This is a genomic window from Olleya aquimaris, from assembly GCF_003259525.1.
Classification (GTDB): domain Bacteria; phylum Bacteroidota; class Bacteroidia; order Flavobacteriales; family Flavobacteriaceae; genus Olleya; species Olleya aquimaris.
Map to the genome: position 1 here is coordinate 229,750 of NZ_QLLO01000002.1, position 57,671 is coordinate 287,420.

Here is a 57,671-nt window from a genome sequence, read left to right on the forward strand (position 1 = left end):
TTCAAGACAATGATTTTGTAGTTTGTCAATTACTAGAGTTTACTGGAGCATTTGATGTAAGTCAATTTAAATTAGCAAAACAACCAGATATTAAGCCTAGTCAAAATGTTTTTGAAGATTTTGCTACAGGTGCGTTCCCTATGATGATGGTGGCTCCACTTTGGAATGCGTCAAGTTTGTTACCGTATTTACCTATAAGAGAAGATTTGCACATCTTGGAAGATCACGAGTTCTATGCTCGTGCACTTTTAGATAAAAAAAGCTATGCACTACTAAATAAACCGTTAATTTTTTATAGAGTTGGAGCAAACTCATCAACCAACAGTTTTTATGCCAATGTAGATTATGGTTTAGACTCCTATTTTAAAGCAAAGCGTTCTGTTTTAGCGCTTTCAAATTCTGAAAACATAAAACTGGCTATTCTAAAAATGACTTTGGGTTTTTTTAGACAAGCACTTGCTGAACGTAATTTTAAAGCTGCAAAACGTTGTTTAGAGTTTATTAAAACAGAACAATTAGCATATAATTTAAAGTTAAAACTAAAACTAGCTCGCATTCGTTTTTTCTATACTATTTTTAAATTAGTTAAAAAAGGAGATACCAAATTTAAACCCTTATTTAAATTATAAGTATGAAACTATTAATGGTCGCCATTCCAAACCATCACTTTTTTCAATGGGTCAACCAATTGAAAGATTCGGGCTATGAGGTCTATTGGTTTGATGTGACTGATGGTGGACCACAATCGCCCAAAATAGAGTGGGTGACTCAAATAAAAGGGTGGAAATTGAAGTGGAATTTTCCATTTAGAAGTACGATAAAAAAAAGACTTCCAAAACTGTATAAGTGTATTCAAAAGTATAATGAACATGATGTGTCTAAAGCATTTCAAAACGCGCTAACTACTATACAACCAGACATTGTGCATTGCTTTGAAATGCAATTAGCAGGATTGCCTATATTACCTATTATGGAACAGAACACTATTCCATTAATCTATTCTTCTTGGGGAAGTGATGTGTTTTATTTTAAAGAATTAGGTGTGTCAAAACAAGAGTTAGAGCGTTTCTATAAGCGTACCAATTATCTGGTTACAGATTGCCAACGGGATTATCATTTAGCAGTTAAAAATGGATTTAACAATCGGTTTTTAGGTGTGTTTCCTGGTAATGGCGGTTTGACTATCAATAATTCTAATATTAAACCCGTTTCAGAACGACCAATTATTTTAATTAAAGGTTACGACGATGGTGTGGGTAAAGCTTCCATAGTATTAAAAGCTTTGGAGTTGGTTTCTGTAAAACTTTTAGATTATAAGCAAATTGTTATTTACAGTGCAGATGATAGTATTCAAAAACAAATACAACACTCTAAGATACTGTCTTCTTTACCTTTTACCATTCACTCTAGATACACGTTTATTCAAAATAAAGAGTTGTTAGAATTAATGGGGAAAAGTTGTCTTCATATTGCTAATAGTATTTCAGACGGAATGCCTAACGCTTTGTTAGAAGCCATGTCCATGGGTGCATTCCCTATTCAATCTAATCCAGGTCAGGTCACCGAGGAAGTCCTTGTACACGGTAAAAACGGATTGCTAATTGCCAATCCATTAGATGTAAAAGAAATAGCTAAGCATATAGAAACTGCACTAAAAGATGACTCGTTAAGACAACAAGCACAAGATTTTAATGTCAATTTTATGCAAAGACAGTATAATCGTACTACATTGCAACCCAAAATACAAACCCTTTATCAAACCGTTTACTCAGAATACCAATAGATGCAACTTTCGTTTTTAATAGTCACCAAAAATAGACCAGAAGATTTGGCTTTAACGTTAACTAAGTTAAAGGCTATCATCGATTTATCTATCCATGAAGTGTTGGTGTTTATTGATGGTTGTTCTAAGACCGAAAAGATTATTAACGATTTTGATTGGGTAGATTGGACGGTTTCTACTCTTAGCATTAGTGCGTCTCCAGCAAGACATGCGTTGTATAAAAAGGCAACAGGTACCATTTTTATTGGTTTAGATGATGATGCGCATCCTATTAGCCCTCATTTTATTGAAGCTATTGAAGCCGAATTTCAACACAATACACATTTAGGTATTATCGCTTTTCAGGAAGTGAGAGGGTTGTATAAAACCGATGAAGACGCTTTACTGCATTCTAAAGAGTTAGAATCTCATTTGACCAATGATTTTGTAGGTTGTGGTTTTGCGATTAAAAAAGAGGTGTATAAGGCAACTAATGGCTTCCCTGTTTGGATAGATATTTATGGCGAAGAACCTGCAGTGTCTTTAGAAGTTTTAGATTTGGGATATGATATTATTTATCAACCAAATATAAAAGTCAACCATCGTATTGATGTCAAAAAAAGAATGCAACAAGGTCGTAACTATTTTAGATTTGAACGACAATTAAAAAATACCCTACGTTATTATTTAGTCTATTACCCAAAACCACTCAAAAAAATAGCAAAAACCTTATGGCATAACTTTAATAAGTATGCTTTAAAAGACTGGAACTATTTTAAGTCGTTTGTTTTGGTGTTTTTTTCAACGTTGTATACATTACCTAGCCTATTAAAATACAGACAACCAGTACAACAAGAGACAATTTCTAAAAAACTAAATTTAAAATCGCTAAACTACTCTGCGTAAATGCTATTTAACTCACTTGATTTTGCTGTCTTTTTACCTATAGTATTTATACTATATTGGTTTGTTACAGATAAAAGCCTAAAGCTTCAAAATGCTTTATTAGTCCTTGCTAGTTATGTGTTTTATGGATGGTGGGATTGGCGCTTTTTGTCTTTAATTATCTTTAGTTCTTTAGTGGATTACACCATAGGCTTACAATTAAAAAAAGAAGACAAACCCTCTAAGCGAAAACTGCTACTTTGGACTAGTATTCTTGTTAATTTAGGGTTTTTAGGTTTTTTTAAATACTATAACTTTTTTGTTGATAATTTTGTGGAAGCGTTTTCGTTTTTCGGAAGCAAGATTCAGCCCAATACTTTAGATATTATTCTACCTGTTGGGATTAGTTTTTACACTTTTCAAACTTTAAGTTATACCATTGATGTTTATAAGCGAAAGTTAGAACCAACTGAAGATATCGTGTCTTTTTTAGCGTTTGTCAGCTTTTTTCCACAATTGGTTGCAGGACCCATAGAGCGTGCTACCCATTTATTACCTCAATTTTATAAAAAAAGACAGTTTCATTACAGCAAAGCGGTTGATGGCTGCCGACAAATTCTTTGGGGATTTTTCAAAAAAGTGGTCATTGCTGATAATTGTGCTGAATATGCCAATCAAATCTTTAATAATTCGGCAGAACACTCTGGCAGTACTTTGTTAATGGGTGCTTTGTTTTTTACCTTTCAAATTTATGGCGATTTTTCAGGGTATTCAGACATTGCAATTGGGACGTCTAGATTATTTGGATTTAACTTAAAACAGAATTTTGCATTCCCTTATTTTTCACGTGATATTGCCGAGTTTTGGAGGCGTTGGCATATGTCACTTTCCACTTGGTTTAGGGACTATTTGTACATTCCGTTAGGAGGAAGTAGAGGTGGAACCTGGATGAAAGTCCGTAATACCTTTATCATCTTTTTAGTTAGTGGATTTTGGCATGGTGCTAATTGGACGTTTATTGTTTGGGGATTTTTAAATGCGCTCTATTTTTTACCCTTATTATTAGCAAACCGTAACAGAAATAACTTAAATGTCGTCGCTCAAGACAGTTATTTACCAACTTTAAAAGAAAGTATGCAAATGCTAATCACATTTGGTATTACTGTATTGGCTTGGATCTTTTTTAGAGCAGAAAATCTAACACACGCCATGTCCTATTTAAAAGGCATTTTTAATAAAACCTTGTTATCCTTACCAAGCATAAGACCAACCAACTTAATAATTCTGATTTTGTTTTTTTTATTGATTGAGTGGATTGGAAGACGCCAACAATACGCTATTGAAGTTTTGTTTATAAAGCAATCTAGATTTATTAAATGGATGTTTTATATGATGCTAATAACATTAATATTTTTGTTTACTTCTGATAGTCAACAAGAGTTTATTTATTTCCAATTTTAAAGATGAAGCAATTTTTAAAACATGGTTTTATTTTTTTTATCATTTTTTTCATTGTAGAAAAAAGTGCTTACTTGCTTATGTTAAAAGCGCCACAAAGAGAATATGACAAAAGATTAGAGTTTGTTTTAAAAGGTGAAATGAATAAAGACATAATAATTTTAGGGTCATCCAGAGGAGCTTCAAATGTTTTGGCAGGACAACTTGAAAAAGAGACTGGTCTTAAAACTTATAACTTATCATATGAGGGTTCAAATGTTCTATTTCATAATTTTATTTTAAAAACGCTTTTAAAATATAATAAATCTCCTAAAAAAATAATTATAGTTTTTGATTTGCCCTATCAATTTATAGAAGAAAAATCACTAATATTTAGAGCTGATAGATTGTATCCACTATCAAAAAGTAATTATATAAATGAACAGCTTATTAAACATGAAAAAAAAAATTGGATATCTTGGTTTTTTATGTTGGCTAGACTAAATAAAGTGCATTTAGAATTTAACAATAAAAACCCTTTTCGTTATAATCCCATTGATAGTTTGGGGTCTAGACCTTACATAATAAAGAAAGATACTAAAAATCCAGAATATTTAAGTACTATAACTAAATACGATAGTGCTTTAGAATTACCAGAAAAAATTGAAGCTTTTACAAATATTCAGAAGCTTTGCTCAGAAAATAATATTGAGTTAATTGTTGTCATACCTCCAAATTTTAAAAAATATAATTCCAGTTTTACAAAGCGTATTAAGAAGTTGTTATTGCAAGATAATAGACTTTATGTATACGATACCTTGAATCCTATTTATAAAAATGAAGATTACTTTAATGACTCATCTCACCTTTTTAAAAATGGAGCCAAAATCTTTACCTCAGAAATTAGTACTTTTATCAACCAAAATAAAGACAGTTTAAAATAATGAAAATAGCCTTAATTACAGGAATAAACGGACAAGATGGATCTTACCTTGCCGAGCTTTTACTAGATAAAGGCTACATGGTACATGGTATTATCAGACGTAGCTCTACCTTTAATACAGAACGTATTGAACATCTATATATTGACGTATTGTTAAAAGATCAGCATAAAAAGCAAAAAATCAAGCTGCATTATGGTGATATGACAGATGGTTCCAATTTAATACGTTTAGTACAAGAGATTCAACCCGACGAGATTTACAATCTTGCAGCACAGTCCCATGTAAAAGTCTCTTTTGATTTGCCAGAATACACCGCAGAAACAGATGGAGTTGGTACCTTAAAACTATTAGAAGCTATCCGTATTTGTGGTTTGACTGATAAAACAAGAATTTATCAAGCATCAACCTCTGAGCTGTATGGTAAAGTACAAGAAATTCCGCAGACAGAAGCAACACCCTTTTATCCAAGATCACCATATGGTGTGGCAAAATTATATGCCTTTTGGATTACTAAAAACTATCGCGAATCCTATAACATGTTTGCTGTAAATGGTATTTTATTTAATCACGAGTCTGAGCGACGTGGCGAAACCTTTGTGACAAGAAAAATTACTCTAGCAGCTGCAAGAATTGCACATGGTATTCAAGATAAATTATATTTAGGAAACTTAGATGCCAAACGCGATTGGGGATATGCTAAAGATTATGTAGAATGTATGTGGTTGATGCTTCAACAAGAGGTTCCTGAAGATTATGTTATTGGAACAGGAGAACAGCATACCGTTAGAGAATTCTGTGAGCTGGCGTTTAGAGAAGCTAATATTACCATTAATTGGGAGGGTAAAGACGAAAAGGAAAAAGGCGTCTGTGCTAAAACAGGACGTGTTTTAATAGAAATTGATCCTAATTATTATCGCTTAGCCGAAGTAGAAACCTTATTAGGTGATCCAACTAAAGCCAAAACCAATTTAGGTTGGAATCCTAACAAAACATCTTTTAATGAATTGGTTAGCATCATGATGCAACACGATTTAAAACTAATAGAAAATCAAAAAAAGTAATGAATCTTGATGCTAAAATATTTGTAGCTGGTCATAACGGTTTGGTTGGAAGTGCCATTTTAAAAACACTAAAAAATAAAGGGTATTTTAATATTGTAACTAGAAATAGAACCGAGTTAGATTTAATGGATTACTATAGTGTGGATTCTTTTTTTAAAGCTGAACAACCAGAATACGTGTTTTTAGCAGCAGCAAAAGTTGGTGGTATACTTGACAATAATTTAAGAAGAGGAACTTTTATCTATGAAAATTTAATGATTCAAAATCACGTGATTCATTTAAGTCATGTTTATAAAGTGAAAAAACTATTATTTTTGGGGAGTACTTGTATCTACCCTAAAGATTGTCCCCAACCAATAAAAGAAGAGTATTTACTAACTGGTCCGTTAGAGTATACTAATGAGCCTTACGCAATTGCTAAAATTGCTGGTATAAAATTATGCGAAAGCTATAATATTCAATATGGTACCAATTTTTTATCTGTAATGCCAACAAATTTGTATGGTCCTAATGATAATTTTGATTTAGAAAAATCACACGTACTACCTGCATTAATTAGAAAAATTCATTTAGCCAAATTATTTCAAGACGACGACATTGAAGGAATAAAAAATAATTTAAAAGTCGATACTATTGAAGAAGTACAATCAATTTTAAATACACACGGAATCACTAATTCTTCAGTTGAAATCTGGGGAAGTGGTCAGCCTATGCGCGAGTTTTTATGGTCAGAAGATATGGCTGAATCTTGTGTTTTTGTTATGAATAATGTCAATTTTGAAGCTTGTGTTTTAAATACAAATGAAGTCAGAAATACACATATAAATATTGGAACTGGAAGTGATGTTTCAATTAAAACCTTGGCTAATCTTATTAAAGAGACAATTAATTATAAAGGCGAGTTTACTTTTAATACTTCAAAACCTGATGGTACCTTGAAAAAGCTTACAGATAGTAGTAAAATAAATGCTTTAGGATGGACACATTCTATGTCTTTAGAAGAAGGTGTAAAAAAGTTGTATTCATGGTATCTTCAAAATAGTATTTAAATAGCCTTTTATCCGAAATTTCTTAACTTTCATCCGAAAAAAAGTGTATTTTAGCGACAAATTAAGAATTCGAATCTTTTAGTAATACATGAAAAAAATCGGTTTTATTCCTTTACGTAAAGGCTCTAAAGGTATTCCTGGAAAAAATAAACGAAAAATGGTTGGTAGACCTTTGTTTACTTGGGTGTTAGGCGAAGCTTTACAGTCTCATTTAGATGAAGTTTATGTCTTTACAGACGACCAATCCATTATCGATTTTATTAACAAAGAATACCACTATACCTCAAAAATAAAAGCACTATTAAGAAGTAGTGAAAGTGCTACAGACACAGCCTCTACCGAAAATGCTATGCTAGAGTTTGCAAAACAAATCGATTATAATTTTGATGTGTTTTGCCTATTACAAGCTACTTCCCCTTTTACAACAGCATCCGATATCAATGCGTGTTTACAAGAAATTAAAAACGGTAAAGACTCTGCATTAACTGTTGTTAATACGCATCGTTTTTTATGGAATACAGATGGAACACCAATAAATTACAATCCTTTTAATCGTCCAAGACGTCAAGATTTTGAAGGTGTGCTCATTGAAAATGGAGCAGTCTATACCTGTAATAAAGAGGTCTTAAAAAATAAAAATAACCGTTTAGGCGATAACATTGGTATTGTCACCATGCCTGAAGATAGCTTACATGAAATTGACACCGAATCTGATTGGATAGTTGTCGAGCAATTGTTGATAGAACGTCAAAAACGTGCTAAATCAGCCCAAAAAATCACACATCTAGTTTTAGATGTGGATGGTGTTTTTACGGATGGAAGCATTACTTATACTAAAGATGGCGAGCATACTAAACGCTTTGATATGCGAGATGGTATGGGCTTAGAAATCCTACGTCAGTTTGATGTCCAGGTTATGGTTATGACGTCTGAGCAATCAGAATTGGTTGCTAAACGCATGAAAAAGCTTCAAATAAAAGATGTGTTTTTAGGTGTAAAAGATAAATTTACTTTGTTACAAAACTTATCAAAAACGAAAGGTTTTTCATTAAATAATGTGGCTTATGTTGGCGACGATGTTAACGATTTATCCAACATAGTTAGTGTGGGTTGGTCTTTAGCACCACATAATGCCATGACAGAAATAAAAACTAATGCCGATGTGGTGCTGTCTAAAAATTCCGGAAATGGAGCTATTAGAGAAGCCTGTCAATTTATAAAAAATTACAATAAACGATTTTAGTCCTCAACTATGAATACTTATAAAACCCCATATATCATTGCCGAAATAGGCTGTAACCATAAAGGCGACATGCAAATTGCCAAAGAGCTTATTCAAATGGCAAAAATATTTTGTCAAGTAGATGCTGTTAAGTTTCAAAAGCGTCATAACAAAGAGTTGTTAACCGAGGAACAATACAATAGCCCACATCCAAATCCATCAAATTCTTATGGAGATACTTATGGTGCACATCGCGAATATTTAGAGTTTGATGTACATCAACACCAAGAATTAAAAGATTTTTGTGAAGAGATTGGTATCGATTATTCCACCTCTGTTTGGGATGTGACTTCTGCTAAAGAAATAGCGTCATTACATCCTAAGTTTATAAAAATTCCATCAGCGTGTAACAATAATGTGAAGATGTTAGAATGGTTATGCAACAATTATGATGGCGAATTGCATATTTCTACAGGAATGACCACCAAAGATGAAATTGAGGATTTAGTGCAATTATTTAAAAAACACAATAGAAACAAAGATTTAGTACTTTATAATTGTACCTCTGGTTATCCAGTTCCTTTTGAAGATGTGTGCTTGTTAGATATTAACCTTTTAATTGAGAAATACGGATCAGACGTTAAGCACATTGGGTTTTCTGGTCACCATTTAGGGATTGCTGTAGATGTTGCAGCTTATACATTGGGTGCAAATGTTATTGAACGACATTACACCTTGGACAGAACCTGGAAAGGGACAGATCACGCAGCCTCTTTAGAGCCTATGGGTTTGCGTAAATTATCAAGAGATTTAAATGCAGTACATAAAGCTTTAACTTTTAAAAGTCAAGATATTTTACCAATTGAGCAAGTACAACGTGATAAGTTGAAAAATCAAAAAGGATAATTATTAGTTAACAGTTAAAAGTTAAAAGTTAAATTTAACAATGAATAGTTAAAAGTGAAAATTTAATAGTGAATAGCAAAAAAGTATTTGTTTTTTTTCCTGATGGTGTAGGTTTGCGCAACTTCGCCTTTACCAATTTTAAAACTATTGGCGAGCAAATGGGTTTTGATATTACCTATTGGAATAATACCGTTTTTTCTTTACAAGATAATCTAGGATTTAAAGAAGTAAAGATTAACAATCACCAGATTCATCCTTTAACTCCACTATATTCTCGTGCGCGTAAACGAGCCGAATTGAATGTCTCTAGAGACAAATTTAAAGACGATGTTTATCCTACCTATAAATTTCCGTTTAATTATAAAGGACTCAAAAATACATTTAAAAGTCTCTACACCAAATGGTTGATAGGGTTGTATTCATCCGAAAAAGGTGTTGAAAAAATTCGTCAAAAAATAAATAGTCTAGAGCGTCAAAATCCTAAATACGCTTATTGCAAAGCGCAATTAGAACAACATCAACCTGACTTAATATTTTGTACCACCCAACGTGCTACTCAATCTATTAGTGCCTTATTAGCAGCACAAGATTTAGGGATTCCAACAGTTGCATTTGTGTATTCTTGGGATAATGTCCCAAAAGCCATGCAAGTGGTAGAAACCGATTATTATTGTGTTTGGAGTGATTTAATGAAAGAGGAAGTCTTAAAATACTATCCTTTTGTAAAAGAGGAGCAGGTGTTTGTAACTGGTACACCACAGTTTGAACCACATTATGATGACAACTTAAAACAAAGTCGAGAAGACTTTTTTAACGCTTATAATTTAGATGTCAATAAAAAATACATCTGCTATTCTGGTGATGATGAAACCACGTCACCTTTAGATCAATACTATCTTGAAGATTTAGCCAATGCTGTGAGAAGCCTAAATAGGAAAGGCGAAAACTTAGGCATTATCTATAGAAAATGTCCAGTAGATTTTACTTCTCGTTACGATGCGGTCCTTGAAGCTCATAAAGATATTATTGAAGTATTAGATCCTATTTGGAAGCCAATTGGTGACCAATGGAATCAAGTATTACCAGCAAAAGAAGATTTTAACATGCTGTATAATGTGTGTGAACATTCTGAGTTTGTAACCAACGTGTGTTCTTCTACGGTTTTTGATTTTGTAGCACACAACAAGCCTTGTATTTATTATAATTACGAGCAACCACAACTTAAAAAAGGGATAAGAGATATTGGACAGAATTATAAGTATGTGCATTTTAGAAGTATGCCAAGTGATAAAGCTGCTGTGTTTTGTACCAATAAACACGATTTAGAAGGCTTGGTAAAGCAAATTTTAGATGGACAACTGTCTAATGTAGAGGAAGGCAAACAATGGTATGAGATTGTTGTTGGTAAAGCGCCAACTGAAGCATCAAAAAATATATGGTCTGCCATAAACACCATTTTAAATAAATAATGGAAGATTATTATAATAAATTAAAAAACGACTTTTTAATACAAGACCAATCACTATTAAGATTTGGTAGTATTGGTGATGGAGGTTATTTTTTAAGACCAGAAACCATCACCAATTCTAATGTATTATTTAGTGGTGGTATTTCTTCTAATTTAGAATTTGAATATGACTTATTTAGATTCAACGAGAGGTTACAAATTATAATGGTTGATCCTACAGTTTCAGGTAACAAATTAGTATTAAAAGGATTAGCAAGATTGTTTTTTAAAAAACCTGATAAAATTCGCTATTTGTTTAATGCGTTGATATTTAATTTTTTAATTCGACAAAAGCGTTGCGAACATTTAAAGTTGTGGTTAAATACTGATAATAGTATTTTAAAGTTAAGTAAACACAAACTAAAAGCGGATGATAAAATTTTATTAAAGTTTGATATTGAAGGTGGTGAGTATGATTTTTTTGATGAAATCACATCAAATTTAAGCCAATTTTCAGCTCTGGTTTTCGAGTTTCATGATGTGCATAAAATGCATAACGAAGTCTATAATTTTTTGCAAAAATGTTCAACACAATTTAACTTAGTGTATTTAGGTATAAATCCTTCAGGAGGATTTGATGGGTCAAACAGACCTAAGTGTATTGAGGTGACTTTAGAACCAAAAAAATAACGCTATGCACATCGCTTTCCTTACATCAGAATATCCACATCCTAAAGTGCCTCACGCAGCAGGAATAGCGACTAGTATTAAAAACCTTGCAGTTACTTTAGTTAACAAAGGGGTTAGGATTACCGTTTTTGTATACCACCAAAACGAGGATGCTATTATAGACGATGACGGTGTCACTATCCATTTGATAGCAAAAAAAAAATATAGCCTATTCACTTGGTATTTTTACAGAAAACACTTGCAACACTATATTAACAGAGTGGTTGTAACAGAGAATATACACCTTCTGGAAGCTCCAGATTGGACAGGAATCACTGCATTTATGCATTTAAAGGCACCGCTAGTGATTCGGTTTCATGGAAGTGATGCGTATTTCTGTAAGTTAGATAAAAGACCACAGAAATTTAAAAACTTTGTGTTTGAAAAATTGGCACTACTCAAAGCCAAAGCCTACATAGCACCAACCACTTTTGCTGGTCAAGAAACCGCTAAAATTTTCGGTTTACACCGAAAAAAAATTAAAACCATACATTATGGCTTACAGTTAGACCATTTTAATAATGAAACGCCTAATGTCTATGACGATAAGACGCTATTGTATATTGGAACCCTCATTAGAAAAAAAGGCGTTTTAGAATTAGCAGAAATCTTTAATAAAGTTATAGAAGTTGAGCCTCATGCTAAATTAAAATTAATAGGTGGTGATGCACCAGATGTAAAAACAGGAACCTCTTCAACCTATGCTTTAATGCAAAATGTATTCTCTGACAAAGCAAAATTAAACGTTGAGTATTTAGGTAAAATTCCTTATTCTGAGGTTAAACATCAAATCAAACAAGCCCATGTTTGTATATTTCCAAGTTTTGCTGAAACACTAGGCATGGTTACTATTGAAAGTATGGCGTTACAAAAACCAGTGGTCAATACTAGTATTGGTTGGGCACAAGAGCTGATAGACGATGGTGTAAATGGCTATTTGGTGCATCCTTCAGATATAGATACCTATAGTCAAAAAATAGTGCATCTTTTTAACGACAAAGCATTAAGTTTAAAAATGGGGCAACAAGCACGTCTAAAAGTGGAGTCTACTTTTGACATCAACAGCATTGCAGATAAAAATATAGAATACTACCAATCTATTATTTCAAAAAAATAATACTAATGACTTTTAAAAAGTTAATGCAATTTTTAAGTAAAAAAAAGAAAAAGCAAATGTTGTTTTTTCATTACTTAAAATACTTTAGTTTGAAGCAACCCAAACACAAACAAATTGTTATTTGTTTTGATGGTTTGTTTACACATGGTGGATGGGTTGATCGTTTAAAAGGTATCGTATCGTTTTATCAAATCGCTCAAGAATTAGGTTACGACTTTAAAATACTATTTGATAACCCTTTTAACCTCTCTACCTTATTAGCACCTAATGTAGTGGACTGGGAGTTAAAAAGAAGTGCTTTAACTTGGCATCCCACCCAAACTAAATGCTTGTATTTGGTGAATAATTTTAAAGCTAACCCATTACAACTAATTAAAACATCTAAAGCAAATACCTTTTATGTGTATGCTAATATAGATTATTCTAAAGCTACGTTTCCAAAATTAGATACTCAAGCTCTAGAACAAAAATGGAGAGCCGATTTTAATGCATTATTTAAAAAGAGTGAATTATTAGACAAAAAGCTAAAAGTAATAACTTCAGAACCTTACATAGCATTTCATTCCAGATTTACTACGCTTATGGGTGATTTTGTTGACACTACAAGTAAAGTGCTTTCTGTAACAGAAAAAGAACAATTAAGCCAGAAACTACTAGCAATTATTAATCGCGTGAAAGCAGAAAGTAATATCAACACTTATGTGTTTTCTGATAGTATTAATTTTATTAATTATATTAAACAAAATACAACTGTTAAAGTCGTTGAAGGGAATCCGTTTCATATGGATAACTTCACCAAAAGCACACATCTTGAAGGACATTTAAAAACGGTAATCGATTTTTTTATGATTGCTAATAGTGAGAACGTTTATTTTTTAAACGTCAAACCTATGTATAATAGTAGTTTTTCAAAATATGCTGCTATTATCGGAAATACTGATTTTCAAGTTTTAGAAGCATGATTATATTAGTCCATCAACATCATACAATCACTCAAGTTTTGGATGCTCAACAGCAACCCATTACTGCTGGATTTGTTATTGGAGAGACTATAACTAAAACCCTTCAAAAAATTGCTCAATCTAGAACAGATGCTCTTATTATTTGGTGTGAACAACAGTATTTAGAGTTTTTAAATGTTGATGATTTATCTAAAATTTTTCATCACCAACGTGTGCTGGCTAGTTATAACTTGACACAGACACATTATTTACCCAAGCACATTGGATATGTTGAGCGTTCTTATTTTTTAAAAGTGAATAAAAGCGTCACCTTTCCAACATGGTTAATGAGCAGTCAAGTTGGAGGTGTTCATGCTTCAGTTTTAACTCATTTAAAAGAGGATTTAAATTTTCTAGAACCCTTTGACTATTTTTTAAATTCTTTAGCTAAACGCGCTATGGTTGAGGGATTGTTTTGTTATTCTGAACCTAGTTTATTGCTACCAAATACTTCAGCCAAAACTGAAACTAAACACGCATCAACATGCACCTTGTTTAAGTTTGTTAAGCAACACTACAAATGGGTTTGGGTGTTTTTCTTGAGTGCATGCTATTTGATTTACGATAGAAAATTTACCTTTTTTCCTTTGCTAAAAAGTTTGTTTTATAAACAGCTATCCACTCACTTTAATTTAGATCAGATTTCTATTCAATCCACTAAACAAGTCATTAAAAACAAAGATATCGATGTTATCATCCCAACTATTGGTAGAAAGCACTATTTGTATGATGTTTTAAAAGATTTATCCGTTCAGACTATATTACCCAAAAACGTTATTATTGTTGAGCAAAACCCATTAGAAGACTCTGTTTCAGAATTAGACTATTTAAAAACTCACGATTGGCCTTTCAACATCAAACATACTTTTACACATCAATCTGGTGTTTGTAATGCACGTAATTTGGCTTTATCACAAGTTGAAAGCGAATGGACCTTTTTAGGTGATGATGATAATAGATTTGAAGCCCATTTAATTGAAACACTTTTTAACCATATTAAACAATATGGTGTGCAAGTGGGTACAACCGTTTATTTACAACCAAACGAAACGCAAACCTATTTAAAAACAGCCCAAACTAGTATTTTTGGTGCAGGAAATAGTATCATTAAATCTAGTCTAATCAAGCAAGTTAAGTTTAACATGAATTTTGAATTTAACTACGGAGAAGATAATGATTTTGGTATGCAATTAAGACATTTGGGTGAAGATGTAGTGTATTTTGCAGACATTAAAATCACGCATTTAAAGGCGCCAATTGGTGGTTATCGTACCAAAGTCAAACAGCTTTGGGCGGATGATGTCGTCCAACCTAAACCATCTCCAACCATCATGTTATTAAACGAAACTTATTTTACAAAACACCAATTACTAGGTTACAAATTGTTATTAGGTTTACGCAGTTTTAAACATAGTCCAACTAAAAATCCATTTGCTTATATTAAGCAGTATAAAAAACAATGGAAACGTAGCCAATTTTGGAGCACCACACTCCAGTCTAAAACCCATGCTTAAACTATACACAAATACAAACTTTTTAACCGAAACGTATCGACGTCAAGTCTTTCCGTTACTGTTTGATTTGGTATTTAAAAAAAACGACACCTTATTGTCTAAATATCAATTGGTAGCTGCTATTGAAGATGCAGATGTTGTCGTATTTCCTGCAGATTATGCTGTTTTTTTAAAACAAAAACACGCATGTACCACATTGTTACATTTAGCTAAACAGCATCAAAAACCTATTTGGATATACACTGCAGGAGATTATGGGTTTACCAATTACATACCAAATAGTTATACCTTTAGATTAGGTGGTTTTGATAGCCAATTAGACACTAATACGTTTGTAATCCCATCTTTTATTAATGATCCTTATGACACTTTTTTACCACAAGGTTTTTCAGCTTTAAAAAAAGACAGCACACCCAGTATTGGATTTGTTGGTCATGCGCAATCTGGTTTTAAAAAGTATGTTAAAGAGTATACCAATCATTTAAAATACCGTATTAAAAGAGCGTTTAACGTGATTCTAGCGGACCAACAATCGTTTTACCCTTCCAGTATAAAACGCGCCAAGTATTTAAGTCAATTAGCTGTTAATGACCAACTAAATACGCAGTTTATTTTACGACACCACTACAGAGCAGGTTCGCAGTCTGAATTAACCCAAAAAGAAAGTTCAAAACAGTTTTATGACAATATGTTTAATAATGCATATACCTTATGTTTAAGAGGTGTCGGTAATTTTTCAGTCCGTTTTTACGAGACCTTAGCAGTAGGGCGCATCCCTATTTTAATAAATACAGATTGTCGTTTACCTTTATCTTCCAAAATAGATTGGTCTAAACATTGTTTGATTATAGAGGAGAAAGGTAAGGTACCCATTGCAGAGCAGATTTTAAAATTTCATAATTCATTAACTGAAACCGCATTTGAAAATTTACAAACCTCAAACAGAGATTTGTGGTTAAACACTTTACGAAGAGAACCCTATTTTTTAGAAATTTACAACCAGTTTAAAACCAAACAACAATAATGAATTTGTCTTTTTCATTAGTCATTTGCACCTATATGCGACCAAAAGCGATTGTTACGCTTTTAGAGTCGGTAGCTTTGCAAACACTTTATCCAGATGAGATTTTAATTATTGACGGTTCTACAACAAATGCTACAGAAGAGGCTTTAAAAACAAAAGCTTTTAATAATCTTAGCTATTTTAAAGTTGATGACAACCATAGAGGTTTAACTAAGCAACGTAATTTTGGAATTAGTAAAGTAGATAAAAACAGTGCTATTATTTGTTTTTTGGATGACGATGTTGTTTTAGAGTCAGATTATTTTGAACACTTATTATCTACTTATACTACACATCCAAACGCTTTGGCAGTAGGCGGTTATATTACCAATGAAGTCCAGTGGGACACATCAGACCACAAAAACAACTCCTCTAAATTTTATTATGATGGATGGATGCGTAACGAGCCTTCTCGGTTTAAAATAAGACGTTTTTTTGGATTGCAGCCAGATACTAAACCTGGTTTTTTACCTACGTTTGCTCATGGACGCTCAGTAAGTTTTTTACCACCTTCGGGAAACATTTATGAAGTTGAGCAAATTATGGGAGGCGTGTCTAGTTATAAACGGGAAGTGTTTGATCAATTATCATTTTCAACGTATTTTGAAGGCTATGGCTTGTATGAAGATGCAGACTTCTCTATTAGATTGGCTAACATAGGAGCGTTATATATTAATACTAATGCTAGATTGGCTCATTTTCATGATGGTTCTGGACGTCCTAATCAATACAACTATGGTAAAATGGTGGTAAGAAATAGTTGGTATGTTTGGCGCGTTAAATACCCTAATCCAAGTTTAAAAGCACGATTTAAATTTCATGCTACCGAGTTGTTGCTCATGACTATTAGATTTACAAATATCTTTACCTCTAAAGACAAATTAAAAGCTTTTACAGAAACTGCAGGTCGTAAAATGGGCTGGCTTTCGCTTATCTTTAACAAACCCAACATTCAATAATGCGATTTTTAATCATCACACATGTTTTACATAAGTCTCAAAATAAGCACTGGTTTGCTTACGCACCATACGTGCGCGAAATGAATTTGTGGTTAAAATATGTTGATGAGGTCGAGATAGTTGCGCCAAAAACCAATCAACCCATTACAGATATTGATATTGTTTATCAACATGAAAAAATAATCTTAACAGAAATACCCTCTATTGCATTTGTAACGTTTGGTCGGACATTACTGTCTTTATTATCCTTGCCATTTATACTGTATAAATTATATCAAGCTTGTCGTCGTGCAGATCATATTCATTTACGTTGTCCTGGAAATATTGGATTGTTAGGGTGTTTGGTGCAGATGTTATTTCCCCAAAAAATAAAAACAGCAAAATACGCAGGAAATTGGGATCCACATGCTGTGCAACCCTTAAGTTATCGGATTCAGAAAAAACTATTATCCAATACCTCTTTAACTAAAAATATGACAGCATTAGTCTATGGACATTGGAATAATCAAACCAAAAATATTAAACCCTTTTATACTGCAACCTTTAACAATGAAGATAGAGAAGATATCAATCTAAGAGATTATTCAGGACACTTACATTTTGTTTTTGTTGGTAGTTTGGTTAAAGGAAAACGACCTTTGCTGGCTATTCAAATTGTTGAATCTTTAAAACAAAAAGGTTATTCTGTAGCTTTAGATATTTATGGTGATGGTATTTTAAAAGAAGAATTACAAGATTATATAACTAAAAATAATTTATCTACATGTTTTCGTTTACACGGAAATCAAACCAGAGACACCATTAAAACTGCATTACAATCGGCACATTTTATTCTATTAGCTTCTCAATCTGAAGGTTGGCCAAAAGCTTTAGCCGAAGCTATGTTTTTTGGAGTTATACCCATTGCAACGTCTATATCTTGCGTGCCAGATATGTTAGATTACGGTAAACGAGGCATTTTAATTGAACCCCATGTTACTGATGCAGTGCGTAAGATAGAAGCGGTATTAAATAACATGGAACAATTGTCTAAAATGTCTAAAAACGCCTTACAGTGGTCGCAACAGTATACTTTAGATGTTTTTGAAGAGGATATTAAAAAACTAATAGAAAAAGGATCTACTCATTCAAAAAACAATGATGAATAAACCTTTAGTAGAACATAATAAGATTTCTGCTTTGACAGGAACTAGAGTACTGCAACTTATTGATTCTTTAGAAGCAGGTGGCGCAGAGCGTGTCGCAATTAATTTTGCAAATGCTTTGGTAGGTGAGGTGGAAGGTTCCTTTTTATGTGCGACAAGAGCAGAAGGGTTATTAAAATCAAGTATTAATAGCGATGTGGGCTATCTATATATAAATAAAACAAAAACTATAGATTTTAAAGCTATAAGACGATTACATCGTTTTGTAAAAGACCATCACATTACAATAATTCATGCGCATTCTACGTCTTATTTTTTAGCGACTATTATTAAAGTTTTAAAACCAAAACTAAAATTAGTTTGGCATGACCACTATGGTAAAAGCGAATTTTTGGAGCAACGTCCAAAAGGCGTGTTAAAAATATGTTCTTATTTTTTTAATCATGTTTTTAGTGTCAATTCTAAATTAGAAACTTGGGCAAAACAGTATTTAAAGGCGAAGTCGGTTAGTTATTTACCCAATTTTGCGATTAAAAATAAAATAGCTTCCACCACTAACTTAAAGGGAGAGCCTGGTAAACGCATCGTATGTTTAGCTAACTTACGTCCTCAAAAAGACCATTTAAATTTACTACAAGCTTTTAAAGACGTATTAAAAACGCATCCAGATTGGACCTTACATTTGGTGGGACAAGATTTTAAGGATGCGTATTCTAAATCTGTTTTTAAGTTTATAAACACTAATCAATTAGAGTATAACGTCTTTGTTTATGGGAGTTGCCCAGATACCTCCGCTATTTTGTCCCAGTGTACCATAGGCGTTTTATCCTCAAAATCTGAAGGCTTACCTTTGGCGTTATTAGAATATGGATTAGCTGGTTTGCCTGTTATTACAACCGATGTTGGCGATTGTAATTTGGTTGTTTCAAATAGACAAGAAGGGTTACTAATACCCTCTAATAATAGTTTAGCATTAGAAAAAGCATTATTAGAGTTTATTACTAATCCTGAAAAAGCTAAATTAGCTAGCAGTACATTGCATCATAAAGTAGAACTTCAATTTTCTGAAGCTTCGGCAATAAAAACAATTAAAGCCATCTATCAATCTATTTTAGTTTAATGACACAAACAGAATACATTAATAAAAAAATAGAAAACTTATTCAAGCCTTTTTATATAAAGCTGGCTTTAGCTTTAATGGTTGTTTCTTATTTTTATAATTTACCAGCACTTAAATACAGCTTAACGGGTGATAATGAGTTGAGATTATATGATATGACCGGTATTGTCATATTGTTTATTGTCTTTAATAATTTAAAGTTATTTACCGTCTACATTAAATCTAAAACCTACTTTAAATACCTCAATACGTTTATATTGTGGGCAGGTTTTACTTTAATATTTAATGCAGCTTTTAGTATTTATAAAGGTAGACCCTTATGGTTTGTGCAAACCTGTTTGTATTATTATCATCTACTTATTTTCTTTTATACAGCAGTGTTAATGGCTATGTATTTAAGAAACCGATCCAATTATAAAAGAGCAGCTAGCTTTATATTAATTCTAGCAATTGCAGAAGCTATTTTAGTGTTTGCACAGCATGCTGGATTAGTACCCTTTTTATGGAATGATGTTTACCTTCAGGCTTATGGAGGGTTTTTATCTGGTGCATTAGGCCCTAACAAAATTAATCTAGGGATGAATATGTTGTTTTCGCTAGTGTTTGCAATTGGTTTATTAATGCAGAAGCAATTAAAAGTCAATCGTATTTTAATAATAATAACTGTCTTAACTAGTTTAGCCACCATTGGTGTATCTGGTTCTAGGACAACATATTTAGCGTTAATTGTATTTGTTTGTTACTTATTTATTTCTAGTACTAAAAAGTTTTTTGGACTCTCAATAGTTATATCCTTAGGAATTATTATTGCGTTTTTTTTAAACCTAGAATTAATTGAAACCATTACAGAAACCATTGAAAATAGAGTTGTTAATAAAGTGTCAGATCCAGGAATATTTACTGGACAAAACTTAAATGTTGGAGAATTATATGAAGATTTAGGGGCAGGTAGAAAAGAATTATCAATTAGATATTTGTATTATTTAATTGAAAACCCATTGATTATGCCATTTGGTATTGGATTAAATAATAGATTGCTTATTCAATTTTCAGCACATAATATTTACTTAAGTTTGATAAATGAAGTGGGATTAGTGGGCTTGTTTTTATACTTTAAATGGTTAAGTAATTATTTGTTTTTAAAGTTTGGAAGAGTAAGATATTTAAAATCTGCATTAAGCGGATTAGTAATAGCCATGTTAGTTACCCTATTTTTTGGAGAACATTTATATATTTACCGTTCATTATTTACTATTTTAGGTTACTTTTTATTAATTGTGGTTATGCTAATTGCACCACGTTATTACTTTATTAATGCTAAATCAAAATAAAATAGCTGTTGTTATACCTTATTATAATGCGTCTAAGCATATTGCTGATGTATTACAAAAACTTCCAGAATTTATAGATACAGTTTATATTGTTGACGATTGTGGAGAAGAGGCACTTCCTAGTACTATTTTAGAGACATTTAAAAAATCAGTATATCTAAAAAATAATAAAAATTTAGGTGTTGGAGGCGCAACTAAAACAGGTTTTAAACAAGCTATACAAGACCAGATTGATATTGTAGTTAAAGTCGATGCAGACGACCAGATGGATACCAGTTATATTGAAGCATTGGTTAGTCCGTTAATACATAGTAAAGCAGAATACGCAAAAGGTAATAGGTTTAGAGATTTTAAAGCTTTAAAAAATATGCCTACTGTACGTAAAATAGGAAATTTAGGTCTATCATTTTTAACAAAAGCTGCAACAGGTTATTGGAATAATTTTGATCCAACTAATGGTTTTTTTGCAGTAAAAACAACGACATTAAAGCAATTAGATTTTGATACTATTGCTAATAGATATTATTTTGAAACCTCTTTAATTGCTGAGTTGTATTTTCAGGATGTTAGAATTAAAGATATCCCAATGCCTGCTATTTATGGTGATGAAAAGTCAAGTATGAGTGTTTGGAAAATGCCTTTTGTGTTTTTGCCAAAACTATTTAAAACCTTTGTGAAGCGGATAATTAAATCATATTTTGTTTACGATTTTAATATGTCATCCATCTATTTGTTATTTGGAATACCTTTATTTTTATTTGGATTTATCTATGGATTGTACACATGGTGGTTTTATAGTTCAAAAGCTATATTTGCGCCAACAGGTACTATTATGTTGGTAACTTTAACTATCATTATTGGATTTCAATTGCTATTACAAGCTGTGCACTACGACATTACTAAAGCTCCAAAATCTAATTAAATGAAGCGTTTAAGCAAGCAAAAATTACTTGTAATTATTGTCTTTAATTTAATTATTGCTGTTGCTTATTACATAGACAATTTAGACGCTAATTATAGCGAGCTCTCCTCTGACATTCAAAATATTATCCCAGTAGCTCAAAAATTTGATAACCCAGAGTTATTTCAAGACGATTTATACTTGGATGATATTAATAATGTTAAATACTACACACCGTTTTATGTGCAATCATTACGTTTTATTGCAACTTTCACTAATTACAATTACGTACAAGCGGTTAATGTTTTAGGTTTTATTTGCCATGTAACTTTTGGAATACTATGGTTTTTCTTATTGTTTAGATTTGTCAATAACTTTTGGGTTGCCTTTTTGGTGTCTATACTTATTAGAGGTGTTATATGGCTTCCAGGTTTGGAGATTTGGGGTATATCAGATTTATGGACCATCATGCCAAGAACCGTTTACATTAGCTTATTACCATTACCCTTTTTAATACTTTCAAATTCCTTTTCAAAAGTATTGCTTGCTAGTTTTTTAATTGGACTTATTTTTAATTTTCATCCAATTACTGGACTTGGAGGTATCTTATTATTTATTTCATTTTTAATTTTAAGCTCCATTTATTTTCAAAAAAAAGAACGATTCACTTTACGGAATTTGTTTTTAGTCCTTGTAACCGTTGCACTAGGAATGATACCATTTGTATTCACTTATTTTGGTAAAACATCTTCTGAAGTTACTTATAGCATCGAAGAATTTAATAAAGCATTTAGTGCTAGGATTCCAGATTATTTTAATCAACCGTTTCAGTTTTTAAAACAGTGGTTACAACTAAAAACCTTGTTTTTTATTCTACCATTAATAGTTTTCTATGTACTCTCTTATAAAAATCAAATTCAACATAAGAAAGCGAAACTATTAGTGTTGTTAACTGTTATTCTTATACTAATACCAACCATTAGCGTACCTGTAGAGCAATTAGTAAACAAACTTTTAGGGCTTAATTTAAGGTTGTCTTTTCAGTTAATCCGTGTGCAAAAAGTAGCAGTTATTCCTGGATTTTTTGCTTGGGCTTTTATTTTAGAACGGATTATTAATACCAATAAAAACAGATTAAAATACGCACCTTACGTTGTAGGTACTTATTTAGTCTTATTGGTATTTAGTCAAAGCGTGTGGTTAAAAAAAGTTCCGTTTTTTGGAGAAGATATTTCAAAAACCATTTTACCTCATAATTTAAGTGCATTTTCTACTGAAAAAGACACAGAGTTAGCAATAGACAGAATGGCTAAATACATAAATAAAAATACAAATTCAACAGATATATTATGTGCAAGCTATATTTACAGAGGTGCCACAAAACGTTCAGTGGTATTTGACGGAAAAGGAGCTTCGATGCTAATAGAAGGTAATCCACAACAATTTATTTTGTGGCATAAACGACAAGAAACCATTAATAGTCTAAACAATACGCAAGCAATTGTAGATTATTTAAAGCAGTTTAATGTAGATTATTTTGTGACTAGAAATAAAAACGTACCAGCTATATTAATTCATACTGAAGGAAGCATAAGTTTGTATAAATTATAATTATTTGAAACATTTAGTATACATAGGCAACAAGCTATCCCAAACAGGTAAAACAGCTACCACTATTGATACCCTTGGAAAAGGGCTTGAGGCTGCTGATTTTGAGGTTACATATGCTTCAAGTTATTCAAATATTCTTATGAGATTTCTGGATATGTTATGGACGGTTTTTATACACCGAAAAACAACTGACTATGTCCTAATAGATACCTACAGTACCTTAAATTTTTATTATGCATATGCTGTTAGTAAATTGTGCCAATGGTTTAAGTTAAAATACATACCAATATTACATGGAGGTAATCTACCAATCCGTTTAAAAAATAATCCTAGACTCTGCGCTTCCATTTTCAATAAGTCTTTTGTCAATATTTCGCCCTCAGGTTTTATTAAATCTGAATTTGAGGCATTTGGTTATTCCAACATACAAGTGATTCCTAATAGTATCTCTATTACAAATTATCCATTTACAGAACGAACCCTGGATAACGTCAATTTGCTTTGGGTACGATCCTTTTCTAACTTATACAATCCTAAGCTTGCTGTAACTATTTTATTTCAATTAAAAGAAATTTACCCTGAGGCAACATTATGTATGGTAGGTCCAGATAATGATGGCAGTTTGAAATCTACCAAAGCCTATGCAGGCCAATTAGGTGTTGATGTGACTTTTACAGGAAAGTTAACCAAAGCAGAATGGATAGCATTATCAGCACACTACTCTGTGTTTATTAATACAACAAATTATGATAATACACCAGTTAGTGTTATTGAAGCTATGGCTTTAGGTTTACCCATTGTGTCTACAAATGTTGGAGGGCTTCCGTATTTAATTGAACACGAAAAAGAAGGTGTATTAGTTAATCCAAATCATCCAGAAGCTTTTGTTGAAGCCATTAAACGATATAAAAACGATAGTGCTTTTAGAGCGTCTGTTATCAAAGACGCACGATTAAAAGCCGAATCTTTTGATTGGGAAAACATAAAACAACAATGGTTAACCACTTTAAAATAAAAAACTTGCTTAAATACAATTACTTGTTATCTTTGAAATAATTCTTCCAACCAATAACAATGACAGACACTAGTGGTATACACTTTGAAATTTCTGAACGTAAAATATTATTACGTTTATTTGATTTGTTATTTGTAGGCATCTCCTTATTTGTTGTTAGTACCTTTTTTGAATTTGATTACTTTAGAGTCTATGACCAACATTGGGCATGGTTTATAGTGTTAGCACTTTATATCTCTGTGTTTGGGACGGTTTTAGAGTTATACGATTTACAAAAATCTAGCCGATTAGAAACCGTTTTAGGGACCGTTTTATTAACGACATCTGTTACTGTGCTATTTTACCTGCTAACTCCCTTTTTTACACCGTCTTTACCAGAAAACAGATTACAGATATTGTATTTCTATCTGGCTATATTATTTGGTTTATATACTTGGCGTTGGGCCTATATAACCTTTATTTCTTCTCCGCGTTTTTTTAAAAAAGTATTGTTGGTAGGTGAGACCTCTAATATTAAAAGTATAGTAGATGCTTTTGCTAACGCAGATCCAAATTATAAAATTATAGGGTTTATTAATTGTGAAACCGAAAAAAATGATGCCATAAAATTTAATGGTTTAAAAGAATATGAGCCCTCAGCAATGCATCAAATTATTAAAGAAGAAAGCATCTCTGAAGTAGTAGTCGCTAGTTATAATTCTGAAAATATTACCCCTTCTATTTATTCCGATTTAATTACTTTATTAGAGAAAGGATTCCCTATTAAAGAATACACACAAGTTTATGAAGATATTACCTATCGCGTGCCAGTTCAATTTGTAGGTAAAGACTTTTACAAGTACTTTCCGTTTAGTCGCAATAATAAAAACAAACTGTATTTAACCTATAGACGACTGTTTGATGTTATCTTGTCTGTAGTAGGCATTATAATTGGTGCTTTACTACTTCCTATTGTGTTAATTGGTAATCTTGTTGGAAACAGAGGTCCTTTAATTTACACACAAGATCGAGTAGGTATAAATGGTGTACCTTTTAAAATTTATAAGTATAGAACTATGGTTAAAAATGCCGAAACTGAAGGTGCTGTTTGGGCTTCTAAAAATGATAGTCGTATTACTGCTTTCGGTAAATTTTTACGTGTCACACGTCTAGACGAATTCCCTCAGTTTATAAACATACTTAAAGGTGATATGAGTTTGATTGGACCTCGTCCAGAACGTCCTTATTTTGTTGAAGAACTCTCTCAGGTTATCCCGTTTTATGAAACTAGACATATTGTAAAACCAGGACTTACTGGATGGGCTCAAGTAAAAGCACGTTATGGCTCTAGTATTGATGATAGTTTGTTAAAACTTCAATACGATTTGTATTACATCAAACACCGAAGCTTCTTGCTGGACATTAATATTATTGTAAAAACCTTAAGTACTGTTATTTTCTTTAGAGGGCAGTAGGTTGGTTAGTAGGTAGTAGTTAGTAGTTAGTAGTTAGTAGATAGTAGATAGTAGATAGTAGGTAGTAGGCAGTTGGCAGTAGGAAGTAGTTAGTAGGAAGTAGTTAGTATGCAGTAGGCAGTAGGCATAAGGCATAAGGCAATAGGGAATGGATAGGTAGCAGAAGAAGTAACTATAAGTTGGAGTTGTCTAGTTTTTAATCAAATTCTTCTTTTTGTTTTAAATAAACTTATGCTGTTGTTTTAAAATGCTTTAGAAGAAAAACATATCTTATAGCTAAAGCAATTAATACAGGGATTAAAGCAGGAGCAAAACGTTGTACGCCAATAGTCCAATGTAATGTCATTAAACACAACATTAACATTAAAAATTTAATGTATCCAATACACCATTTTTTTGGTGTAGTTTTAACTAGTTGCAACACACACAATAGACTTAATGGAAAAGCCCACAATAAGTTGTAATTATATGCTGTACTAGTGTGGTCTGTTGCAAACCAGAGTAAGAATACTAAAACACCAATTATTCCAGTTGTTATAAAAACAACCACATCTAACCATTTGGTTCTTAATTGGCTTTTGTAGTCTTTAAAGGTTATAAATACAATAATTACAGCTATGATTGTTAGTACAACTAGAGGACTGAATAAAAATAAGGTGTTTTCTGATTTTTCTTTATTGGTATAAATGGTCTTAGATTTAGTAACAAGCTTTTCTCCAGAGTTTTTTAAAGTAGCATGTTCAAAAAACAAGTGTATTTTTTCTGGTAAAAACAGCTGTTCTCTAGCAGAAGCCTGTCTATCTATAATCGATCCTAATGCTAAGTCAATCCCAAAACTTCCCCAAGTGTTCCAATGTACATGGCTGTCTATAAGCTCTCTAAAGGTTTGTTTTTTATAGTTGTTTGGTAAGTTATATTTTAAGTTTCCGTTTAGGGTAGTTTCTGTAACATCTCTAATTCTAGTAGCACAATTATCATAGAAAAAATCATATAAGTAAGCGCCTTCATCTTGTTTATAATTAGCTTCAAGATAATTGTATAAGTCTTGCTTTTGAGTAGTGGTTAGATTTAAAATCTGCTCTTTAATCGTCCTATTTTCAGTAATATAAAAGCTTATAAACTGATTATAATTAGATTTTCCTTGTAGGTATTTTAATTTACCCTGAGCAAAATTTAAATAAAAATTAGGGTCTTCAAAATTATAGCGACCAAAGTCGTAAGTTATATCTAAAAACCTAGATTTAATGTGGATTGCATTATGCCCAAATGCATCGTTTAAATTTTCACCAGGACCTATTGTTATGACACTTACTGTTGCGTCATCAGATAAAGGTAAAGTTTGAGAGAAACTGGTGGATACTACTAATAAAAAGAAAAAGCGCAATACTAAGGTCATACTACAAAGATAACTTATCTAAACACACTAAAGTCAAGTTTTAAAGAAAACACATTAGAGTATAAAGCGACACTTTGGTCTCCAATATCTGTAAATGCATAATCCACTTGGATTCCTTTATATTTAAAACCGACCCCAAAGCTAGGTTGAAAGGTTAGGTCTTCTGAGTTGTCAAACTGTAACTCATTTTGGAAATTACCTACTCCAGTTCTTAGGTAAATCATGTCTAAATATCCAAATTCAAATCCTAAAGCAGGATTTATACTTGCAAAAGACGAAGATAAAATATCATTATTTTGCTCGAATCTAACATTTAAATCCAACTCGGCTTCCAATGTATAATCGTAATGAAATCTGTATAATTTAGCCACACCAATTTGTAGTTTTGGGATGGTAATTTCTGTGGTTTCAGGTAATTCTTGGTTTTGCCCTTCTACTGCGTTTTGTACTTTAGCAAATTCTTCTTCATCAATATTCCAAGCATTAAATGTGGTTGTTATATCTCGAGCCATGATGCCAAACTTCCAATTGTTGTTACTTTCAAATTGAATAGCAGCATCTAGTCCAAATCCCCAACTTGAGGCAAAATCTCCAATAATTCTTCTAATAATTTTAGCATTGACTCCGTAACTTAAGCCTTCAATAGGTAAATCTCTAGAATACGAAAACGTTAACCCATAATCTGCAGTAGAAAACAAACTAATTCTGTCATAATTCACATTTCCTTGCTCGTCTATAAGTTGCGTGGTGTCTAAAATATCATCTACTGCAAATCGTATGAGAGAAATCCCAAAAGCACTTCTGTTATCAAGTGGCATAGCAAATGCAGCATAGTCGTAATTAGCAATATTAGCAAAGTAGCTAGAATGCATTAAGGCTAGTTGATTGTCTTCTAAATTGATTAAACCAGCAGGATTCCAATAGCCAGAATTAACATCGTTACTTCGTGCTACAACAGCATTACCCATTCCTAATGCAGCTGCATCCACACCAATATTCATAAATTCGTTTGAATATTTACGAGTAGTTTGAGCAATAGTTAAAGTTGTGCTCAATAATAAAAAGGCTAGTAAGCGTATTTTCAATGTCAATTTTTTTACAAAGATGCTATAATTTTTCTATATATTAAACTTCAATTTTAACACTATATTGTCTCGTGTTTGGAATAGAGCCAAATACTTTGTTATTTTTACAAAAAACTAACTAATGACTATTAAAGCTTTTATACCAAATTTTGTGACGCTTCTTAATTTATTCTGCGGAAGTGTGGCAGTTATCTTTGCAGTGAATAACCATTTTGTATTTGCAGCCTTTTTTGTGTTTTTGGGTATTTTCTTTGATTTTTTTGATGGTTTATTAGCCAGAAAACTTAAGGTGCAAAGTGAGCTAGGTTTACAATTAGATAGCCTAGCAGATATGGTCACTAGCGGATTGGTGCCTGGAATTATTATGTTTAAGTTATTAGAATTAGCAAGTCATAACAAAGCATTTACATCTATAAATGATTGGACAGCCTCTATGCAATGGAGTGGTTTTAAGTTAAATTTGTTACCCTTTATTGGATTGTTTATTACGTTGGCATCTGCCTATAGATTAGCACGTTTTAATTTAGACGAAGACCAACAAAGTTATTTTAAAGGTTTGCCAACACCTGCAAATGCTCTACTCATTTTATCTTTGCCATTAATTTTAGAGTTTCAGAATAACGATTTAATTAATGCAACTATACTTAATAAATGGTTTTTAATTGGACTAACCATTGCGAGTTGTTACTTATTAAATTCACCCATAAAACTATTTGCTTTAAAATTTAAAGATTGGACCTTTAAAACCAATGCAGTCCGCTACATCTTTATTATTTTAAGTATCGTGCTATTAATTGTCCTGCATTTTGCAGCTATACCAATTATTATTGCCTTATATATTTTACTGTCTTTATTTAATAATATAAACTAATCTTATACTATGTTAGAAGTTGTTTTTACATTACTAATGCTTATTTTATTACAAGCTGTTTTAGGCTTTGATAACCTTTTGTATATTTCTTTAGAGTCCAAAAAAGCACCTGAAGCCGATCAAAAAGGAGTTAGGAAAAAAGGGATTTTAATCGCTATTGTTTTAAGAATTGTATTGTTATTTGTATTGGTTAGAATCATTGGTTTTTTTCAAGAACCATTTTCTTTTTTAACGGGTGAAATTGGTGATGTCGCGTCCTTTGAGTTTAATGGTCATAGTTTAATTGTGCTTGCTGGTGGTGGATTTATAATTTATACTGCTATTAAAGAAATTTGGCACATGATTGGTGCTCCAGATTTAGATCATGATATTGAAGGTGATGGTAAAAGTAGAAAATCTGCCAATGCAGTAATTACCAGTATAGTTATTATGAATTTAGTGTTTTCATTCGATTCTATTTTAGCAGCAATTGGACTAACCAGCGATATTGAAAATGCAACTACTGCATTTATAGTTATGGCTATTGCAATTGTAATTAGTGGATTGTTAATGCTGTTTTTAGCAGATAGAATCTCAGTGTTTTTAGCTAAAAACAGAATGTATGAAGTCCTAGGTTTATTTATCCTGTTTATTGTTGGTATTATGCTAGTTACTGAAGGTGGACATTTAGCCCATTTAAAGTTATTTGGTAACCCAATAGAATCTATGAGCAAAACAACCTTCTATTTTGTGATTGCTATTTTAGTGATAACAGATGTTGTACAAGGTCGATATCAAAGAAAGATTTTGGCAGAGCAGAAAGCGATGATGAAAGATACTAAGAAGGATAAGGTGTCATAAAAAAAATCCCAATTGAAATTCAATTGGGATTTTTTTTATGAGATAATGTATTATTAATGTTATTCTCTAATCTTCTTCTTACGTAGTTCAAAATTCTGACCCAAGTACACTTTACGTACCATTTCATCGTTAGCCAATTCTTCAGGTTCACCTGCTTTAAGGATGCTTCCTTCAAACATTAAATAGGTTCGGTCTGTAATAGCTAAAGTTTCCTGTACGTTGTGGTCTGTAATTAAAATACCAATATTCTTTTTGGTTAGTTGTGCGACTATACGTTGGATGTCCTCTACTGCAACAGGATCTACTCCAGCAAACGGTTCATCTAATAAAATAAAGCTAGGATTAGTGGCTAAAGCACGAGCAATTTCTGTACGTCGACGCTCACCACCAGATAATAAATCACCTCTATTTTTTCTAATGTGTCCTAAACTAAATTCTTCAATTAAAGACTCCATACGGTGTAATTGCTCTTTTTTACTCAGCTTGGTTAATTGTAAGACACTTAAAATATTATCTTCAATACTTAATTTTCTAAATACAGATGCTTCTTGAGCTAAATAACCAATACCATTTTGTGCACGTTTGTACATTGGGTATTTGGTAATTTCTGTATTATCTAAAAAGATTTGTCCGCCATTAGGCTTAATTAAACCAACAATCATGTAAAACGATGTTGTTTTACCAGCTCCATTTGGACCTAATAACCCTACAATTTCTCCTTGATTAACCTCAAGAGAGACGTCTTTTACAACTTTACGTCCATTATAGGACTTCATTAAATGTTCGGCTCTAAGCTTCATGTAGATTATTTAATTGTGCTAAAAATAGTCATTTAGATATAACTATTAAAATAGGACTATTATTTTATGTAAAGTTTAACCTTGTGCCTCTAATGCTTCCCAATACTCGTAAGCACGTCTTAAATGCGGAATAACAATAGTACCACCTATTAAGGTTGCTATGCTTAATGTTTCCATAACCTGTTCTTTAGACAAGCCTAGTTTGTAACTAGATTCTAAATGGTATTTAACACAATCGTCACAACGTAAAACAGTTGAAGCTACTAATCCTAGCAACTCTTTTGTTTTAACGTCTAGAGCACCTTCGGTAAACGCGTTGGTATCTAAATTAAAAATACGTTTGATTATTTTGTTGTTATCGCTAAGAATTTTGTCATTCATCTTAGCACGATAGTCGTTAAAGTCTTTAACTTGGTCTGACATGTTTTTTCTGTTTTTTTAAATCTCTTTTTACTACTATTCTGGCAATATGAATACTAATTTCGTATAAAATTAATACAGGTATTGCAACTATAATTTGACTGGCTACATCTGGAGGCGTAATAATTGCAGACAGTATTAATACAATGACTAAAGCAAATTTGCGGTATTTGCGTAAAAACTCTGCAGTGACTAATCCAACTTTTGCTAAAAAATAAATAAGTATGGGTAACTCAAAAATAATTCCTGATGCTAAAACAGCAGCTCTAACTAATCCTACGTAAGACGAAATATCAATCTCATTAGACACTTCTGTACTAACAGAATAGGTCCCTAAAAAGTTTATGGATAAAGGTGTGATTATGTAATACCCAAAAAGTACACCCATAAAAAATAATAGAGAAGATATAATAATAAATCCAGTTGAAGTTTTTCTTTCTTTAGAAGTTAAGCCAGGACTTATAAAATGCCACAATTGGTAGATAACATAAGGAAAGGCAACTATAAAACCTGCATAAATTGAGGTCCAGATATGGATGGAAAATTGACCAGCCATTTCACGGTTTTGAATGATAAACGGGAACGCATCCGCACAAAAACTAATATCGTTTATACCAAAGAATTGAGACAGATTACACAACCATTGATAGGTTGGAAATGACATTTTTTGAGGCGCAAATAAAATTGTATCAAAAATAAAACTAGGGAAACAAAACGCTACAATTCCACAAATTACTACTGCCGAAACTATCCTAATTAAATGCCATCTTAAATCTTCAAGATGATCTAAAAATGACATATCGTTTACATCTTTTTTCGCCATTATAAAATCCCTTCTCTAATTAAATCATGTACGTGTACAACACCTGCATATTGACCGTCTTTTTCTACTAATAATTGAGATATACCATACGTTTCTAAAACTTCCATAGCATCTATAGCCATAGCATCTTCCTCAATACGTTTAGGATTAGCACTCATTATATCTTTAGCTGTTAATTGGCTAAAGTCATCCACTTTACTTAGCATACGACGCAAATCACCATCGGTAATAATTCCAACAATTTTATGGTCTTGGGTAACTGCTGTGACACCTAACATTTTTTCAGAAATTTCTACAATAACCTGCTTGATGTTAGTGTTTAAAGACACTTCTGGTTTCATATTTGCAGACGAAATATCGTGAACTCTTAAATATAATTTTTTTCCTAAAGCACCTCCAGGATGGTATTTAGCAAAGTCTTTACTTGAAAAACCACGCAATTCTAATAAACTAACAGCTAATGCATCACCTAATACTAATTGAGCTGTTGTACTGGTTGTAGGTGCTAGATTATTAGGACAAGCTTCTTTTTGCACAAACGCATTTAAAACAAAATCGGCTTGTTGCCCTAAAAACGAATCTTTATTACCAGTAATGGCAATCATTTTGTTTTCAGCATTTTTTATTAAAGGCACCAAAACTTTAATTTCTGGCGTATTTCCACTTTTAGAAATACAAATCACCACATCATCTTCTAAGATTAATCCTAAGTCACCATGTATGGCATCTGCAGCGTGCATAAATACTGCTGGAGTCCCAGTAGAATTTAGTGTAGCTACAATTTTTGTAGCGATAATGGCACTTTTACCAATGCCTGTAATAATGACACGACCTTTAGAGTTGTAAATTAATTCTACTGCGTCTGCAAAATCATTATCAATTAATGTAGAAAGGTTTAAAATAGACTGTCCTTCTAATTTAATAGTTTCTATTGCACTATTAATAATGGACGCTTTTGTTTTCAATGTCTTTAATTTTTTTGGTTTATAAAGATTTTACTATCTTTAGTCTTAATCTAAAAACTACAAAGGTTTTTAAATTGTAATTGGCAACAAATTTAGCGAAAAAATTGAGAGGGGAATTCAATTCTTTGCAACATTTTATTTGTTTGCCAAATGTAAGTAAGTGTAAATAATTAATTTAATACGTAAGTTTTATCTAGTGAAAAGCGAATTGCATTCAGCACTAAAAAAATACTTTGGTTTTGACGAGTTTAAAGGTCTTCAAGAACAAGTTATCAAAAGTATCCTTGAACAAAAAAATACATTTGTAATCATGCCCACTGGAGGAGGTAAAAGCTTATGCTACCAACTTCCAGCTTTAATGCAAGACGGAACTGCTATTGTAGTATCGCCTTTAATTGCATTAATGAAAAACCAAGTAGATGCCATACGAGGCGTCTCTAATGAAAATGGTGTAGCGCATGTTTTAAATTCTTCGTTAAATAAAACCGAAGTCAAACAAGTCAAAGCGGACATTACTAATGGTATAACCAAGCTGTTGTACGTGGCTCCGGAGTCTTTAACTAAAGAAGAAAATGTCGAGTTTTTACGAACGGTAAAAATCTCGTTTATGGCTGTAGATGAAGCCCATTGTATCAGTGAATGGGGACACGACTTTAGGCCAGAATACCGTAATTTAAGATCTATAATTAAACGCATAGGAGATAACATTCCTATTATTGGGTTGACTGCAACAGCAACTCCTAAAGTTCAGGAAGATATCTTGAAAAACTTGGGAATGAATGATGCTAATACCTTTAAAGCGTCATTTAATAGACCTAATTTATATTACGAGATACGTCCTAAAACCAAAAACGTAGACTCAGATATTATCCGTTTTGTAAAACAACACGAAGGAAAATCTGGTATCATCTATTGTTTAAGTAGAAAACGTGTTGAAGAACTGGCACAAGTCTTACAGGTAAACGGAATAAAAGCTGTGCCATATCATGCTGGTTTAGATGCTAAAAAACGCTCTAGTCACCAAGATATGTTTTTAATGGAAGATATAGACGTTGTAGTAGCTACCATTGCTTTTGGAATGGGAATTGACAAACCAGATGTACGCTTTGTTATCCATCATGATATCCCAAAAAGCATAGAGAGTTATTATCAAGAAACTGGACGTGCTGGTCGAGATGGAGGAGAAGGTCATTGTTTGGCCTATTATGCTTATAAAGACATAGAAAAATTAGAAAAATTTATGTCTGGTAAGCCTGTTGCAGAGCAAGAAATAGGTCACGCATTATTACAAGAAGTGGTTGCTTTCGCGGAAACCTCAATCTCAAGACGTAAATTTATACTGCACTATTTTGGTGAAGAGTTTGATAATGAAACAGGTGAAGGTGGAGATATGGATGATAATATGCGTCATCCTAAAGAAAAGCAAGAAGCTAAAGATGATGCTAAATTGGTATTAGAAATTGTTGACGCTACTAACGAAAAATATAAGGCTAAAGAATTAGTTAATGTTATTGTTGGTAAGTCTAACGCTTTAATTAGCTCTCATAAAACAGACGAACAATCCTTTTTTGGTAAAGGAAAAGAGAAAGAGAAGTCGTATTGGATGGCGTTAACACGACAAATTTTAGTCGCTGGATTTCTTAAAAAAGATATAGAAACCTATGGTGTTATTAAATTAACACCTGAAGGAAAAAACTTTATCAAAACTCCTGAGTCCTTTATGATGACTAAAGATCATGATTTTGGAGATGATGCTGATAGTAGTATAATTACAGCTAAAAAAGGCGGTGGAGCAGTAGTGGACGAAGCGTTAATGAAAATGTTAAAAGACTTACGTAAGTCTAATGCTAAAAAGATTGGAGTCCCTCCATTTGTGATATTTCAAGATCCTTCACTAGAAGATATGGCTCTAAAATATCCTACAACAATTGAAGAACTATCCAATGTTCACGGTGTTGGAGAAGGTAAAGCTAAAAAATACGGTAAAGATTTTGTAAAACTTATTGCTCAATATGTAGAGGATAATGACATTACTAGACCAGATGATTTGGTAGTAAAATCTACAGGAAGTAATTCTGGATTAAAATTATATATTATCCAAAATGTAGACAGAAAATTACCTCTTACAGATATTGCATCTGCTAAAGGCATGGAGATGTCTGCTTTTATAAAAGAAATGGAAGCCATAGTCTATTCTGGAACCAAATTGAATATTGATTATTGGATAAATGATATTTTAGACGAAGACCAACAAGAGGAGCTTCATGACTATTTTATGGAATCTGAAACCGATAAAATTGATATAGCAATTGATGAATTTGATGGTGACTATGATGATGAAGAACTACGATTATATCGCATTAAATTTATTAGTGAAGTTGCTAATTAGGTGGGAAGTGAAAAGTGGAAAGTGAAAAGTGAAAAGCGAAAAGTGAAAAGTAGTTGGTATTAAACTTCAGATTTTTCAAAAGGCTTAAAAACAAGTTTGTTTTTTTTAGTAGTTAATATTAGTTCTTTAATTGTTGAACGTCTAATAGTTTCTACAACGTCTTTTTCAATTTCAAAATCTATTCTGGTAACATAACCTTTAAAAATATCTGCTGGTTCAGATTCTAGTTCATTCATATCTGCATTTAAGTCTAATGAATAATTAGTACCTTCAATACGCAGTTTTGCACCAGTTTTGGTTTTAAGTTTAAATTTTCCAATAACATAAGTCTGGAAGTAATAATAACCACCAAGCTCATTATATCCTGCATATATCACATTGTTGTCCGCTACACCAAGAGGTTCATCTTGACTATGTTTTAATAAGGCTTCAACATAATTTGTATCACTAGTTTCTTCGTTTTCTTTCTTTTTAAAACTGCTAAAAATTCCCATTACTCAAATTTAATTTGGTCAAAACTACTAAAAATTAGTCGATCAAACTTTCTAGTTTTAACTTTTAAACTTGTTTGTTAGTTTCCTATCTTTGCACCTCATTAAAAAACAATGACATGCAAGACGGATTATACGCAAAATTTAATACAACAAAAGGCGAAATTTTAGTCGCTTTAGAATTTGAAAAAACACCAGGAACAGTTGGAAACTTTGTTGCTTTAGCAGAAGGTAATATGGAAAATGCTGTAAAACCTCAAGGGACACCATATTATGATGGTTTAACATTTCACAGAGTTATTCCAGATTTTATGATTCAAGGTGGTTGTCCTCAAGGTACAGGAAGTGGAAATCCTGGTTATAAGTTTGATGACGAGTTTCACCCTCAATTAAAGCATGATGGACCAGGTGTGTTAAGTATGGCTAATGCTGGACCTGGAACCAATGGTAGTCAGTTTTTTATCACACATATTGCAACAGATTGGTTAGATGGTAACCATACGGTGTTTGGAAAAGTAGTAGAAGGTCAAGACGTTGTTGATGCTATAGCACAAGGAGATAAAATTGACACATTAGAAATTATTAGAGTAGGTCAAGACGCAGAAAATTTTAATGCTATTGAAGCTTTTAGAACTTTTGAAGGCGCTAGAGAAAAACGTATTGCTGCAGAACGTGAAGCAAAACGTGAAGCATTAGATAAATTAGCAGCAGGTTTTGAAGAGACTGAAAGCGGTTTACGTTACCAAATTATCCAAAAAGGAAATGGTAAAAAAGCAGAAAAAGGAAACCAAGTATCTGTACATTATAAAGGTCAACTAGCAGACGGAACAGTGTTTGATAGTTCTTACAAGCGCAACCAACCTTTAGATTTTCAAGTAGGAGTAGGACAAGTTATTTCTGGTTGGGACGAAGGTATCCAATTATTAAACGTAGGTGATAAAGCACGATTTGTTATTCCTTCAGATTTAGGATATGGAGCAAGAGGTGCAGGAGGAGTCATTCCACCAGATGCTATTCTTGTGTTTGATGTCGAGCTTGTAGCTGTTAGTTAAAAAAAAAATGCTTTTGGCTTTTAGCCTTTAGCTATTAGATAAAAAAACCTCAAAAGATTAATTCCAACGTTTCGGAACTTTTGAGGTTTTTTTATTTACTTTTATGCTTATGACTGACCAAGAATTAGAACAGCTTAAATATCCTATAGGTGCATTTGATTGTCCAACAACTATTTCAGCGTCTACAATAGAAGCTTGGATTTCTATTTTAGAACATTTTCCAAATAGATTGGAGCAATTAGTGTCTAATTTTACAGACAAACAATTGGACACACCATACAGACCAAAGGGCTGGACGGTTAGGCAAGTTGTACATCACGTTGCAGATAGTCATCATAATAGTTACACCAGATTTAAATGGGCAATGACTGAGGATAATCCATTAATTAAAGCCTATAACGAAAAAGATTGGGCTAATCAACACGATTATAATCAACCAATTGACGCCTCATTACTTCATATAAAAGCTGTACATGCTAAATTGGTATACTATGTAAAAGGGTTAAGTTTAGAGCAATTAAATCGTGCTTTCATACATCCAGAAGGTAATGAAACAGTAGTGTTAAAAGAAAATTTAGGCATTTATGCTTGGCATAGCAACCATCATTATGCGCATATCGAAACGTTAGCAAAACGAGAAGGTTGGATTTAATAAAAAATTAAATAGCAACAATTTTAGAGCTTCTTAGTAGATAAATAACCAATACTGTTAAAAAGCCACTTACCAATAACACGTTAGTCCAATAAAACGTTTGGTTTCCCCAATGGGACCACATTTTTTTACCCATGACTTTTTGGACATAGCCTTTTGTTAATTTCCAATATACATACGTGAATATTAAAAACATTACTATAGCAATTGTTAATGTCCAAGATTTACTCATTTAATAATTAAGTATTGTGTTTTAGTATTTGTAAATAGCAGTTGTTTGACTAGTGTGCTAATAAAGATAGCTATTTTTATTTACAAATCATTTTTTCAATTTAGCGACTTCAATAGCAATAAATTCTGGTAAATAACTTGGTGTACAGTTTTTTGGTACTATGTCATCTTTATATAGTCCAGTAGATTCTCCAATTGCTATACATCTATCTCGGTATTTCTCCTCCCATTTGCCAATTTGTCCAGCAGTATAATTCATAGCCCATTGTACTTCGGGTTGCTCTGACATTAAATTTTTTTCAATAGCCTTTAATAAATATTCTGTATTGCTATGTTTGGTGTTACCCATCCATCTTAACCTAGCTTGATAATACCAAAACACTCGTCTTTGTAGGGTAGATGGGCTGTGCTCCCAAGATTCAATTAAAGTAATTAACTGTTTGCTTTTGGTTAATTGATTTGCAATTAGCCAATCCATTAAATGGATTTGTTCTTCTGGATTATGATTCTGTATGTCTGTATCTAGTTTGTTAATTACATTTTGATCTAATTGCTTATTATCAAGAATTAAAATAGCCAGTTGTCTAGCCATAAAATGACCAGTAGACCAAAGTTGTAAAGCTAAATCATGATCTTTTTTTATAGTTTTAGCAATGGTTCTTAAATCGCCTAATTTAGTCGTCTCTTTGTCAATGGTATTAAATATTTGCTTTGCTTTTGGTGATAGTTTCATGTTTTGACAAGGACTTAAAATGTGATTTTTATATTTTAAAAACTAAATTAAGTAAAACAGTTAAAATATAAAACGTTTAGATTTTTTTTAAGTGATTGTTTTTACCATCACTTAAAATTTTACGGACAGTTGCCCAAAAACTTAATAAAGAGCCAGTAGAGGTATCTGACAAAGAGGATAATAACATCAGATTGTTAGTGTGCTGTTTTAAGTTTTCGTTTTCTGGTTTATGAAAAGCCATATTCCATTCTGGAAAATAACGTTTATCCACGTTATTTTCCCAAAGTAGAGTGACATTATGATGTCTATTGTCTGCCTTTATTTTATCGTAAACCTCTAATACATCCTTTTTTTTACCCTCTAAAATTTGTACAAATCTTTTATTATGAAAAATAAGACACCCTGTAATATTTCTTGAATTGTTAATGAAATTAGAAGTTGCTAATATATTTTCAAGATCTTCCTGAACTAATTCAAGAACAGATTTAGAGTGGTAATTTAGTTGGTACATATAGTGGTTTAATCGTTGTATATACACGCGATTAATTGTTGGTTAATAGCTAGTATTAAGACTAAGGTAACAATATATATTCAACTTTGTAGAAAACTAAGGGTTTTTTATTTTGATTTATAGAGTCAAGTATGATTTTATTTGAGATTAGTTTTACTAGTAAATAATAAATGGTTACTTGATATATTCATTCAAAAACTTATACCTTAAATAGCTTAATCGACTTCTTAAAAACTCGATGTCTTGTCTTGATAAATGGTCTACAATAATTTTTATATTCCATTGTTTTGAAGAGGATATTACTAAATAAATAAAATCACTTCCAGTCGAATCGCTTCCTATATTTACACTATCATCAATGTAGATATTTGTTAGGTTTTGTAATTGTCGTGTTCTGTAAAAAGGTAAGCATCCATGTTTTACTTTAATAAAATTTTTGGAGAAAATTATTATTGTTTTAGAATGTAAATGAAAGGCGAAAAATAGAACTAGACCTAAAATAAGGCTTAATACAATTGGCGAAGCATTTTCTGGTTGCTTATATAATAAAAAGCTTATTACAAAAATTGCAAATCCAAATAATAAGATTCTCAAAAAGGTGCTCATATTCCTTTTAAGTCTAAAACCAGGAATTGATATTTTATAAGCATCACGTAAGTTGGTGATTTTTATGTCAGAACCTTTTAAGATATCGGGATTTTGCATTACTCAAAAATATTAAACTAATATATTAGTTTTTCTTATAGTTTTTAATAGAGAAGACTTCTTTTATGGTTAAAGCATTTAAAGGAAACTCTAAAAACACATGTAAAAAGCTTAAAAAGAATAATGCGATAAGTCCAGTTTTGTAATCATATACATATAATGCAACAGACAATATCCAAATGGCAAGTATTAATATTCCTTTTTGTTTAGATATGGCTTTTTTCCAACCTATTACAGAGGTTTTAGAAAACCAATTTAGATAATGATAGGTATACGCAAAGCCAATAAAAATTTGAATTTTTAAACCCACCTCAGAGAGTGCATAAAATTTTCCGTTTTGTATTTGATTTAAAAACTCTGCAATTTTAGAATTTACTCCCATCATGTTGCTTTCTATGTATGTGTCAATAGCACTTTGGTTTAGGTTGTAACTGGTAGCATCTATCGGAATTAACCAAATAACAAATGGTATGCAAAGCATTACTAAGCCTAATACATAACCATAACTACTTTTAGCTTTTAAGGCACCAAAAACAATAAATAAAAATGTAAATAAATACACATGAATCAAAGTTGGTAAAAATAATCCAACTATAAAAAGTGATTTTGGCACATAAAAGGTTAGGGTAATAGCTGTGATAATGGCTAAAAATAATACTAAAAATAAATGCTTTACTTTACTTACAAATATTAAACCTACCGCTAGAAAAAAACCAATAAGTAACAACGCGTTAGTGTTTCTGTTTACTAGTTTAAGTACATCATCTAACGCATTTGTTAACCCTAAATCCAGAAACTTGTAAATTGGGTAAATAGCTAATATAAAAGGGAAAAGTATAAAAAAGTAAATCCACTTTTTATTACTTTTTACAAAGTAGTTACGCTCTTTTAACCAGTTAATTTCGGTTAGGTAATGTAATGGACCTAAAATGGCATAGGAAAACAAAAACAATTCAAAAGGTAATTTGATAGCTACCAATAATGAAATTACTATTAAGGCAATATTTAGTAAGTCTATCGTCTTGGTGTTCACTTAGTTAAAACGGTTGGTTAATAGCAGTAATTTACTAAAATTATAATTCCTAAGGGACTTATTCTAATTTAAACGTTTGAAAATAAAGTTTGATACTAGCTAGTTTTCATCTTAAAACCAAGACTATTATAAAACCGAAATAAAAGTATTAATCCCTTTAGTAGCAATCTCTGGGATTACTGTTAAGGATTTTGTACTAGAAATAGATGGATTTGGATCTATATAAAATTTTGGTACATCTTGTGGTACAAAATGCATTAAACTTGCAGCTGGATATACTTGTAATGATGTGCCTATTATTAATAATTTGTCTGCTGTAGAGCAAATGTTAATTGCTTTTTCCATTAGTGGGACCTCTTCACCAAACCAAACAATATGCGGTCTTAATTGGTGTCCGTGTTTATCCACATCTCCTAAATTTAGATCTGTTTTCCAATCTAAAATAAAATTTTCATCTCTAGTACTTCTTACTTTTAGTAACTCGCCATGTAGATGTATAACATTAGTACTACCTGCACGTTCATGTAAATCGTCAATATTTTGAGTAATAATGGTTACTTTAAAGTGTTTTTCTAGGTTTGCAAGTTCAAGATGTGCTTGGTTGGGACTCACTTGTAATAATTGACGTCTACGTTGATTGTAAAATTCTAAAACTAATTCTGGGTTAGAAGCAAACCCTTTTGGAGAGGCTACTTGCATGACGTCATGATCTTCCCACAGACCGTCTTCGCCTCTAAACGTTTTGATACCACTTTCGGCACTCATACCTGCACCAGTTAATACCACTAAATGTTTCATAATTTTCACTACATTTGATATAAGTTATAAACTTAAGATTAATTCCCTTTAATATCTTAATGCTTAGTAAAAATAAGTCATTCATTTTTAAAAAATTAATCCATGAAAACCTTCAAGTATTTTTTCCTTTTTATTGCTTTAACTGTAATTACTAGTTGTACAGAAGATGATGCACCAGAAGTTGTTACACAAGTAGATTCTAGATTATTTACTATTGCTAGTTATAATAATTCAGGAATTTTTGGTTCTGCCAATTTTATTAAAAATTCCAACAACACAGTTACTATTCAAATTAATGTAGTAGGTACAACTGATGCTGTATTGTATCCAGCGCATATCCATTTTAATACTGCTGCAGAATCTGGTGCAATAGCTGTAAGTTTAGAGTCTGTAAATGGTACAACAGGACAAAGTGAAACCACTTTTAGCACGCTAGATGATGGTACGCCAATTTCTTATGAAGCGTTATTAGATTATGATGGACATTTTGTCATTCATCAAAGTGAAACTAATAATGCAATTGTTGCCCAATCTGATATCGGTCAAAATGAATTAACAACAAACACAGTAACCTATCCACTTAACCAGGTAGATTTAACAGACGCGTCTGGTAGTATCACATTTACAGAGCGTGTTAATGGTGAAGCTTTAGCTGAAATTAATCTAACAGGAAGCCCAGCAGGAGGCATAAATCCAGCACATATCCATGCAGGAAGCGTAGCAACTGCACCAGGTGCTATATTATTTACGTTTACTTCTGTAGATGGAACAAGCGGAATAAGTAGAACTAATGTTGATGCATTAAATGACGGAACACCATTTGGATATAATGATATTTTGTCAATAGATGGTTACGTCAATGTGCATTTAAGTGCGACCAATTTAGGCTTTTTGATTGCCCAAGGAAATATTGGTGCTAATTAATTACCTATTTAAAAGTATAGCTAAAACCTGATGAAAAACCATCAGTTTTTTTTATTTTTAAAGCATGGTAGATATTACATTATTACAACATCTTGAAACCTATCTAACAGAACATAGGTTAGCACGTTTTGAACAGGTATTAAACCAACGTACCAAACATTTTACAGTTGCTACAGAAGATGTATATCAATTACATAATACTAGTGCAGTTATCCGTAGTTGTGATGTGTTTGGTATCCAGGAGGTAAATATTATAGAGGAAACCAATTCGAAACGTATTGACCGAGAGATTGCAATGGGAGCACAGAAATGGGTAGATTTAAACCGGTTTCATTCAGTAAAAGATTGCATCAAAACCTTAAAACAAAAAGGCTATCAAATAGTAGCTACTACACCACATGCAGAGGATTGTGAGTTGTATGATTTTGATGTGACTAAAAAATCTTGCTTTTTCTTTGGAAGAGAAACCCAAGGATTATCTGAAGAGGTTTTAAAACAAGCCGATTGCTTTTTAAAAATACCTATGGTAGGTTTTACCGAAAGTTTAAACATATCTGTTAGTGCTGCAATAATATTACAACATGTCACTTCTAAATTAAAGAAAACTGATATAGATTGGCAATTAACTGAAACCGAAAAGCAAGAAAAAAAATTAGATTGGTGTAAAAAAACGATTAAAAGCTATGATGAGATTGTCGAACGTTTTTACGAAACTAACCAATAATTAAATTCGTTTTTTGCGACCACGATTTAATACCTTATATTCCTCGTAACATTCACTAATAGCATCTAATATTTGAAGGTCATTAGCAGTAGTTACAAATTCTTCCGAGTAGTTACATTGACTAACAATTTCGTCTAAATCCACTTTATTAACGCCCAATAATGCAGTTAGCATTTCTCTATCAAAACGTGCAGCCAAGGTGTTTCGGATGTTGTCATCCTCTTTCATCTTTTTAAGCTTACGTAACTCTGTTCCTTTTTTACTAAAGGTATTGTATAAAAAGTCTAACGGATTAAAAATAGAACCCAATACCTTAGTAACTGCACTAGGTTGTTTTTTGCCAGCTTCATAACCATTAGATAATCCAGAAATACTGTATCTATAATTGGTATTGATGTTTACTTGTTTAACATCTACTTCAAGGTATCCTGTTAATTTAAGTCCTGTGACTACAACTTCTTCTAAAGCCAAAGCCAGCTCTGTTAATGTAATGGTCGATTTTTCAATTTTATCAACCCAATCATTAGTCACTTTTACTTTTATAGATTTAAACCCTAAGTAGGAGAGGTGAAGCGTATCATTAGCTTTAGCACGTAATTCAAATTCTCCTTTAGCATTAGTTGCAGTACCAATAACTTGGGTTAAATTGACAATATTTACGTTTTCTAAAGGTTGTTTTGAAGTGGCATCAATAATAATTCCTTTAACCGTAGAATCTGATTTAACAGCAGTAGAATCTGTAATTTTTTTAACGGTAGTCTCTGCTGATGTGTTTTCTTTTTTATCTTGAGAAAATGCAAAAGTGGTGATGAAACTAAAAAGGAAAATATATAGGTACTGCTTCATTGATGTAAATTCAGATATAAAAATAATAAAGAAAACGCTAAAAATAGCGTCTTCTTTTATTTTTGACTAAATATTAACAGAAAGGTTTAACGTTATAATAGTTATAAATTAATCCTTACGTCTGTTTCTTGTTGGTCTAGCATGCGTTGTTTTAAACACAGATTTGTCTCTGTCACCAGAACGTCTTCCTCTACTCTCGGAGCTACCTTCAGAGCTTCTACGTCTATCACTTCTGTTACCAGAAGTATCATCGCTTCTTCTTGAGCGTCTTTCTCCTCTAGGTTTATCATCTCTGCGTCTGCGGTCTCCGCCACCATCACGACGTCTTCCACCACCTCTGTTTTTGTCACGTCCACCTCGTCCGCCACGACCACCTCGGTCTTCGGTAACTTCTACGTTTACAAAACGTCCATTGTCTTTATAATCGGTAAAAAAGGCTAAGACCTTCTCTTGATGTTCTTTTTCGGTATTAAAAAATGAGAACGTATCTTTTACATCTACTTTAAAGACATCATCACGACCTAAATCTAAAACGTCTTTTAAAAAGTCTTTTAGTTTCATCCAATCGTAACCATCTTTTTCACCTACATTAATAAAGTAGCGTGTTGCGTTACCAGAACTAGTTCTACCACTATCACGACCAGAATCTCCAGCTGCAACATTTAAGTTTTTAGCTTTTTGGTAATAGTTATAAAAACGTGTAAATTCTACAGAGAAAAACTTTTTAATTAATTCGTCTTTGCTTGTATCTTCAAACAAAGCGTTGATGTCTTCTAAGTACTTATCGATTTCGTGATTAATTTCTGTATTATGAATTTTGTTTGCTAAAGACATTAACTGTACTTCGCAAATTTCCATTCCGTTAGGAATTTCTTTTAATTCAAACTTTTTATTAATTATACGCTCGATGCTTTTAAGCTTTCTTACTTCACTTTTAGACACAATAACCATAGATACACCAGTTTTTCCAGCACGTCCTGTACGACCACTTCGGTGTGTGTAGGTTTCTATCTCGTCACTTAATTGGTAATTAATAACGTGTGTAACATCGTCTACATCAATACCACGTGCAGCTACATCTGTAGCGACAAGCATTTGTATTTGACGTGTTCTAAATTGTTTCATCACAATATCACGTTGGTTTTGGCTTAAGTCACCATGTAAGGCTCCTGCGCTATAACCATCTTCTATTAATTGTTCTGCAACTTTTTGCGTATCACGTTTGGTGCGACAAAATATTACCGAAAATATATCTGGATTTGCATCCGCTAATCGTTTTAAGGCTTGGTACCTGTCACGCGCATTTACTAAATAGTATTCGTGTGATACGTTAGAGGTACTTTCGTTTTTATGACCAACAGTCACCTCTAAAGGGTCGTTCATAAACTTTTTGGCTATGGTCGCCACCTCTTTTGGCATGGTTGCACTAAATAACCACGTGCTTTTTTCTTCTGGAGTTCCTGATAAGATATCTGTAATATCTTCATAAAAACCCATGTTTAGCATCTCATCTGCTTCATCTAAAACAGCGTATTGTATTTTGGTGATGTCTACTAAACGTCTTTTAATCATATCTTTCATACGACCAGGAGTAGCCACAATAATTTGTGCACCACGTTTTACTTCACGTGCTTGGTCTGTAATACTTGATCCACCATAAATAGCAGTCACGTTTAGTCCTTTGCTGTACTTACCGTATTGCTTCATTTCGTTTGCAATTTGCAAACATAATTCTCTAGTTGGCGATAGTATTAACCCTTGTGTGGTACGACTATCGACATCAATTTTTTGTAGCATAGGAAAACCAAATGCTGCTGTTTTACCAGTACCAGTTTGTGCTAAAGCGACTAAATCGCGTTCAGACTCTAATAATAATGGGATTGCTTTTTGTTGGACTTCGCTAGGTGTTTCAAAACCTAAGTCTGTAATGGCTTGTAGCAAGTTTGCGTCAAGACCAAGTTCTTGGAATGTGCTCATTCTAAATTATAAGTATTCAATTGCTTTATGTTGGTGTTACCTATAGAAGTGCATTGAACAACTTTAACCTATACTTCTAGTAACACATCCTCTCTCTGAGGAGTAATTTAACGCGTATGCGTTTTTTCAAGGTGCAAAGGTACACTTTTATTTAAGATATTTGATTGTTGTGTTACTAATTGTTTAAACTAATGATTTATAGTGTCTTAAAATGGGTTAATAAGAGGCGAATTAATAGTGATATTTTGGGTTTTCGAATATATAGGAACGTGTTCGTGTATGATTTGTGCGGAATCAGACGTTAGTCAGATTCAGTTGCAAATCAGATGTTGGTTTAAAGTTAGAAATATTCTTGAAACTTCATGCATAGCATGAATTATACACGTTGTTGTGCTTTCGTTATTCATTATTTAAACAATTTCAATTTTACCTAAACATTTGACTGTTAGCTTTCAAATAAGAATCAGAGAAAAATTTAACTATCTATATAATGTTCATCTTTGCCTTGGCTGATAGTTCATTTCTATTAATGTCATAATTATTCTTCAATATATTTCAAAATGTACTTCTTAAGTTCCATAGCTTCATTGGAAAGGCGTATTTTGGTACGATGGTTTCCTAGCAGCATTGCTTTTATGGAACTTATTTTGTTGGCAAAATCAGTCACTTCTGGGCTGTCTGGGTTACGTTCAAAAAAGGATAAATCGAGCTTATTCACTTCAGATTTCCATAAATCCGGAATATAGTTAGCTTCATAAATTGAATTGGGGTCTAAATAAGCCATTGAGATAGGATCTTTCAACTGAATAGTAATGTTATTATTGAAAGTTTCTTTTCTCTTGAGAGACTCGAAGGATTTATAATAATCTAATATTTTAAACCTCAAAGTATCAGAGACTATTAGATTTATTTTACCTGAAGATTTCATGTCTTCAAAAACAATGTTATTTCCCGAAAACGACGTTATACTCTGAAATCTGCGAATTGCGGTTACTAGTTTTGGAATGTCATTTTTAATTTTTTCTGCTCGAAAACTTTTTAAAATCGTTGTTTGAGCTTGAAGCTGCGAAGTATCCCTGCTTATACGTCTTTTTAATTCTAAAATATCCTTATCCAAGTTAGCAACAATTCCTGACAAATAGTTCTTTTCTGTCTTTTTATTTAGCCTGTTTTCATTCCAGTTATTGACCTGTAAGGCCAATAAGATTCCGATCATAACTAGGATAATTTCACCAATAGCATATTTCAAATACTTGCCAGTTTTGTTTTTCTCCATGAGGTCGAATCTTATTTTTCTAAAGAATTTAATCATATCTTATTTTTTAGCCTTTTCAAGATGCTCTAATAATCTATTGGTACGATTGAGCATATCATTATATCGGCTACCACTATTTCTATGGGCAATGAGAAAATGTGAGTACGCTGTATAAATATGTTGGTTATTAAATAGTGATTGCAAATCTGCTTCAAATGGAATTTTTTCTATTTCATTAGGCATACTTCTAAATTCATCATCTCTAGACAGTTCATTATCCTGTTTGCTGCTATGGTTTAAAAACTCAGTAAAATAAGATACAGGGTGTAATGAAGACGATGGGACAACTTGTTTTAATAATTCTATGCCTTTACGGTAATACGTTTCTTCATAGCGCTTTATATCTTGGACCTTATAATCGACTTTTTCTACATAGGTTGTAATGAAATTCTTAATTGAATCTGACTTTATAATATTTATTTTGCCTGAGTTAATAAGCGAACGTGCAGTACCTAATGTTGGGCTATAGGTAAATGAGCCCAATGGCCTTAACATATGTTTAAAAAGGCTGTCGTTAGGTGGGTTTTTCTTCCAGAAGGCATGGCACACTTTGGCACTAGCCTGGGCCATTTCCGTTTCCCATGTTATTCGTTTTTCAAGACCTTTTTGCGACTCTTTGAGGTCGGCTATGAGTTGGTTAATAATTACTTGCTCATCTTTTTCTCTTATGCGTTCATTGTTCCAGTTGTTAATCTGAAGTGCAATTAAAATCCCAATCACCACCAAGACAATTTCGCCGATTGCATACAGTAAATACTTACTAAATTTATTTTCAGTCAATAATCTTTGTCTAATTTTTCTAAAGAATTTTATATTTTATCATTGGTTATTGGTTGGTCATAATGAAGCACAACTTTATGATGATAAGGAATCGTTTTAATATTCTTTATCAGCAGTTCCTATATATTCGAAGTTAATAGAATTTTTTGACAAAGTCAAATCAAATCTTATTCAAATAATCTACCAATAACCTAATGGCTTTTCCACGATGACCAATCTTGTTTTTTTCGTCTAAAGAGATTTCTGCAAAAGTTTTAGTGTAACCGTTTGCTTTAAAAATAGGGTCGTAACCAAACCCTTTGTTACCTTGTTTGGTTGTGGTAATGTCGCCTTTACAAATACCAGTAAACGTTTCCAATTCATTATTTAAGTGTAAAGCAATAACCGTTTTAAATTGTGCTTGTCTATTAGATTTATTATTTAGGTTTTTTAATAATAAATCCATGTTATCATGGGCATCACGTTGTGCGCCTGCATATCGTGCGCTAAATACACCTGGTTCGCCATTTAGTGCTTCAACTTCTAATCCTGTGTCGTCTGCAAAACAGTCGTAACCATACTGCTGCTTGATGTATTCTGCTTTTTGAATGGCGTTGCCTTCAATAGTATTTTGTGTTTCTGGAACGTCCTCAAAACAACCAATATCTTTTAAACTTAATAATTTGATATGGCTTGGTATTAAGCTTTGGACTTCTTTAAGCTTGTTGAGGTTGTTTGTGGCGAAGACGAGTTGCATAATTATAAATTTTACTGGTAATGACTTTAATTAAACCGTTGAGGTAGTAAAACTAACCATTAATCTATTGGCTATTACTTAGAAGACATTAAAATTAGAGATTTGACGTAATTATTAATTTTTTAAAAAGCAAAGTTATGCCAAAATCAGAAAATTTTTCATGTATCCCAAAAGAGCCTTTAATAAAACTGGATGAGAACGGAGTTGCACCAATTGTAAAATACTCTATGCCACATGATACTTCATATACAGCTAAAAGCTTTATGCCTTTAGATATTGAAGAAAAGTGTTTTAAAGATGAGCATAGAAAAGAAGGAAATATTGATAACTACGATCGTTTTTCTGGTAAAAGCGAAAAACAAATAGCCAAAATACTGCATACAGAGTTTAGCAATTTTAAACGAAAAATAAATATGGCTAATATTAAAAACAATGTGTCCTCTGTCTCTTACGATAAAATGGAAGCAGAAATTGCACTAAACGTAAATGTAGAACCTTTAAAAATAAATTAAGATGCCAATTAATACCAATTATCTAAACTATATATCCATGCTAAATTCTGTAGCTTATAGGATAAAAAACGAACAAATGGTACCAGTATATTCTACCAATGCTTATGGATTACCAACAATAAAGTTAGTGCCAAGGGTAGAGAAAATGAAACCAGAAATTTTCTTGATAGAAGAGTATGAAATTAAATCTGTTTTAGGGGACTATGGAGCAGGAAAAGTCATAAAAACCATGAACTTTGGACCTAATGAGGAACGAACAATTACGGTGTCCAGTTATAAAAAACGAGAGACGACTAAAAGTTTTTCTAAAAATGTATTGGACTCTTATAGTGAAGAAAGTGCAGAAGAGTTAGAATCGCTTGTAGAAAACGAAGGGACGTCTAACATATCTAACACAACATCGTTAATTAAAAGTGCAGAAGTTAGTGCCGAAATTACAGGAGGTATTAGCAAAAACAACAAGGCTTCGGCTAGTGGATCTGCATCTATTAGTAGTTCTGCAAATAGTGCACGAGAAGAAATGGCTAGACAATTATCTACAGCAATGGATAAGCATACAGCTAAGTCGTCTGCTAACAGAGAAATGGAAATTAATAGTACATCTACAGAAACCGTATCTGAAGGCTCTGAAGAAAGTATTGTTAGAGTCTTGAAAAATCCAAATTTTAAAACGCTAAATATGGTGATGCGTCAAATGGAGCAAGAGTACATTACTGCAATTATCTTAAAAGATGTAAAAATTGGGTTTTGTAATGGTACAAAAGAATCTATTAGATATGCTAAACTGTATGAGTTAGATCAACTATTGGATGATGTGCTTGTAAAAGAAGAATGCAAAGCAAAAGTAAAATGTAATGTAATTACCTCTTTAATGAAAGTTAGAGATATGGCAGGAACAGTGCATCCATTTATAGAAGAAGTTACAGAGAGTAATTATAAGTGTACCACAGATAAAGATGGCAATACAAAGTTAGAGGAGAGTAAAGACAAAACACGTTACTGGAGAAAACGAAAAGATTTAATTCAAACTTTGAGTGACGTTAATAAAGATTTTAAGGACAGAGATTTTATAACAACTAATGGACTTATAATGGATTTAAAAGTCCGTGTGTTAAGGACAGATGGTATAGTTGCTGATGCCTTTTTAGGACATGGTGAAACACTAGATTGTTTTAATCAAAAATTGCAAGATGAAGCCACTAAGACAGAGATTATTAAAAATCAAGAGTTAGAGTTAAAAAATCAAGAAATGAAACTAAAACTTAAGATTATTGAATCTATAACTGATCCAGATAAACAAGCAGATGCCTATCAGAAGATGTTTATGGAGAAGTGTGTTGAATAAGCTAATAACAATTAATTTACGTGATATGTCAAGTGTAATTTACAATAGATGGAATAATAAGAGCTTAGTTTTATCAAAAAAAGTTTTAGGTATAAATAATGAATTAGACCCAATTGGGTTGCAATTAAATTTATTAGAAAAACCAACATGGAAAACCATGAAGGCTAGTTATCCAGGTAAAGAACTGCCTCCATTTGATTTATATAAAGAAATTGGCGGTAATATGCCAAATTATAAATCTGCTGAAGAACTTTCAAGGTCACCATATGCAAATTCTTGTGCATTCCGTATGAGTAGAGGATTAAATTTGAGTGGTGTAATTCTGCCAAAAAGATTTACACCTAATCAACTTGTAAGGAGAGGAAAGGATAAGAATTATTATTGGGGTAGAGTAAAAGAATTATATCCAATAATGAAAGAAAAACTAGGTGAGCCAGATTTGAATAATAAATTGAAAAGTGCTAATTATGGCGAGGTAAAACAAGGTTTGTCTGATTTGGAAATGACTGAGTATAAAAACAAGAAGGGAATAATAATGTTTGAAGTTAGTGGTTGGGGAGATGCTACTGGACATTTTACTTTATGGGATGGTAATAATTTGATCTACCCAGGAAATCCTGATCATGATAATCCTAATTCTGAACTTTATTATTTTAAAATGAAATATGATGTAAATGATAATGGAAAAAAGAAAGTTGTACAGACTAGTAGAATTTTACTTTGGGAGTTAAAATAATTCTTTTTCTATGGTTAATATTTAGCTGTCTAATTAAATATCAAAAAGAATAGTAATCACCTATGATGATAAGGCTCATTACGTAGAATAGTAAATCCTCTGTACAGTTGCTCTATAACAAACAGTCGTACCATTTGATGTGAAAAAGTCATTTTAGATAAGGCTATTTTTCCTTGCGCTTTGGCATACACGTCTGGACTAAATCCGTAAGGTCCACCAATAACTAGTACAAGTTGTTTGATACCAGAATTCATGTGTTTTTGTAGATAGTTAGAAAACCCAACACTATCCAATTGTTTTCCGTTTTCATCTAGTAAAATCAAAACGTCAGTAGGTTTTAGCTTATTTAATATAAGCTCGCCTTCTTTTTGTTTTTGCTGGTCTTCGCTTAGATTTTTAACTTTTTTTAAATCTGGAATAATTTCCAACTCAAAACCTATATAAAAGCCTAAACGTTTTTTATACTCATCAATCAACGTTTGTAATGGCTTACTATCTGTTTTGCCTATGGCTAGAAGTTTTATAGTCATGAGGCAAATTTACAATTTATGAATTACGATTTTTAAATTTTTGGAAAAAGAAAAATCGTAATTCTAAAATCGCCATTCTAAAATCTATTGTTATTTTTACAATAAAATACAACCAAATGATAAGTAAAGTCCAATTTGATAAAGAAATACAATTAATAATTGCAAATGCTATTAGAGAAGATGTTGGTGATGGAGACCATAGCAGTTTGTCGTGTATTCCAGCTACAGCACAAGGTAAAGCAAAACTTTTGGTTAAAGATCAAGGTATTATTGCTGGTGTCGAGTTTGCTAAACAAGTTTTTAATTATGTGGATAAGGATATGACTGTTGAAACGCTAATTGAAGATGGAAGTCCAGTAAAACATGGTGATATTGTGTTTTATGTTTCTGGCGCATCACAGTCTATTTTAAAAGCTGAGCGTTTGGTGCTTAACGCTATGCAGCGTATGAGTGCTATTGCTACCAAAACCAGACAGTTTGTAGATTTATTAGAGGGTACAGGTACAAAAGTGTTAGACACGCGTAAAACCACTCCTGGTATTAGAGCTCTTGAAAAATGGGCAGTCAAAATTGGAGGTGGAGAAAACCACAGATTTGCATTGTATGATATGATTATGCTTAAAGATAACCATATAGATTTTGCAGGCGGAATTACTAAAGCAATAGATAAAACCAAACAATATTTAAAAGACACTAATCGTGACTTAAAAATTATTGTGGAAGCAAGAAATCTAGACGAAATTAAAGAGATCTTACAATCTAAAGGTGTGTACAGAATTTTAATTGATAATTTTAATTATGAAGATACCAGAACAGCAGTAAAACTTATCGGTGACCAGTGTTTAACAGAAAGTTCTGGTGGTATTAACGAGAAAACGATTAGAGACTATGCACTTTGTGGTGTAGATTATATCTCGTCTGGAGCATTGACACACTCGGTGTATAATATGGATTTAAGTTTAAAAGCAGTAGATTAGACACTTTTTAACTTTAAATACTTAATACTTTATAACCTAAATATGTCTCAAGCAATAGAAGATAAACTAAGTAAAATTCCAATCATTAATGTGATTGTTAGGATACTTGGTAAAATTAAGTTGCCAGGACTAGAAGGATTATCCCTATACGATTTATTAGAATTGTACATTACAGGAATCGCTAAAGGCGCTTTAACAGCTAGAGCTAGTGCTATAGCTTATAGCTTTTTTATGGCATTGTTTCCGTTTTTGTTATTTATAATTATAGTTATACCCTATGTGCCTATAGAGGATTTTCAAACGGATTTTTTAGTGTTTTTAGAATCTATTTTACCACCAACCACATCAGATTTTTTCTCTGATAATATATTTAATAATATTGGAGGTAATCAAAATGGTAGTTTATTATCTTCAGTGTTTTTACTGTCTATTTTTTTAATGGCAAATGGTATTAATGCGTTGTTTTCTGGTTTTGAAAAATCCTATCACGAGCAATTGGCACGAAACATTTTTAAACAATATTTATATGCATTAGGTATTGCTTTAATTTTAGCTTTTTTATTAATTATTACAGTAGCTGTTTTAGGTTACTTTAATATTTATGTCATCGATAATTTACAGGATTTTGGCTATATAGAAAAACGTCAAGTTAGTATATGGAGTACATTAGCCCAATATGCCTTTTTTGTAGTGATGGTGTATATTGCTACTGCAGTGTTGTATTATTTTGGAACAGCAGAAGGGAAGTCGTCTAAATTCTTCTCTGTTGGTGCTTTGTTTACAACAATATTAATTTTACTAACCTCGTTTTTATTTGGTATATATATAGAGAATTTTTCTAAGTATAACGAGCTGTATGGCTCTATTGGAGCAATATTAATTTTGTTAGTGTATTTATGGCTAAATGCCAATATTTTGTTGCTAGGTTTCGAGTTAAATATGGCTTTAAAACAGCTAAAAAAATCATTTTAAATAATTTATAATTCCTATTTAATCATTGAATTACATTGATGTCATTCTTCCTATTCCTTTAGAAAAACGTTTTACCTATAGTATAACGCCAGCTGAAAGCGAATTTTTAAAAGTTGGCATGCGTGTATCTATTCCGTTTGGAAAATCTAAAATATATACAGGAATTGTTGCCGACATCCATCAAAAAGCGCCTGTAATTTATGAAGCTAAAGAGATTCATCAAATTTTAGACGACTCGCCAATTGTAACCTCAATGCAATTGCAATTATGGCAATGGATTGCAAACTATTATATGTGTACTGAAGGCGAAGTCATGCGTGCAGCGTTACCCAATGCATTTTTGTTAGAAAGCGAAACCATTATTAGTAAAAATGACAAACAGCAGATTAATGATGCCGATTTAAAAGACGATGAGTTTTTGATTTTTGAAGCATTGCAACACCAATCGTCACTTAAAATTCAAGACATAGCTAACATTTTAGACAAAAAAAATGTACTACCAGTTGTCAAACGTTTGGTAGACAAAGAAGTTATTATTTTAAATGAAGAAATTTATGACAAGTACAAGCCTAAGTACGTAAGATATGTTAAGCTTTCAGAACAGTATACTTCAGAAACTTCATTAAATACCTTGTTAGACGAGTTAAGCAGCAGAGCTAAAAAACAACGCGATGTTATTTTAACGCTGTTTTCTTTATCGGCAAAAACAAAAAAACCGGTTAAAGTAACCGATTTGGTAGCAGAAAGTTTGACGTCTTCTGCAACTGTTAAAGCGTTAATTGATAAAGGGATTTTAGAAGATTATCACATCCAAACCGATAGAATTATTTATGAAGGTGAAGATAATGAAGATTCTAAAAAACTAAACCAATATCAGACCGAAGCTTTAGAGCAAATCAAAACCAGTTTTGATACTCACAATGTGGTTTTACTACATGGTATTACCTCTTCTGGTAAAACAGAAGTGTACGTTAAATTAATAGAAGATGTTATCGCAAAGGGTAAACAAGTCTTGTACTTATTGCCAGAAATAGCGTTAACCACGCAGTTAGTAACTAGACTACAAAACTATTTTGGAGAGCAAGTCGCGGTGTTTCATAGCAAGTACTCGGCACATGAGCGAGTAGAGGTGTATAATCAAGTATTAACAAATTCCGCGAAAGCGAAAATAATTTTAGGCGCAAGATCGTCTATATTTTTACCATTTAATGATTTAGGATTAATCATTGTGGATGAAGAGCACGAATCCTCTTTTAAACAATTTGATCCAGCTCCACGTTATCATGCTCGTGATGCTGCAATAGTTTTAGCCTCGCTTTTTAAGGCTAAAACCCTCTTGGGAAGTGCCACACCAAGTTTAGAAAGCTATTATAATGCACAAGAAAAAAAGTATGGTTTAGTAGAAATTAATAGACGGTATAACAATGTCCAGCTTCCAGAAATAGAGCTTGTAGATATTAAAGATAAGCAGAAGCGCAAAAAAATGAAAGGTCATTTTACCGATCGATTAATCGAAGAAATGACCGAAGCAATTGCAGATGGACACCAAATAATATTGTTTCAAAATAGAAGAGGTTATTCTCCGATTGTAGAGTGTAATACCTGTGGGCATTCGCCACAATGTCCAAATTGTGATGTTAGTTTAACCTACCATCAATACCGTAAACAGTTACGTTGTCATTATTGCGGTTATAATAGTGCTATGTTACAAAAATGTATGGCATGTGGTACTGCAGACTTAGATACAAAGGGTTTTGGTACAGAGCAAATAGAAAGCGAAGTCAAACTACTTTTTCCAGATTTAAAAGTAGGTAGAATGGACTTAGATACGACTAGAGGTAAGTTTGGTTACGAAAAAATAATTACTGCTTTTGAGCAGCAAGACATTGATGTGTTAGTAGGTACACAAATGCTAACTAAAGGGTTAGATTTTAGAAATGTCAAGTTGGTTGGTGTGATGAATGCAGATAACTTGCTTAATTTTCCAGATTTTAGAGCGCATGAACGTAGTTTTCAGCTCATGTTACAAGTGTCTGGTCGAGCAGGACGTACAGAAAAAAGAGGTAAGGTGTTAATACAAACCTATAATCCGTATCATAAAATACTACAACAAGTGTCTACTAACGATTATGTTAGTATGTTTAAAGAACAGCTAGAGGAGCGTTACAATTACAATTATCCACCATATTTTAGATTAATTAAAATTACAATAAAGCACCGCGATTACAATAAAGTTAATATGGCTGCAGATTGGTTGGCTAAAGCGTTAACTCAATTATTTAAACATCATGTTTTAGGACCAGAGTTTCCGCCAATTTCAAGAATCAGAAATCAGTATCATAAAAACATTTTAATTAAAATTCCACAAGGACAGTCTTTAGGTAAAACTAAAGAGGCTATCAAAAAAGTAAATTCTAGTTTTGGTGCAATTGCAGATTTTAAGTCGGTAAGAATTATTATTAATGTTGATAATTATTAGTAATTATTACTTTTTAGACAAAAAAAATCCCGCTTTAATAAGCAGGATTTTATTTATAATGTAATTAGTGTCTTCTATTTAAATACTATTTAAAGCGTCAACTAATTGAGTTTTCTTATTTCTACTCAAAGGTATTTCGTAAGCTCCAACTTCAACATTTTTACTGTTAAATCTGTCAACTTTGTCAAGATTTACAATGTATGACTTATGGATTCTTAAAAATTTACCTTCAGGTAATTCGTGTTCAAAAGCTTTCATTGTAGATAATACAACAAGACTTGTGTCTTCAGTAACTAATTTTACATAGTCACCAAGAGCTTCAATCCATTTAATATCTCTAATGTACACTTTACGTTTTTTAAGGTTACTTTTCACAAAAATGTGTTCACCTTCTTCTTGATTAAAATCAAGTTTTAGTTTATGTTGCTCGACTGCTTTTTCTACTGCCTGATTAAAACGTTCTCTAGTAATAGGCTTTTGTAGATAATCAGTAGCATCATAGTTAAACGCTTTAAATGCATATTCTGTCTTACCAGTCACAAAAATAATTTGGGGTTTGTTATTTAGGACATCCAGTAATTCAAAACCATTTAATACAGGCATTTCAATATCTAAGAAGATAAGATCTACCTTGTGCGTGTTTAATCCGTTTTTAGTTTCTAAAGCACTGCTGTATTCAGCAATTAGGTTTAGATTGTTGTTGTTCTCTATTAGCTTTACAATGGACAATCTTTGTATTGCTGAATCATCAACGACTACACAATTTAATATCATAGTATTATTCTTTATAGGTTAAGTTATCGACAATAGTACAAAAAATTCGGATTAAAACCAAAAAACATCGCTAAAATGTAAATTTTAACATTTCGAAAAGTTTTAACCGAATGCTTTTTATTGAGTCAAATTAGGTTTAAAACTACTTGTGAGATTAAATAAAAAGAATTATTTTTGCACTCATTTTTAACACAATAAATTAGATTTTATGAATCATTATGAAACTGTTTTCATCTTAAATCCCGTTTTATCTGAAACACAGATAAAGGAAACAGTACAGAAATACGAAGAATTTCTTACTAGTAGAGGAGCTAAGATGATATCAAAAGAAGATTGGGGACTAAAAAAATTAGCTTACCCAATCCAAAACAAAAAAAGTGGTTTTTATCACTTATTTGAATTCCAAGTAGATGGAGAACACATTAACCCTTTAGAAGTAGAGTTTAGACGTGACGAGCGTTTTATGCGTTACTTAACTGTAGCTATGGACAAACATGCAGTAGCATGGGCAGAACGTAGAAGAGCTAAACTAAAACAAAAAGCGTAATCATGGCAAGTATAGATCAACAAGCAAAA

The 57,671-nt window shown here is 32.2% G+C and carries 58 protein-coding genes (2 of these 58 only partly in view); 38 read left to right on the plus strand and 20 right to left on the minus strand.

The window, feature by feature from the left end; all coding sequences use genetic code 11:
• The 23 genes from LY08_RS03760 to LY08_RS03870 all read left to right on the plus strand — a co-directional run.
• Window positions 1-629 carry the 3' portion of a glycosyltransferase family 2 protein gene (locus tag LY08_RS03760; protein WP_158526725.1) on the plus strand. Its footprint begins 319 nt before the window's first position, so 629 of the gene's 948 nt are visible here — the last part of the coding sequence; its start codon lies off the left edge, out of view; the stop codon is at window positions 627-629.
• 2 nt (window positions 630-631) lie between these two features.
• Entirely contained in the window at window positions 632-1,783 is a 1,152-nt protein-coding gene (locus LY08_RS03765) for a glycosyltransferase family 4 protein (protein WP_111659101.1), read from the plus strand.
• On the plus strand, window positions 1,784-2,668 hold the full coding sequence (locus LY08_RS03770; RefSeq protein ID WP_111659102.1) for a glycosyltransferase family 2 protein: 885 nt from the start codon (window positions 1,784-1,786) through the stop codon (window positions 2,666-2,668).
• A complete protein-coding gene (locus tag LY08_RS03775) occupies window positions 2,669-4,108 on the plus strand; it encodes an MBOAT family O-acyltransferase (RefSeq protein ID WP_111659103.1) in 1,440 nt (479 codons plus the stop codon).
• Between the two features lie 2 nt (window positions 4,109-4,110).
• The gene (locus tag LY08_RS03780; RefSeq protein WP_111659104.1) at window positions 4,111-5,028 is read left to right on the plus strand and encodes a hypothetical protein; all 918 of its coding nucleotides are present in this window, start codon (window positions 4,111-4,113) and stop codon (window positions 5,026-5,028) included.
• Window positions 5,028-6,089 carry a GDP-mannose 4,6-dehydratase gene (gmd, locus tag LY08_RS03785; protein WP_111659105.1) on the plus strand — a complete coding sequence of 354 codons (1,062 nt, stop codon included), beginning with the start codon at window positions 5,028-5,030 and terminating at the stop codon, window positions 6,087-6,089. The genes LY08_RS03780 and gmd overlap by 1 nt, the downstream gene beginning before the upstream one ends.
• A complete protein-coding gene (locus LY08_RS03790) occupies window positions 6,089-7,138 on the plus strand; it encodes a GDP-L-fucose synthase family protein (RefSeq protein ID WP_111659106.1) in 1,050 nt (349 codons plus the stop codon). The genes gmd and LY08_RS03790 overlap by 1 nt, the downstream gene beginning before the upstream one ends.
• An 88-nt stretch (window positions 7,139-7,226) precedes the next feature.
• Window positions 7,227-8,381 (plus strand): acylneuraminate cytidylyltransferase, encoded by a 1,155-nt coding sequence (locus LY08_RS03795; protein WP_111659107.1) that lies wholly within the window; start codon window positions 7,227-7,229, stop codon window positions 8,379-8,381.
• Window positions 8,382-8,390: 9 nt separating this feature from the next.
• Window positions 8,391-9,266: an N-acetylneuraminate synthase family protein gene (locus LY08_RS03800; RefSeq protein WP_111659108.1), complete on the plus strand. Its 876-nt coding sequence runs from the start codon at window positions 8,391-8,393 to the stop codon at window positions 9,264-9,266.
• Between the two features lie 68 nt (window positions 9,267-9,334).
• On the plus strand, window positions 9,335-10,735 hold the full coding sequence (locus LY08_RS03805; RefSeq protein WP_111659109.1) for a CDP-glycerol glycerophosphotransferase family protein: 1,401 nt from the start codon (window positions 9,335-9,337) through the stop codon (window positions 10,733-10,735).
• Complete coding sequence (locus LY08_RS03810) at window positions 10,735-11,403, plus strand: FkbM family methyltransferase (protein ID WP_111659110.1); 669 nt, start codon at window positions 10,735-10,737, stop codon at window positions 11,401-11,403. Before LY08_RS03805 ends, LY08_RS03810 begins: the two co-directional genes overlap by 1 nt.
• A gap of 4 nt (window positions 11,404-11,407) precedes the next feature.
• A complete protein-coding gene (locus tag LY08_RS03815; RefSeq protein ID WP_111659111.1) occupies window positions 11,408-12,559 on the plus strand; it encodes a glycosyltransferase family 4 protein in 1,152 nt (383 codons plus the stop codon).
• A 5-nt stretch (window positions 12,560-12,564) separates the two neighbouring features.
• On the plus strand, window positions 12,565-13,521 hold the full coding sequence (locus LY08_RS03820) for a hypothetical protein (RefSeq protein ID WP_146603194.1): 957 nt from the start codon (window positions 12,565-12,567) through the stop codon (window positions 13,519-13,521).
• Entirely contained in the window at window positions 13,518-15,074 is a 1,557-nt protein-coding gene (locus tag LY08_RS03825) for a glycosyltransferase family 2 protein (RefSeq protein WP_111659113.1), read from the plus strand. Before LY08_RS03820 ends, LY08_RS03825 begins: the two co-directional genes overlap by 4 nt.
• The gene (locus tag LY08_RS03830; RefSeq protein WP_111659114.1) at window positions 15,067-16,098 is read left to right on the plus strand and encodes an exostosin domain-containing protein; all 1,032 of its coding nucleotides are present in this window, start codon (window positions 15,067-15,069) and stop codon (window positions 16,096-16,098) included. The genes LY08_RS03825 and LY08_RS03830 overlap by 8 nt, the downstream gene beginning before the upstream one ends.
• Window positions 16,098-17,096: a glycosyltransferase family 2 protein gene (locus tag LY08_RS03835; protein ID WP_111659115.1), complete on the plus strand. Its 999-nt coding sequence runs from the start codon at window positions 16,098-16,100 to the stop codon at window positions 17,094-17,096. The genes LY08_RS03830 and LY08_RS03835 overlap by 1 nt, the downstream gene beginning before the upstream one ends.
• Window positions 17,096-18,244, plus strand: coding sequence for a glycosyltransferase family 4 protein (locus LY08_RS03840; protein ID WP_111659116.1), 1,149 nt, complete (start codon window positions 17,096-17,098; stop codon window positions 18,242-18,244). The genes LY08_RS03835 and LY08_RS03840 overlap by 1 nt, the downstream gene beginning before the upstream one ends.
• On the plus strand, window positions 18,234-19,361 hold the full coding sequence (locus LY08_RS03845; RefSeq protein ID WP_245907545.1) for a glycosyltransferase: 1,128 nt from the start codon (window positions 18,234-18,236) through the stop codon (window positions 19,359-19,361). The genes LY08_RS03840 and LY08_RS03845 overlap by 11 nt, the downstream gene beginning before the upstream one ends.
• Window positions 19,361-20,692: an O-antigen ligase family protein gene (locus LY08_RS03850; protein WP_111659118.1), complete on the plus strand. Its 1,332-nt coding sequence runs from the start codon at window positions 19,361-19,363 to the stop codon at window positions 20,690-20,692. Before LY08_RS03845 ends, LY08_RS03850 begins: the two co-directional genes overlap by 1 nt.
• Entirely contained in the window at window positions 20,676-21,614 is a 939-nt protein-coding gene (locus tag LY08_RS03855) for a glycosyltransferase family 2 protein (protein WP_111659119.1), read from the plus strand. Before LY08_RS03850 ends, LY08_RS03855 begins: the two co-directional genes overlap by 17 nt.
• Window positions 21,615-23,204, plus strand: a complete 1,590-nt coding sequence (locus LY08_RS03860) for a hypothetical protein (RefSeq protein WP_111659120.1) — start codon at window positions 21,615-21,617, stop codon at window positions 23,202-23,204. It abuts the gene before it with no gap.
• A 4-nt stretch (window positions 23,205-23,208) separates the two neighbouring features.
• The gene (locus LY08_RS03865) at window positions 23,209-24,219 is read left to right on the plus strand and encodes a glycosyltransferase family 4 protein (protein WP_111659121.1); all 1,011 of its coding nucleotides are present in this window, start codon (window positions 23,209-23,211) and stop codon (window positions 24,217-24,219) included.
• Between the two features lie 59 nt (window positions 24,220-24,278).
• A complete protein-coding gene (locus LY08_RS03870; protein ID WP_111659122.1) occupies window positions 24,279-25,673 on the plus strand; it encodes a sugar transferase in 1,395 nt (464 codons plus the stop codon).
• Window positions 25,674-25,902: 229 nt separating this feature from the next.
• Here LY08_RS03870 and LY08_RS03875 read toward each other — a convergent pair whose 3' ends face one another.
• Complete coding sequence (locus LY08_RS03875) at window positions 25,903-27,069, minus strand: lipoprotein N-acyltransferase Lnb domain-containing protein (RefSeq protein ID WP_111659123.1); 1,167 nt, start codon at window positions 27,067-27,069, stop codon at window positions 25,903-25,905.
• A 14-nt stretch (window positions 27,070-27,083) separates the two neighbouring features.
• A complete protein-coding gene (locus tag LY08_RS03880; RefSeq protein WP_111659124.1) occupies window positions 27,084-28,154 on the minus strand; it encodes a putative type IX sorting system protein PorV2 in 1,071 nt (356 codons plus the stop codon).
• Window positions 28,155-28,275: 121 nt separating this feature from the next.
• Here LY08_RS03880 and LY08_RS03885 point away from each other — a divergent pair, with 121 nt between their 5' ends.
• Together LY08_RS03885 and LY08_RS03890 are read left to right on the plus strand one after the other, a co-directional pair.
• Complete coding sequence (locus LY08_RS03885) at window positions 28,276-29,025, plus strand: CDP-alcohol phosphatidyltransferase family protein (protein WP_111659125.1); 750 nt, start codon at window positions 28,276-28,278, stop codon at window positions 29,023-29,025.
• 9 nt (window positions 29,026-29,034) lie between these two features.
• A complete protein-coding gene (locus tag LY08_RS03890; RefSeq protein WP_111659126.1) occupies window positions 29,035-29,865 on the plus strand; it encodes a TerC family protein in 831 nt (276 codons plus the stop codon).
• Between the two features lie 59 nt (window positions 29,866-29,924).
• Here LY08_RS03890 and lptB read toward each other — a convergent pair whose 3' ends face one another.
• From lptB to LY08_RS03910, 4 genes are all read right to left on the minus strand, one after another.
• Window positions 29,925-30,665, minus strand: coding sequence for an LPS export ABC transporter ATP-binding protein (gene lptB, locus LY08_RS03895; protein WP_111659127.1), 741 nt, complete (start codon window positions 30,663-30,665; stop codon window positions 29,925-29,927).
• Window positions 30,666-30,740: 75 nt separating this feature from the next.
• Window positions 30,741-31,088: a carboxymuconolactone decarboxylase family protein gene (locus LY08_RS03900; RefSeq protein WP_111659128.1), complete on the minus strand. Its 348-nt coding sequence runs from the start codon at window positions 31,086-31,088 to the stop codon at window positions 30,741-30,743.
• On the minus strand, window positions 31,072-31,908 hold the full coding sequence (gene tatC / locus LY08_RS03905) for a twin-arginine translocase subunit TatC (RefSeq protein ID WP_111659129.1): 837 nt from the start codon (window positions 31,906-31,908) through the stop codon (window positions 31,072-31,074). Before tatC ends, LY08_RS03900 begins: the two co-directional genes overlap by 17 nt.
• Window positions 31,908-32,873, minus strand: coding sequence for a KpsF/GutQ family sugar-phosphate isomerase (locus LY08_RS03910; RefSeq protein ID WP_111659130.1), 966 nt, complete (start codon window positions 32,871-32,873; stop codon window positions 31,908-31,910). Before LY08_RS03910 ends, tatC begins: the two co-directional genes overlap by 1 nt.
• A gap of 196 nt (window positions 32,874-33,069) precedes the next feature.
• Between LY08_RS03910 and recQ the strand changes: the two genes are divergently transcribed.
• Window positions 33,070-35,262: a DNA helicase RecQ gene (gene recQ, locus LY08_RS03915; protein ID WP_111659131.1), complete on the plus strand. Its 2,193-nt coding sequence runs from the start codon at window positions 33,070-33,072 to the stop codon at window positions 35,260-35,262.
• Window positions 35,263-35,321: 59 nt separating this feature from the next.
• Here recQ and LY08_RS03920 read toward each other — a convergent pair whose 3' ends face one another.
• A complete protein-coding gene (locus LY08_RS03920; protein WP_111659132.1) occupies window positions 35,322-35,756 on the minus strand; it encodes a hypothetical protein in 435 nt (144 codons plus the stop codon).
• A 116-nt stretch (window positions 35,757-35,872) separates the two neighbouring features.
• Between LY08_RS03920 and LY08_RS03925 the strand changes: the two genes are divergently transcribed.
• Both LY08_RS03925 and LY08_RS03930 read left to right on the plus strand, forming a co-directional pair.
• Window positions 35,873-36,805: a peptidylprolyl isomerase gene (locus tag LY08_RS03925; RefSeq protein WP_111659133.1), complete on the plus strand. Its 933-nt coding sequence runs from the start codon at window positions 35,873-35,875 to the stop codon at window positions 36,803-36,805.
• Between the two features lie 109 nt (window positions 36,806-36,914).
• Window positions 36,915-37,457, plus strand: a complete 543-nt coding sequence (locus tag LY08_RS03930) for a YfiT family bacillithiol transferase (RefSeq protein WP_111659333.1) — start codon at window positions 36,915-36,917, stop codon at window positions 37,455-37,457.
• A 7-nt stretch (window positions 37,458-37,464) separates the two neighbouring features.
• On the opposite strand, the gene LY08_RS03935 is transcribed toward LY08_RS03930, so the two are convergent.
• The 6 genes from LY08_RS03935 to LY08_RS03960 all read right to left on the minus strand — a co-directional run bounded on the left by LY08_RS03935 (window position 37,465) and on the right by LY08_RS03960 (window position 41,468).
• Window positions 37,465-37,689 carry a hypothetical protein gene (locus LY08_RS03935; protein WP_111659134.1) on the minus strand — a complete coding sequence of 75 codons (225 nt, stop codon included), beginning with the start codon at window positions 37,687-37,689 and terminating at the stop codon, window positions 37,465-37,467.
• 87 nt (window positions 37,690-37,776) lie between these two features.
• The gene (locus LY08_RS03940; RefSeq protein ID WP_111659135.1) at window positions 37,777-38,421 is read right to left on the minus strand and encodes a DNA alkylation repair protein; all 645 of its coding nucleotides are present in this window, start codon (window positions 38,419-38,421) and stop codon (window positions 37,777-37,779) included.
• A gap of 76 nt (window positions 38,422-38,497) precedes the next feature.
• The gene (locus LY08_RS03945) at window positions 38,498-38,932 is read right to left on the minus strand and encodes a BLUF domain-containing protein (protein WP_111659136.1); all 435 of its coding nucleotides are present in this window, start codon (window positions 38,930-38,932) and stop codon (window positions 38,498-38,500) included.
• A 174-nt stretch (window positions 38,933-39,106) separates the two neighbouring features.
• Window positions 39,107-39,637, minus strand: a complete 531-nt coding sequence (locus LY08_RS03950; protein WP_111659137.1) for a hypothetical protein — start codon at window positions 39,635-39,637, stop codon at window positions 39,107-39,109.
• 25 nt (window positions 39,638-39,662) lie between these two features.
• The gene (locus LY08_RS03955) at window positions 39,663-40,670 is read right to left on the minus strand and encodes a hypothetical protein (protein WP_111659138.1); all 1,008 of its coding nucleotides are present in this window, start codon (window positions 40,668-40,670) and stop codon (window positions 39,663-39,665) included.
• 126 nt (window positions 40,671-40,796) lie between these two features.
• Complete coding sequence (locus tag LY08_RS03960; protein WP_111659139.1) at window positions 40,797-41,468, minus strand: SIR2 family NAD-dependent protein deacylase; 672 nt, start codon at window positions 41,466-41,468, stop codon at window positions 40,797-40,799.
• A 102-nt stretch (window positions 41,469-41,570) separates the two neighbouring features.
• Here LY08_RS03960 and LY08_RS03965 point away from each other — a divergent pair, with 102 nt between their 5' ends.
• The gene (locus LY08_RS03965) at window positions 41,571-42,392 is read left to right on the plus strand and encodes a CHRD domain-containing protein (RefSeq protein ID WP_111659140.1); all 822 of its coding nucleotides are present in this window, start codon (window positions 41,571-41,573) and stop codon (window positions 42,390-42,392) included.
• A gap of 64 nt (window positions 42,393-42,456) precedes the next feature.
• Window positions 42,457-43,116 carry a TrmH family RNA methyltransferase gene (locus LY08_RS03970; protein WP_111659141.1) on the plus strand — a complete coding sequence of 220 codons (660 nt, stop codon included), beginning with the start codon at window positions 42,457-42,459 and terminating at the stop codon, window positions 43,114-43,116.
• Here the strand turns inward: LY08_RS03970 and LY08_RS03975 are convergent, their stop codons facing one another.
• The 5 genes from LY08_RS03975 to LY08_RS03995 form a co-directional block, all read right to left on the minus strand.
• On the minus strand, window positions 43,117-43,962 hold the full coding sequence (locus tag LY08_RS03975; RefSeq protein WP_111659142.1) for a carboxypeptidase-like regulatory domain-containing protein: 846 nt from the start codon (window positions 43,960-43,962) through the stop codon (window positions 43,117-43,119). It lies immediately after the preceding gene.
• 108 nt (window positions 43,963-44,070) lie between these two features.
• A complete protein-coding gene (locus LY08_RS03980) occupies window positions 44,071-45,939 on the minus strand; it encodes a DEAD/DEAH box helicase (RefSeq protein ID WP_111659143.1) in 1,869 nt (622 codons plus the stop codon).
• A gap of 538 nt (window positions 45,940-46,477) precedes the next feature.
• On the minus strand, window positions 46,478-47,251 hold the full coding sequence (locus tag LY08_RS03985) for a DUF6090 family protein (RefSeq protein WP_146603195.1): 774 nt from the start codon (window positions 47,249-47,251) through the stop codon (window positions 46,478-46,480).
• A gap of 3 nt (window positions 47,252-47,254) precedes the next feature.
• Window positions 47,255-48,034: a DUF6090 family protein gene (locus LY08_RS03990; RefSeq protein ID WP_111659145.1), complete on the minus strand. Its 780-nt coding sequence runs from the start codon at window positions 48,032-48,034 to the stop codon at window positions 47,255-47,257.
• 160 nt (window positions 48,035-48,194) lie between these two features.
• A complete protein-coding gene (locus LY08_RS03995; RefSeq protein ID WP_111659146.1) occupies window positions 48,195-48,770 on the minus strand; it encodes a non-canonical purine NTP diphosphatase in 576 nt (191 codons plus the stop codon).
• A 137-nt stretch (window positions 48,771-48,907) separates the two neighbouring features.
• On the opposite strand from LY08_RS03995, the gene LY08_RS04000 reads away from it, so the two are divergent.
• From LY08_RS04000 to LY08_RS04010, 3 genes are read left to right on the plus strand one after another with little or no spacing between them, the layout of a single operon-like run.
• Window positions 48,908-49,282 carry a hypothetical protein gene (locus tag LY08_RS04000; RefSeq protein ID WP_111659147.1) on the plus strand — a complete coding sequence of 125 codons (375 nt, stop codon included), beginning with the start codon at window positions 48,908-48,910 and terminating at the stop codon, window positions 49,280-49,282.
• A gap of 1 nt (window position 49,283) precedes the next feature.
• On the plus strand, window positions 49,284-50,627 hold the full coding sequence (locus LY08_RS04005) for a hypothetical protein (RefSeq protein ID WP_111659148.1): 1,344 nt from the start codon (window positions 49,284-49,286) through the stop codon (window positions 50,625-50,627).
• Between the two features lie 25 nt (window positions 50,628-50,652).
• On the plus strand, window positions 50,653-51,363 hold the full coding sequence (locus tag LY08_RS04010; protein ID WP_111659149.1) for a T6SS effector amidase Tae4 family protein: 711 nt from the start codon (window positions 50,653-50,655) through the stop codon (window positions 51,361-51,363).
• A 56-nt stretch (window positions 51,364-51,419) separates the two neighbouring features.
• Here the strand turns inward: LY08_RS04010 and rlmH are convergent, their stop codons facing one another.
• The gene (gene rlmH, locus LY08_RS04015) at window positions 51,420-51,893 is read right to left on the minus strand and encodes a 23S rRNA (pseudouridine(1915)-N(3))-methyltransferase RlmH (RefSeq protein ID WP_111659150.1); all 474 of its coding nucleotides are present in this window, start codon (window positions 51,891-51,893) and stop codon (window positions 51,420-51,422) included.
• Window positions 51,894-52,009: 116 nt separating this feature from the next.
• Here rlmH and nadC point away from each other — a divergent pair, with 116 nt between their 5' ends.
• The 3 genes from nadC to priA are packed head-to-tail and all read left to right on the plus strand — an operon-like array spanning window position 52,010 to window position 56,321.
• Entirely contained in the window at window positions 52,010-52,870 is an 861-nt protein-coding gene (nadC, locus tag LY08_RS04020; RefSeq protein ID WP_111659151.1) for a carboxylating nicotinate-nucleotide diphosphorylase, read from the plus strand.
• 42 nt (window positions 52,871-52,912) lie between these two features.
• Entirely contained in the window at window positions 52,913-53,842 is a 930-nt protein-coding gene (locus LY08_RS04025; RefSeq protein WP_111659152.1) for a YihY/virulence factor BrkB family protein, read from the plus strand.
• 25 nt (window positions 53,843-53,867) lie between these two features.
• Window positions 53,868-56,321: a replication restart helicase PriA gene (priA, locus tag LY08_RS04030; RefSeq protein WP_111659153.1), complete on the plus strand. Its 2,454-nt coding sequence runs from the start codon at window positions 53,868-53,870 to the stop codon at window positions 56,319-56,321.
• Between the two features lie 78 nt (window positions 56,322-56,399).
• Here the strand turns inward: priA and LY08_RS04035 are convergent, their stop codons facing one another.
• Entirely contained in the window at window positions 56,400-57,095 is a 696-nt protein-coding gene (locus LY08_RS04035; protein ID WP_111659154.1) for a LytR/AlgR family response regulator transcription factor, read from the minus strand.
• Window positions 57,096-57,303: 208 nt separating this feature from the next.
• Between LY08_RS04035 and rpsF the strand changes: the two genes are divergently transcribed.
• Together rpsF and rpsR are read left to right on the plus strand one after the other, a co-directional pair.
• A complete protein-coding gene (gene rpsF, locus LY08_RS04040) occupies window positions 57,304-57,642 on the plus strand; it encodes a 30S ribosomal protein S6 (RefSeq protein ID WP_111659155.1) in 339 nt (112 codons plus the stop codon).
• A gap of 2 nt (window positions 57,643-57,644) precedes the next feature.
• Window positions 57,645-57,671 carry the start of a 30S ribosomal protein S18 gene (gene rpsR / locus LY08_RS04045; protein WP_028291330.1) on the plus strand. 270 nt of this gene lie beyond the right edge of the window, so the window shows 27 of its 297 coding nt (coding positions 1-27); its start codon is at window positions 57,645-57,647; its stop codon lies off the right edge, out of view.

Bases quoted from the DNA above. Each gene is read 5' to 3' on its own strand.
- LY08_RS03815 (WP_111659111.1), top strand. From the start codon at position 11,408: ATGCACATCGCTTTCCTTACATCAGAATATCCACATCCTAAAGTGCCT.
- LY08_RS03795 (WP_111659107.1), top strand. From the start codon at position 7,227: ATGAAAAAAATCGGTTTTATTCCTTTACGTAAAGGCTCTAAAGGTATT.
- LY08_RS03970 (WP_111659141.1), top strand. From the start codon at position 42,457: ATGGTAGATATTACATTATTACAACATCTTGAAACCTATCTAACAGAA.
- LY08_RS04035 (WP_111659154.1), bottom strand. From the start codon at position 57,095: ATGATATTAAATTGTGTAGTCGTTGATGATTCAGCAATACAAAGATTG.
- LY08_RS03860 (WP_111659120.1), top strand. From the start codon at position 21,615: ATGAAGCGTTTAAGCAAGCAAAAATTACTTGTAATTATTGTCTTTAAT.
- LY08_RS03920 (WP_111659132.1), bottom strand. From the start codon at position 35,756: ATGGGAATTTTTAGCAGTTTTAAAAAGAAAGAAAACGAAGAAACTAGT.
- LY08_RS03975 (WP_111659142.1), bottom strand. From the start codon at position 43,962: ATGAAGCAGTACCTATATATTTTCCTTTTTAGTTTCATCACCACTTTT.
- lptB (WP_111659127.1), bottom strand. From the start codon at position 30,665: ATGAAGCTTAGAGCCGAACATTTAATGAAGTCCTATAATGGACGTAAA.
- LY08_RS03810 (WP_111659110.1), top strand. From the start codon at position 10,735: ATGGAAGATTATTATAATAAATTAAAAAACGACTTTTTAATACAAGAC.
- LY08_RS03925 (WP_111659133.1), top strand. From the start codon at position 35,873: ATGCAAGACGGATTATACGCAAAATTTAATACAACAAAAGGCGAAATT.
- LY08_RS03870 (WP_111659122.1), top strand. From the start codon at position 24,279: ATGACAGACACTAGTGGTATACACTTTGAAATTTCTGAACGTAAAATA.
- LY08_RS03940 (WP_111659135.1), bottom strand. From the start codon at position 38,421: ATGAAACTATCACCAAAAGCAAAGCAAATATTTAATACCATTGACAAA.
- LY08_RS03830 (WP_111659114.1), top strand. From the start codon at position 15,067: ATGCTTAAACTATACACAAATACAAACTTTTTAACCGAAACGTATCGA.
- LY08_RS03950 (WP_111659137.1), bottom strand. From the start codon at position 39,637: ATGCAAAATCCCGATATCTTAAAAGGTTCTGACATAAAAATCACCAAC.
- LY08_RS03960 (WP_111659139.1), bottom strand. From the start codon at position 41,468: ATGAAACATTTAGTGGTATTAACTGGTGCAGGTATGAGTGCCGAAAGT.
- LY08_RS03800 (WP_111659108.1), top strand. From the start codon at position 8,391: ATGAATACTTATAAAACCCCATATATCATTGCCGAAATAGGCTGTAAC.
- LY08_RS03825 (WP_111659113.1), top strand. From the start codon at position 13,518: ATGATTATATTAGTCCATCAACATCATACAATCACTCAAGTTTTGGAT.
- gmd (WP_111659105.1), top strand. From the start codon at position 5,028: ATGAAAATAGCCTTAATTACAGGAATAAACGGACAAGATGGATCTTAC.
- LY08_RS03985 (WP_146603195.1), bottom strand. From the start codon at position 47,251: ATGATTAAATTCTTTAGAAAAATAAGATTCGACCTCATGGAGAAAAAC.
- LY08_RS04005 (WP_111659148.1), top strand. From the start codon at position 49,284: ATGCCAATTAATACCAATTATCTAAACTATATATCCATGCTAAATTCT.
- LY08_RS03875 (WP_111659123.1), bottom strand. From the start codon at position 27,069: ATGACCTTAGTATTGCGCTTTTTCTTTTTATTAGTAGTATCCACCAGT.
- LY08_RS03765 (WP_111659101.1), top strand. From the start codon at position 632: ATGAAACTATTAATGGTCGCCATTCCAAACCATCACTTTTTTCAATGG.
- LY08_RS03980 (WP_111659143.1), bottom strand. From the start codon at position 45,939: ATGAGCACATTCCAAGAACTTGGTCTTGACGCAAACTTGCTACAAGCC.
- LY08_RS03780 (WP_111659104.1), top strand. From the start codon at position 4,111: ATGAAGCAATTTTTAAAACATGGTTTTATTTTTTTTATCATTTTTTTC.
- LY08_RS03790 (WP_111659106.1), top strand. From the start codon at position 6,089: ATGAATCTTGATGCTAAAATATTTGTAGCTGGTCATAACGGTTTGGTT.
- LY08_RS03935 (WP_111659134.1), bottom strand. From the start codon at position 37,689: ATGAGTAAATCTTGGACATTAACAATTGCTATAGTAATGTTTTTAATA.
- LY08_RS03890 (WP_111659126.1), top strand. From the start codon at position 29,035: ATGTTAGAAGTTGTTTTTACATTACTAATGCTTATTTTATTACAAGCT.
- LY08_RS03845 (WP_245907545.1), top strand. From the start codon at position 18,234: ATGATGAATAAACCTTTAGTAGAACATAATAAGATTTCTGCTTTGACA.
- LY08_RS03965 (WP_111659140.1), top strand. From the start codon at position 41,571: ATGAAAACCTTCAAGTATTTTTTCCTTTTTATTGCTTTAACTGTAATT.
- LY08_RS03840 (WP_111659116.1), top strand. From the start codon at position 17,096: ATGCGATTTTTAATCATCACACATGTTTTACATAAGTCTCAAAATAAG.
- LY08_RS03945 (WP_111659136.1), bottom strand. From the start codon at position 38,932: ATGTACCAACTAAATTACCACTCTAAATCTGTTCTTGAATTAGTTCAG.
- LY08_RS03820 (WP_146603194.1), top strand. From the start codon at position 12,565: ATGACTTTTAAAAAGTTAATGCAATTTTTAAGTAAAAAAAAGAAAAAG.
- LY08_RS03775 (WP_111659103.1), top strand. From the start codon at position 2,669: ATGCTATTTAACTCACTTGATTTTGCTGTCTTTTTACCTATAGTATTT.
- LY08_RS03855 (WP_111659119.1), top strand. From the start codon at position 20,676: ATGCTAAATCAAAATAAAATAGCTGTTGTTATACCTTATTATAATGCG.
- rpsF (WP_111659155.1), top strand. From the start codon at position 57,304: ATGAATCATTATGAAACTGTTTTCATCTTAAATCCCGTTTTATCTGAA.
- LY08_RS03900 (WP_111659128.1), bottom strand. From the start codon at position 31,088: ATGTCAGACCAAGTTAAAGACTTTAACGACTATCGTGCTAAGATGAAT.
- LY08_RS04010 (WP_111659149.1), top strand. From the start codon at position 50,653: ATGTCAAGTGTAATTTACAATAGATGGAATAATAAGAGCTTAGTTTTA.
- LY08_RS04000 (WP_111659147.1), top strand. From the start codon at position 48,908: ATGCCAAAATCAGAAAATTTTTCATGTATCCCAAAAGAGCCTTTAATA.
- LY08_RS03930 (WP_111659333.1), top strand. From the start codon at position 36,915: ATGACTGACCAAGAATTAGAACAGCTTAAATATCCTATAGGTGCATTT.
- LY08_RS03995 (WP_111659146.1), bottom strand. From the start codon at position 48,770: ATGCAACTCGTCTTCGCCACAAACAACCTCAACAAGCTTAAAGAAGTC.
- nadC (WP_111659151.1), top strand. From the start codon at position 52,010: ATGATAAGTAAAGTCCAATTTGATAAAGAAATACAATTAATAATTGCA.
- LY08_RS04025 (WP_111659152.1), top strand. From the start codon at position 52,913: ATGTCTCAAGCAATAGAAGATAAACTAAGTAAAATTCCAATCATTAAT.
- LY08_RS03885 (WP_111659125.1), top strand. From the start codon at position 28,276: ATGACTATTAAAGCTTTTATACCAAATTTTGTGACGCTTCTTAATTTA.
- LY08_RS03835 (WP_111659115.1), top strand. From the start codon at position 16,098: ATGAATTTGTCTTTTTCATTAGTCATTTGCACCTATATGCGACCAAAA.
- tatC (WP_111659129.1), bottom strand. From the start codon at position 31,908: ATGGCGAAAAAAGATGTAAACGATATGTCATTTTTAGATCATCTTGAA.
- rlmH (WP_111659150.1), bottom strand. From the start codon at position 51,893: ATGACTATAAAACTTCTAGCCATAGGCAAAACAGATAGTAAGCCATTA.
- LY08_RS03850 (WP_111659118.1), top strand. From the start codon at position 19,361: ATGACACAAACAGAATACATTAATAAAAAAATAGAAAACTTATTCAAG.
- LY08_RS03770 (WP_111659102.1), top strand. From the start codon at position 1,784: ATGCAACTTTCGTTTTTAATAGTCACCAAAAATAGACCAGAAGATTTG.